General features: G+C 63.3%; 47 protein-coding genes and 1 tRNA gene. 33 read left to right on the forward strand and 15 right to left on the reverse strand.

What is annotated here, in order from left to right; all coding sequences use genetic code 11:
- Nucleotides 1–233 precede the first annotated feature (233 nt).
- The 4 genes from ABD833_RS01395 to ABD833_RS01410 all read left to right on the forward strand — a co-directional run bounded on the left by ABD833_RS01395 (nt 234) and on the right by ABD833_RS01410 (nt 4,080).
- Complete coding sequence (locus ABD833_RS01395; protein WP_345070472.1) at nt 234–1,400, forward strand: sensor histidine kinase; 1,167 nt, start codon at nt 234–236, stop codon at nt 1,398–1,400.
- Nucleotides 1,397–2,149 (forward strand): LytR/AlgR family response regulator transcription factor, encoded by a 753-nt coding sequence (locus ABD833_RS01400; RefSeq protein WP_345070473.1) that lies wholly within the window; start codon nt 1,397–1,399, stop codon nt 2,147–2,149. Before ABD833_RS01395 ends, ABD833_RS01400 begins: the two co-directional genes overlap by 4 nt.
- Before the next feature lie 167 nt (nt 2,150–2,316).
- Nucleotides 2,317–3,120, forward strand: coding sequence for a DUF4097 family beta strand repeat-containing protein (locus ABD833_RS01405; RefSeq protein WP_345070474.1), 804 nt, complete (start codon nt 2,317–2,319; stop codon nt 3,118–3,120).
- Between the two features lie 156 nt (nt 3,121–3,276).
- On the forward strand, nt 3,277–4,080 hold the full coding sequence (locus ABD833_RS01410) for a DUF4097 family beta strand repeat-containing protein (protein WP_345070476.1): 804 nt from the start codon (nt 3,277–3,279) through the stop codon (nt 4,078–4,080).
- A 209-nt stretch (nt 4,081–4,289) separates the two neighbouring features.
- Here ABD833_RS01410 and ABD833_RS01415 read toward each other — a convergent pair whose 3' ends face one another.
- Nucleotides 4,290–5,279, reverse strand: a complete 990-nt coding sequence (locus ABD833_RS01415; protein WP_345070477.1) for an MBL fold metallo-hydrolase — start codon at nt 5,277–5,279, stop codon at nt 4,290–4,292.
- 419 nt (nt 5,280–5,698) lie between these two features.
- Here ABD833_RS01415 and hutU point away from each other — a divergent pair, with 419 nt between their 5' ends.
- From hutU to ABD833_RS01445, 6 genes are all read left to right on the forward strand, one after another.
- Complete coding sequence (gene hutU, locus ABD833_RS01420) at nt 5,699–7,498, forward strand: urocanate hydratase (RefSeq protein WP_345070478.1); 1,800 nt, start codon at nt 5,699–5,701, stop codon at nt 7,496–7,498.
- A gap of 66 nt (nt 7,499–7,564) precedes the next feature.
- The gene (locus ABD833_RS01425) at nt 7,565–8,578 is read left to right on the forward strand and encodes a hypothetical protein (RefSeq protein WP_345070480.1); all 1,014 of its coding nucleotides are present in this window, start codon (nt 7,565–7,567) and stop codon (nt 8,576–8,578) included.
- A gap of 548 nt (nt 8,579–9,126) precedes the next feature.
- Nucleotides 9,127–10,308 carry an aminopeptidase gene (locus tag ABD833_RS01430; RefSeq protein WP_345070481.1) on the forward strand — a complete coding sequence of 394 codons (1,182 nt, stop codon included), beginning with the start codon at nt 9,127–9,129 and terminating at the stop codon, nt 10,306–10,308.
- A 234-nt stretch (nt 10,309–10,542) separates the two neighbouring features.
- Nucleotides 10,543–10,767, forward strand: coding sequence for a hypothetical protein (locus ABD833_RS01435; protein WP_345070483.1), 225 nt, complete (start codon nt 10,543–10,545; stop codon nt 10,765–10,767).
- Nucleotides 10,768–11,145: 378 nt separating this feature from the next.
- A complete protein-coding gene (locus ABD833_RS01440; protein ID WP_345070484.1) occupies nt 11,146–12,276 on the forward strand; it encodes a redoxin domain-containing protein in 1,131 nt (376 codons plus the stop codon).
- A 128-nt stretch (nt 12,277–12,404) separates the two neighbouring features.
- The gene (locus ABD833_RS01445; protein WP_345070485.1) at nt 12,405–12,773 is read left to right on the forward strand and encodes a hypothetical protein; all 369 of its coding nucleotides are present in this window, start codon (nt 12,405–12,407) and stop codon (nt 12,771–12,773) included.
- 359 nt (nt 12,774–13,132) lie between these two features.
- Here the strand turns inward: ABD833_RS01445 and ABD833_RS01450 are convergent, their stop codons facing one another.
- Together ABD833_RS01450 and ABD833_RS01455 are read right to left on the reverse strand one after the other, a co-directional pair.
- A complete protein-coding gene (locus ABD833_RS01450) occupies nt 13,133–14,080 on the reverse strand; it encodes an NmrA family NAD(P)-binding protein (RefSeq protein WP_345070486.1) in 948 nt (315 codons plus the stop codon).
- A 292-nt stretch (nt 14,081–14,372) separates the two neighbouring features.
- Nucleotides 14,373–16,817 (reverse strand): zinc-dependent metalloprotease, encoded by a 2,445-nt coding sequence (locus ABD833_RS01455; RefSeq protein WP_345070487.1) that lies wholly within the window; start codon nt 16,815–16,817, stop codon nt 14,373–14,375.
- Between the two features lie 291 nt (nt 16,818–17,108).
- Between ABD833_RS01455 and ABD833_RS01460 the strand changes: the two genes are divergently transcribed.
- From ABD833_RS01460 to ABD833_RS01475, 4 genes are all read left to right on the forward strand, one after another.
- A complete protein-coding gene (locus tag ABD833_RS01460; RefSeq protein ID WP_345070488.1) occupies nt 17,109–17,762 on the forward strand; it encodes a class I SAM-dependent methyltransferase in 654 nt (217 codons plus the stop codon).
- Between the two features lie 281 nt (nt 17,763–18,043).
- The gene (locus ABD833_RS01465) at nt 18,044–18,481 is read left to right on the forward strand and encodes a hypothetical protein (protein WP_345070489.1); all 438 of its coding nucleotides are present in this window, start codon (nt 18,044–18,046) and stop codon (nt 18,479–18,481) included.
- 362 nt (nt 18,482–18,843) lie between these two features.
- The gene (locus tag ABD833_RS01470; RefSeq protein WP_345070491.1) at nt 18,844–19,272 is read left to right on the forward strand and encodes a BLUF domain-containing protein; all 429 of its coding nucleotides are present in this window, start codon (nt 18,844–18,846) and stop codon (nt 19,270–19,272) included.
- A gap of 148 nt (nt 19,273–19,420) precedes the next feature.
- Entirely contained in the window at nt 19,421–20,251 is an 831-nt protein-coding gene (locus ABD833_RS01475; protein ID WP_345070493.1) for a phosphatase PAP2 family protein, read from the forward strand.
- Nucleotides 20,252–20,429: 178 nt separating this feature from the next.
- Here the strand turns inward: ABD833_RS01475 and ABD833_RS01480 are convergent, their stop codons facing one another.
- Entirely contained in the window at nt 20,430–20,603 is a 174-nt protein-coding gene (locus ABD833_RS01480) for a hypothetical protein (protein WP_345070494.1), read from the reverse strand.
- Between the two features lie 177 nt (nt 20,604–20,780).
- Here ABD833_RS01480 and ctlX point away from each other — a divergent pair, with 177 nt between their 5' ends.
- Nucleotides 20,781–21,701, forward strand: a complete 921-nt coding sequence (gene ctlX, locus ABD833_RS01485; protein ID WP_345070496.1) for a citrulline utilization hydrolase CtlX — start codon at nt 20,781–20,783, stop codon at nt 21,699–21,701.
- 82 nt (nt 21,702–21,783) lie between these two features.
- Here ctlX and ABD833_RS01490 read toward each other — a convergent pair whose 3' ends face one another.
- The 4 genes from ABD833_RS01490 to ABD833_RS01505 form a co-directional block, all read right to left on the reverse strand.
- Nucleotides 21,784–22,359 carry a GNAT family N-acetyltransferase gene (locus ABD833_RS01490; protein ID WP_345070497.1) on the reverse strand — a complete coding sequence of 192 codons (576 nt, stop codon included), beginning with the start codon at nt 22,357–22,359 and terminating at the stop codon, nt 21,784–21,786.
- Between the two features lie 285 nt (nt 22,360–22,644).
- A complete protein-coding gene (locus ABD833_RS01495; protein ID WP_345070498.1) occupies nt 22,645–23,166 on the reverse strand; it encodes a 2'-5' RNA ligase family protein in 522 nt (173 codons plus the stop codon).
- A gap of 3 nt (nt 23,167–23,169) precedes the next feature.
- Nucleotides 23,170–23,787: a bifunctional nicotinamidase/pyrazinamidase gene (gene pncA / locus ABD833_RS01500; RefSeq protein ID WP_345070499.1), complete on the reverse strand. Its 618-nt coding sequence runs from the start codon at nt 23,785–23,787 to the stop codon at nt 23,170–23,172.
- Nucleotides 23,788–23,832: 45 nt separating this feature from the next.
- Nucleotides 23,833–25,908, reverse strand: a complete 2,076-nt coding sequence (locus ABD833_RS01505) for a HelD family protein (RefSeq protein ID WP_345070501.1) — start codon at nt 25,906–25,908, stop codon at nt 23,833–23,835.
- 449 nt (nt 25,909–26,357) lie between these two features.
- Between ABD833_RS01505 and hutI the strand changes: the two genes are divergently transcribed.
- Together hutI and ABD833_RS01515 are read left to right on the forward strand one after the other, a co-directional pair.
- Complete coding sequence (gene hutI, locus ABD833_RS01510) at nt 26,358–27,611, forward strand: imidazolonepropionase (protein ID WP_345070502.1); 1,254 nt, start codon at nt 26,358–26,360, stop codon at nt 27,609–27,611.
- 78 nt (nt 27,612–27,689) lie between these two features.
- A complete protein-coding gene (locus ABD833_RS01515; protein ID WP_345070504.1) occupies nt 27,690–28,487 on the forward strand; it encodes a PhzF family phenazine biosynthesis protein in 798 nt (265 codons plus the stop codon).
- 61 nt (nt 28,488–28,548) lie between these two features.
- Here the strand turns inward: ABD833_RS01515 and ABD833_RS01520 are convergent, their stop codons facing one another.
- Both ABD833_RS01520 and ruvC read right to left on the reverse strand, forming a co-directional pair.
- Nucleotides 28,549–28,764 (reverse strand): KTSC domain-containing protein, encoded by a 216-nt coding sequence (locus ABD833_RS01520; RefSeq protein ID WP_345070506.1) that lies wholly within the window; start codon nt 28,762–28,764, stop codon nt 28,549–28,551.
- A gap of 22 nt (nt 28,765–28,786) precedes the next feature.
- Nucleotides 28,787–29,422, reverse strand: coding sequence for a crossover junction endodeoxyribonuclease RuvC (gene ruvC, locus ABD833_RS01525; RefSeq protein WP_345070507.1), 636 nt, complete (start codon nt 29,420–29,422; stop codon nt 28,787–28,789).
- Nucleotides 29,423–29,515: 93 nt separating this feature from the next.
- On the opposite strand from ruvC, the gene ABD833_RS01530 reads away from it, so the two are divergent.
- The 9 genes from ABD833_RS01530 to ABD833_RS01570 all read left to right on the forward strand — a co-directional run bounded on the left by ABD833_RS01530 (nt 29,516) and on the right by ABD833_RS01570 (nt 39,817).
- Nucleotides 29,516–30,556 (forward strand): lysylphosphatidylglycerol synthase transmembrane domain-containing protein, encoded by a 1,041-nt coding sequence (locus ABD833_RS01530; protein WP_345070508.1) that lies wholly within the window; start codon nt 29,516–29,518, stop codon nt 30,554–30,556.
- The gene (locus tag ABD833_RS01535) at nt 30,553–31,734 is read left to right on the forward strand and encodes a glycosyltransferase (RefSeq protein ID WP_345070509.1); all 1,182 of its coding nucleotides are present in this window, start codon (nt 30,553–30,555) and stop codon (nt 31,732–31,734) included. The genes ABD833_RS01530 and ABD833_RS01535 overlap by 4 nt, the downstream gene beginning before the upstream one ends.
- A 210-nt stretch (nt 31,735–31,944) precedes the next feature.
- On the forward strand, nt 31,945–32,298 hold the full coding sequence (locus ABD833_RS01540; protein ID WP_345070511.1) for a hypothetical protein: 354 nt from the start codon (nt 31,945–31,947) through the stop codon (nt 32,296–32,298).
- A gap of 105 nt (nt 32,299–32,403) precedes the next feature.
- Complete coding sequence (locus ABD833_RS01545) at nt 32,404–34,827, forward strand: TonB-dependent receptor (protein WP_345070512.1); 2,424 nt, start codon at nt 32,404–32,406, stop codon at nt 34,825–34,827.
- Nucleotides 34,828–34,865: 38 nt separating this feature from the next.
- Entirely contained in the window at nt 34,866–35,459 is a 594-nt protein-coding gene (locus ABD833_RS01550; protein WP_345070514.1) for a hypothetical protein, read from the forward strand.
- A 198-nt stretch (nt 35,460–35,657) separates the two neighbouring features.
- On the forward strand, nt 35,658–36,590 hold the full coding sequence (locus ABD833_RS01555; RefSeq protein WP_345070515.1) for an NAD(P)/FAD-dependent oxidoreductase: 933 nt from the start codon (nt 35,658–35,660) through the stop codon (nt 36,588–36,590).
- Nucleotides 36,591–36,853: 263 nt separating this feature from the next.
- Nucleotides 36,854–37,111 (forward strand): hypothetical protein, encoded by a 258-nt coding sequence (locus ABD833_RS01560; protein ID WP_345070517.1) that lies wholly within the window; start codon nt 36,854–36,856, stop codon nt 37,109–37,111.
- A gap of 14 nt (nt 37,112–37,125) precedes the next feature.
- Nucleotides 37,126–38,307, forward strand: a complete 1,182-nt coding sequence (locus ABD833_RS01565) for an ABC transporter permease (protein ID WP_345070519.1) — start codon at nt 37,126–37,128, stop codon at nt 38,305–38,307.
- Between the two features lie 250 nt (nt 38,308–38,557).
- On the forward strand, nt 38,558–39,817 hold the full coding sequence (locus ABD833_RS01570) for a PP2C family protein-serine/threonine phosphatase (protein WP_345070520.1): 1,260 nt from the start codon (nt 38,558–38,560) through the stop codon (nt 39,815–39,817).
- Between the two features lie 303 nt (nt 39,818–40,120).
- Here ABD833_RS01570 and ABD833_RS01575 read toward each other — a convergent pair whose 3' ends face one another.
- Both ABD833_RS01575 and ABD833_RS01580 read right to left on the reverse strand, forming a co-directional pair.
- Nucleotides 40,121–41,590 (reverse strand): O-antigen ligase family protein, encoded by a 1,470-nt coding sequence (locus ABD833_RS01575; RefSeq protein ID WP_345070521.1) that lies wholly within the window; start codon nt 41,588–41,590, stop codon nt 40,121–40,123.
- Nucleotides 41,591–41,644: 54 nt separating this feature from the next.
- A complete protein-coding gene (locus ABD833_RS01580; RefSeq protein ID WP_345070522.1) occupies nt 41,645–42,718 on the reverse strand; it encodes a GumC domain-containing protein in 1,074 nt (357 codons plus the stop codon).
- Nucleotides 42,719–42,844: 126 nt separating this feature from the next.
- Here ABD833_RS01580 and ABD833_RS01585 point away from each other — a divergent pair, with 126 nt between their 5' ends.
- The 7 genes from ABD833_RS01585 to ABD833_RS01615 all read left to right on the forward strand — a co-directional run bounded on the left by ABD833_RS01585 (nt 42,845) and on the right by ABD833_RS01615 (nt 50,782).
- Nucleotides 42,845–44,374: an oligosaccharide flippase family protein gene (locus tag ABD833_RS01585; protein ID WP_345070523.1), complete on the forward strand. Its 1,530-nt coding sequence runs from the start codon at nt 42,845–42,847 to the stop codon at nt 44,372–44,374.
- A gap of 641 nt (nt 44,375–45,015) precedes the next feature.
- Nucleotides 45,016–46,146, forward strand: a complete 1,131-nt coding sequence (locus tag ABD833_RS01590) for a glycosyltransferase family 4 protein (protein WP_345070524.1) — start codon at nt 45,016–45,018, stop codon at nt 46,144–46,146.
- 261 nt (nt 46,147–46,407) lie between these two features.
- A complete protein-coding gene (locus ABD833_RS01595; RefSeq protein ID WP_345070525.1) occupies nt 46,408–47,040 on the forward strand; it encodes a polysaccharide deacetylase family protein in 633 nt (210 codons plus the stop codon).
- A gap of 3 nt (nt 47,041–47,043) precedes the next feature.
- Nucleotides 47,044–48,156 (forward strand): glycosyltransferase, encoded by a 1,113-nt coding sequence (locus tag ABD833_RS01600; RefSeq protein ID WP_345070527.1) that lies wholly within the window; start codon nt 47,044–47,046, stop codon nt 48,154–48,156.
- A 114-nt stretch (nt 48,157–48,270) separates the two neighbouring features.
- Nucleotides 48,271–49,038, forward strand: coding sequence for a TatD family hydrolase (locus ABD833_RS01605; RefSeq protein ID WP_345070528.1), 768 nt, complete (start codon nt 48,271–48,273; stop codon nt 49,036–49,038).
- 520 nt (nt 49,039–49,558) lie between these two features.
- Nucleotides 49,559–50,650 (forward strand): asparaginase, encoded by a 1,092-nt coding sequence (locus ABD833_RS01610; RefSeq protein WP_345070530.1) that lies wholly within the window; start codon nt 49,559–49,561, stop codon nt 50,648–50,650.
- Between the two features lie 44 nt (nt 50,651–50,694).
- A tRNA-Ser gene (locus tag ABD833_RS01615) sits at nt 50,695–50,782 on the forward strand.
- A 309-nt stretch (nt 50,783–51,091) separates the two neighbouring features.
- On the opposite strand, the gene ABD833_RS01620 is transcribed toward ABD833_RS01615, so the two are convergent.
- From ABD833_RS01620 to ABD833_RS01630, 3 genes are all read right to left on the reverse strand, one after another.
- Nucleotides 51,092–54,571 carry a class I SAM-dependent DNA methyltransferase gene (locus ABD833_RS01620; RefSeq protein ID WP_345070531.1) on the reverse strand — a complete coding sequence of 1,160 codons (3,480 nt, stop codon included), beginning with the start codon at nt 54,569–54,571 and terminating at the stop codon, nt 51,092–51,094.
- A 521-nt stretch (nt 54,572–55,092) separates the two neighbouring features.
- Entirely contained in the window at nt 55,093–55,428 is a 336-nt protein-coding gene (locus tag ABD833_RS01625; protein ID WP_345070533.1) for an ASCH/PUA domain-containing protein, read from the reverse strand.
- A 564-nt stretch (nt 55,429–55,992) separates the two neighbouring features.
- Nucleotides 55,993–57,207 carry an MFS transporter gene (locus ABD833_RS01630; RefSeq protein ID WP_345070534.1) on the reverse strand — a complete coding sequence of 405 codons (1,215 nt, stop codon included), beginning with the start codon at nt 57,205–57,207 and terminating at the stop codon, nt 55,993–55,995.
- Nucleotides 57,208–57,671 lie beyond the last annotated feature (464 nt).

Consider the following 57,671-nt stretch of genomic DNA (forward strand, 5'->3'; position numbering starts at 1 on the left):
CACCCTACTTCCTTTTCGCGAACCATTTCGTGAGGAGTATAAACCCCGGCGCTTTCGCTTGCTCTCGGTTAACTGCTCCGCTTGGGAGCTGCTGTACGCAGCATCCGGCGGCACACGAAGCGGGGCGAGGAACTGGTCGTCAAGTTGGCTACCTTGTTTCTTGCGGCTGAGTAAGTCAGGGCCGACCGAATAACCGCCGCTTGTTCGGCCCAACCACAAGAGAGAACTGCCCGGTGCTAACTTCTGAAAATAGAGCTGCCGACCCCCGGGCCCTGGAGCCCCGGCCGCGCCTCACGGCGCGGGACCTGGCGGCCATGGCCGTTTTCTACCTGGTGTTTGCCGGGTTTTACGCCTGGGTTATTGCCTACGCCGTGCGGGAATTCCAGCCGAACGCCCTGCCCGACTATCTGGTGCGGGTGGTGCTGCTCGACTATCCGCTGAAGGCCCTCTGGACCCTGCCCGTGTGGTGGCTGCTGTTTCGGGGGCCGCTGCGGCGGGCTGCCGGCCCGGGGCGGCTGCTGGCGCATCTGGCGCTGGCGCCCCTGTGGGTGGGCGCGTGGATTGGGAGCTACTACGCCCTGCTGCGGGGCCTGGGGCTGGGGGGCATCGCCGGCGACGGCCGCATCTGGGATATCTACATTCCGACGCTGTTCTACGGGGTGCAGTTCGGCGTATTTCACGTGGTGGAGTTCACCCGGCGGCTGCGCTGGCAAAGTGGCCGGGAGCAGCAGCTGCGCCAGCAGGCCCACCACAGCGAGGTAGCCGCCCTCAAAGCCCAGCTCAACCCGCACTTTCTGTTCAATACCCTCCACGCCATCAGCGCCTCCGTGCCGCCCGAGCTGGAAGCCACCCGCGGGCTGATTGCGCGCCTGGCGCACACCTTCCGCTTCGCCCTGGAGGCCTCCCGCCAGGAGCTGCTGCCCCTGGCCGACGAAATCAGCTTCCTGCGGGCCTATCTGGAGCTGGAGCAGTTTCGCTTCGGGGCGCGGCTGGCCACGGAGGTTGCCGTGGCGGAAACGCTGCTGGCCGTGCGCATTCCCCCCATGCTGATTCAGCCGCTGGTGGAAAATGCCGTGCGCCACGGGCTGGCCCCCAGCGTCAGCGGCGGCACCGTGGGGCTGCTGATTGAGCCGGCTGGCCCGGCCGCCATCCGCGTGGTGGTCGCCGATACGGGCGTGGGGCTGCGCGGCCAGCTCCCGGCCGGGTTGCTGCTCAGTCCGGCGGGCCTGGGGCTGCGCAATACCCACGCCCGCCTGCTGGCGCTGGGCAGTCCGGGCCTCGAAATCAGTCCTAACTCACCCCAGGGCCTGCGCGTCAGCTTCGTGCTGCCCTTGGGCCCCCCGCTGCCCGCCGCCCCGCGGGGGGCCGCCGTGCTCACCCCTATTCCTGCCTCCGCATGAACGTGCTGCTCATCGACGACGAAGCGCCTGCCCGCACCATCATGCGGCAGTACCTGGCCGATTTCCCTCAGCTGGTGATTGTGGGGGAGTGTGCCGATGGGCTGGCCGCCGTCGAAGCCATCCGACGGCTGCGGCCCGAGCTGATCTTCCTGGATATTCAGATGCCCGGGCTGACGGGCTTTGAGGTGCTGGCCCAGCTCGAGGAGGTGCCCCGAGTTATCTTTTCTACCGCTTACGACCAGTACGCGCTGAACGCGTTTGAAGCCGGAGCCCTCGACTACCTGCTGAAGCCCTACGACCGGCCGCGGTTCCGCCAGGCCGTGGAGCGGACCCTGGCCCGGGCTGCCGCGCCGGATGCGGCCCTCCAGCAGCTGCTGCTGCGACTGGAAGAAAAGGCCGCCGGGCCGCAGCCGCCGGCAGCTTTCCCCGCGCGGTTGTTCGTGCCCCACGGAACGCGTTTGCAGGCCGTGCCCGTACGCGAAATCCGGTACGTGGAAGCCGCCGGCGACTATACCACCCTGCACACCGCCGCGGGCCAGTTTCTGAGCAACCTGGGAATCTCGCAGCTGGCGCAGCGCCTCGATCCGCGGCAGTTTATCCGCATTCATCGCTCGGTGCTGGTGGCGCTCGATGCCGTGCACGCCCTGGAGCGCGACGGGTCCGGGGGCTACTACGCCACGCTGACCGGCGGCCATACCGTGCGCGTCAGCCGCTCCTACGCCGAAGTGCTGCGGCCGCTGCTGGGCTAGTATTTTGTAGCGATGCCGGAAGGGTAAAAGTCAGCCGAAAGGTACTGCGGAACAATATTCGGCTTCGGTAATAAGTATCTACGAAATATTTCGTTGTTTCGGGCAACGCTTCCGGCCCGGGCCGCATCTGCCCCCTAAACCAACCGTCACTTTCTTTCCCTGCTCCTATGAAAACTTTGCTTTCTGCCCTGCTACTCGGCCTGGCTTCGTCCGCCGCCCTGGCCCAGACCGCGCCGGTCTTCACTTCTGCCTGCGACGACCGCAACTCCGGCAGCAGGACCAACAAGCGGTTCTGCGAAACGCGTGATCTGACCATGGCCGGCCCCGGCAGCCAGACGCTGACCATCGACGGCCGGACCAATGGCGGTATTTCGGTGACCGGCTGGGATGGTACCGACGTCCGGGTGCGGGTTAAAATATCTGCCTGGGCCAAAACCGACGCCGACGCCACCGACCTGGCCAAGGGCGTTGCCATCAGCACCAGCGGCAATACCCTGCGCGCCATCGGGGCGAAAGGGCTGCTGGAAGGCTGGGCCGTAAGCTACGAGGTGTTTGTGCCCCGCAAAACGGCTTTAGCCCTGAATACCGTCAATGGTGGCATCAGCCTGAGCAACCTGGAGTCGAGCATCAGCTTCGAAACCGTGAACGGGGGTATTGCCCTGAGTAACGTGGCCGGCCAGGTGAAGGGCCAGACCACCAATGGCGGCGTAAGCATCAATCTGACCGGCAGCAAGTGGGAAGGCGAGGGACTCGACGTACAAACTACCAACGGCGGCATCACCTGGAGCCTGCCCAAAGACTACTCGGCCCAGCTGTACACCAGTACCAATGCGGGTGGTATTTCCGCGGCGGGTCTGCCGGTTACCAAATCCGGCCTGATGTACAAGGAAATCACAGCCACCCTGGGGCAGGGCGGGGCCAGGGTGAAGGCCGTAACCACCAACGGCGGCATCAAAGTGAACCGGGATTAGTCTTGGCCAGACCACCAGTAAAAAGCAGCGCGGGCCCCGGCTCGCGCTGCTTTTGGTTTATTCGCCGTCCGGCCGCGCCGGGGCAACTATTAGGCAGCATTTGTGCTTGTGGGCACGAGCAACCTGCTGTCTGGCCTCCACCCCGCGCCATAACCCATGAAAACCCCGTTTTTCGCTTTAGCCCTCACCCTGCTGACCGGTTTTGCCCGGGCCCAGACGGCTCCCGTATTCACCACGCTGTGCGGCGACGGCACCTTTACCAGCAGCAGCAGCAAGCGCTACTGCGAAACCCGCGACAAAATCCTGCCCGCTCCCGCCGGGCAGGGTATCACCATCGATGGCCGTTCCAATGGGGGCATCACGGTGAAAGGCTGGGACGGGCCCGACGTGCGGGTGCGGGCCAAAATCCTGGCCTGGGGTAAAACCGACGCGGAAGCCCGCAAGCTGGGCCAGAGCATCACCATCCGGGCCCAGGACTATACCCTGCGGGCTGAAAGCACCGCCGACGGCGAGCTGGGCTGGGCCGTGAGCTACGAGGTGTTCGTGCCCCGCAATATGGCCCTGACGCTGCGTACGCTCAACGGCGGCATCAACCTCAGCGACCTGCTGGGTCCGGTGACCTTCGAGGCGGCCAACGGCGGTATTTCCCTCGTCAACGTGGGCGGCAGCATTCAGGGCCGCACGCTGAACGGCGGTATCCGCATCAGGCTGACCGGCCCCAAATGGGTAGGCGAGGGGCTCGACGTGCAGACCACCAACGGCAGCATCACCTGGGATTTGCCCAAAGCCTACTCCGCCCGGCTCTACGCCGCTACCACCATTGGCACCATCAGCGCCGGCAAGCTGCCCGTGACGAATTCGGAAACCCTGCAGAAAGTGGTGACGGCCACCCTGGGCCAGGGTGGTGCTCCAATGAAAGCGGTGACCGTGAAGGGCAGTGTTAAGATAAACCAGCTGTAAGCCTCACCCCTCCAGCCTCCTCTCCCAGGGGAGAGGGGGAGCCAGTCGTCAGCAACGAAAACCGGCCTTCAACTTAGCAGTTGAAGGCCGGTTTGGTGAGGGTAGCGCCGCTGCCTGGCCTGGTAGCAGGGGAGGCAAAAGCCGACGCTGCGGCACACTGTATAAGGCCCCCCCCGGCTCCCTTGGAAAAGGGAGCCGGGGGGGGAGGCTTACTCCGGCGCCTTGCCCGTGCGCGGGTTGCGGGGCGTTTCGGAAGTCGGGCGCGGGTACTTGTTTTGCTGGCCCTTCCGCTGCTTTTTCACCAGCAGCGCCACACCTACCATGGCGGCCACGCCGGCGGCCGCAATAGCCAGCCTGCCACGCAACGGGTCTTGGGCGGCCTGAGGAACCGAGACAACGCCATTGGCATCGAAGCGGGCGGGTTCGGAAACGTAACGACCGTGTTTGGGCATGGGAAAGTTGTCGGCCAGGTGCTGGAGCTGTTCGGTGTATTTGGCCCCCTGCACGGCCGGGCCGTGGCCGCAGCCGATGGCGTCGGGGCGCAGGGCGGCCAGCTGCTGCACTGAGCTGCGCACCTGCTCCCAGTCGTAGTTGAAGGGCGCGCCGGCCACGCTGATTTCGGGCAGCATCAGCAGCAGGCTGGGCACCGATTCATGGTTGGCGGTAGCAAAGGCATCACCGCCCAGCAGAGTGCGGTCCGACTCGCGGAACAGGGCCAGGTGGCCGGGGGCGTGGCCGGGCGTGTGCAGCCAGCGCCATTCGGACAGGTAGGGCACGGCGTCCGAGTCGGTCGGTAGCTTCTGCATCAGGTCGGAATACTGGAACGACTGGGGCGGGAAAAACCGGGCTACCAAAGCCAGGGAGCCCCCGCCGTCGACGGTGGGGTCGGCGGGCGGATACACGGCTTTGGCGGTCAGGAAGGGCATTTCCAGCGGGTGGGCCAGCACCGGTACTTTCCAGTGCTCGGCCAGGGCCCGCACCGAGCCCGCATGGTCCATATGACCGTGGGTCAGGATGATGGCCGCGGGGTGGGTGCCGGGGTAGAACAGCTTGTCGGCGGCGGCAATGATGGCCTTTTCCGAGCCCGGCAGGCCCGTGTCGACTAGCACCCACTCGCCCGGCTGCCTGGTTTCGACGAAATATAGATTGACAAACCGCTGGATGGTGAGCTGATGGACGCCCTTGGCAACTTGTTTCATAAGATCAGTAGCTTGAGTGAGAGGAAAAGTGATTACGCAGAAATGCCCGTCGTGGGTATAACTGAGTCCAGTAGCCTGACTTGATGCTACGCTATTCTTTTGTGCGGTCATCCGGACCCCAGCGCATAACCTTTCTGCTGCTTTACTGACCAGGCCTATGTATTGCATAAACCCTTTACCTCGCTACAGTGTCGGATTACTCCTCACGCAGTGGTTCGCGAAAAGGAAGTAGGATGCGGGGCTTGCCCCCGCCCTACTTCGTGCTGAGTATAGCTTGGTGAAAAGGCTGGTCGCCCACGCCGAGGCAGGCTTTTCACGGAACTCGGGACGACCGCAGGAAAAGCAGGCGCAAAGAGCAACAGCGGAGAAGGGCGAAAAATATAACTTGCTACCCCACTCACCGCCCCCAATTCCCGCCCATGCCGCCCTCCGCCCCCGATACCCCCGAGCTGAACCTCGAAGCCACCAGCCAGTCCGATAAAACTACGTCTGGCACCCCTCCCAAAAGGGGAGGGGCCGGGGGAGGGGCTACCACGCGGCCGATGTTCTACGAGTACCAGCCCGCGGAAACGGTGCGGGCCCAGCACGGCACCACGCTGCGCTGCAAAACCTGGGAAGCCGAGGCGGCCCTGCGCATGCTGGAAAACAACCTCGACCCCGCCGTGAGTCTGGTCTACGACGAGCTGATCGTGTACGGCGGGGCCGGCCGCGCCGCCCGCAACTGGAAGGAGTACCAGACCATCGTCAAGACCCTGAAAAACCTGGCGCCCGACGAAACCATGCTGGTGCAGTCGGGCAAAGCGGTAGGCGTGCTGCGCACCTGGGCCCACGCCCCGCGGGTGCTCATCGCCAACTCCAACCTCGTGCCCGCCTGGAGTACCCAGGAGTATTTCGACGAGCTCGACAAGCTGGGCCTGATGATGTACGGGCAGATGACGGCGGGCTCCTGGATCTATATTGCCACCCAGGGCATTCTGCAGGGCACCTACGAAACCTTCGCCGCCGTGGCCGACCAGCACTTCGGCGGCACCCTGGCCGGCACCGTCACCGTCACGGCCGGGCTGGGCGGCATGAGCGGGGCCCAGCCGCTGTCGGTGACCATGAACGACGGCGTGTGCCTGGTTGTCGAGCCCATCGACGAGCGGGTGAAGCAGAAGGTGCGCGAAGGCTACCTCGACGAGCAGGCCCGCGACCTGGACCACGCCCTGGCGCTCTGCGAGCAATACCGGCAGGCACGCCAAGGCTGGTCCATCGGCCTCACCGGCAATGCCGCCACGGTATTGCCGGAGCTGCTGGCCCGGAAATTCAACGTGGATATCGTCACCGACCAGACCTCGGCCCACGACCTGATGGACTACCTGCCCGAAGGCGACATCACCGAGGTGCTGGCCCTGCGCGCCGACAACCCCGGAGAGTTTAAGCGCCGGGCGCTGGCCTCCATCGTGAAGCACTGCCAGGCCATCATCGATATGCAGACCGCCGGCTCCGTGGCCCTCGACTACGGCAACAACCTGCGCGGGCAAGCCGAGAAAGGCGGCCTGAAGGTGCGCGACGACAACGGCCAGTTTCTCTACCCCGGCTTCGTGCCCGCGTATATCAGGCCTTTATTCTGCGAGGGTAAAGGCCCGTTCCGCTGGGTTGCCCTCAGCGGCGACCCCCAGGACATCCTGCGCATCGACCGCGCCCTGCTCGAAACCTTCCCCGACAACAAGATGCTGGCCCGCTGGATCGAAAAGGCTCAGGCCAAAGTACCCTTCATCGGCCTGCCCGCCCGGGTGTGCTGGCTGGGCTACGGCGAGCGGGAGAAGTTCGGCCTGGTCATCAACGACCTCGTGGCCCGGGGCGAAGTTTTGGCCCCCATCGTCATCGGCCGCGACCACCTCGACTGCGGCTCGGTGGCCTCGCCCAACCGCGAAACCGAAGGCATGAAGGACGGCTCCGACGCCGTAGCCGACTGGCCCCTGCTCAACGCCCTGGCCAACTGCGCCAGCGGCGCCGACTGGGTGAGCCTGCACAACGGCGGCGGCGTAGGCATCGGCAACTCCACCCACTCCGGCATGGTGATAGTAGCCACCGGAACCCCCGAAAAAGCCGAGCGGTTGAAGCGGGTTTTGACCACGGACCCTGGGATGGGTGTTTTGCGGCATGCGGATGCGGGGTATGAGATTGCCCAGAACGTGGCCCGGGAACGGGGCGTGCAGATTCCGGGGCGGGAGTAAAATATCTTAAATCGGGTGTGCAGTCACAATCAATATTTTTCTCAATAGGTTAACCGGGATCATATAATGTCTGTAATAAGTCCTCTTGCTACTCTTTGCGGAGTGTTGCAAACTGTTTGTAGAAGCGCTGCTGCTGATTCAGCGTTGTTAAAGAAGAATGAAGCGGCGACTAGAGCAGCTTTGATTGATCCAGTTTTAAGGGTATTTGGCTGGGATACAAGTAATGTAAGAATGGTTGAGCCTGAGAAGACCATTGGAGGGGACTTACGGGTAGATTACTTATTATTCGATTCTTCAGGTACACCTCAAATTGTTATTGAAGCAAAATGCCTGGGCGAGAATTTGGAAAAACATGGATATGTAAGCAAAGTGTTAGGCTATGCATTGGGGTTTAAAGTGCAAACCGTATTTATAACAGACGGTATTAACTGGCATTGTTACACTAATCTTAATAAAGGCGCCATTGAGTCGTTTAGTTTTTGTCTATCTGAAACAACATTGCTGCAAAGTGCAGTCCAGTTTATTCAATTATTGGATGCTGCACATTGTGGCTATTCTGGCTATTTAAATGGTTATAGCTATAAAGATAGTATTGACAGCACAAGTCAAATATTAGATAAAGTAGATGGCGCTTTTATGAAGTCATCTAACAATGTAAAGAGCCAAATAAAAAATATCAAGGGTTCGTCGAATGAAACTCAATCGCCACCCTTTATAGAACTGGCAAAAATCAAGGGCCTAAAGTTAGAAAATGGTCAGAAACCCACGCTATTGAAGCTGCCTGATGGTAGTGTGTTATCCATCAAAATATGGAAAGATATTTTGGTCGAGTCTTGCAAGTTTATTCTTGCTAACAACCTTGATATATCGCTGCCTCTTTCTGATAAAGCTGGGAAAACTAGAAGTTTATTTTATTTAGAGAAGCCTATCAAAGTATCAAGTATTCAGGCTAAATATAAAGGCAGGTCTATTTATATAGCTACGAATTATAGTGCGAAAGATTGTATAGATAATGCACTGTATGTGCTAGCAATGGCCCCTAAAGATCTGAATTTAGAGAAGGCTGCCGTTTCCTTCTGAGGCCATAATCTGACGTGAACTTGTGCTTGACACTGCAGCAAAGGTTGTATCTCAAATCCTGCGTCAGCGGTACCCCGCTGCTTATCTCCACAACTGACGCGAACTGGTAGCTCGTGACCAGCCCTGATGTGGAGGCTGTAATTCCACAGCCGCGCCACCAGCAAACCGATACCGCGCCGCCCCAGCAAACCGGGGCGGCGCTTTTCGTTCCGGCGGGCGGGCGTCGGGGACGCGTGACCTACTGGCGCCGCGTCACAGGCGCGAATCATCCGCACCGGTCCATACACTGTTCTAACGGGTTCCGGGGCGAAAACCCCATGGGCATCTCCAGCGGGGGGCCAAAAGAAGCTGTCCTTGCTATAATGTTTTTACTATATATAATATTTAACTTGTTATATAGCTCAGGGCGACATAACGCTTTGCTGCTGGACAGTTGGGGCCCATAGCCGTTCGGGGAGGCCAGCTGCGATTGGCTGTCCCGAACGGCTAACTTTTTCACCTTCAACCCTATTCCAATGGTAAGTCGTGATGTATTAACCGGTTGTTTGATGGGTTTGCTGCTGGCAGCGGGCCCGGTGTGCGGGCAGAATTACGAGCAGATGGCCAAGCAGATTGTCAACACGTCGGCCGGGGTGAAGGCGGGGGATGCCGTCATCATTACCGGCGGCAAGCACACGCTGCCCTTGATGGAGGCCGTGGCCGTGGAAGTAGCCCGCACGGGTGGTCAGCCGACGATGATGATGACCACCGACAAAGTGGAGCGGACGATCAACATGGAAATGCCGGAGGCGGCGATAATGCCGGAGAAAAGCAACAACTGGATGCTGCAGGCCGATGTACTGATTTCGCTGCCCCAAAACGAAGACTCCCGCGCGGTAATGGACGGCATGAGCCCGACCCGCAATGCGAAGTTTGCCCAGGTCAACGCCGAAAGCGGATTCAACCAAAAGCTTGACGCCAGCAAGCTACGGGGAGTGTTTGTGAGCTACCCCAACAAGAGCTTCGCCGCTAATCAGCAGCTGGATCTTGCCAGTTACGAGCAGATGGTCTGGGCCGGCATCGGGACCGATTATACGGCCGTGGCGGCGCAGGCGCAGCAGCTGAAACAGGTCCTGTCGTCGGGCAAGAAAATGCGCGTTACTTCGCCCTCGGGCACCGACCTGACCCTGCAGCTGGCCGCGCGGCCGGTATTCGCCGACGACGGCGTGGTGTCGGCTGCCGATCAGCAGGAAAAGCTGGTGTATAACCGCACGGCCCGCCTGCCCGGTGGGCTGATCTACGGGAGCGTGGACGAAACATCGGCCACGGGCAAGCTGGCCGCGGCCACCGGCACGCTGACGGGTAAGCCCCTGAAGGGCTTCAAAGCCGACCTGCAAGGCGGCAAGCTGACCAACGTACGGGCCGATGCGGGCGCTGAAACCTTCCAGCAGTGGATGGGGGCCTACGACGCCGCGGCTATGCAGATCAGCACCTTTTCCATCGGCCTGAACCCGGTGATGAAGCCCCAGGAAGACAAGGGCTACAACCCGAGTACCGCCGCGGGCATGGTCTATCTGGGCATTGGCGACAATGAATTACAGGGTGGCCGAAACAAGTCGGCCGGGGGCTATTCATTTGCTATTGCCAACGCAACGGTAGAAATAGACGGCAAGGCAATTGTGCGCAATGGCCAGCTCGTGTCCTCGTCCATGGCCAGTGCCGCGCCCATGCGTAAGAAGGCCCGTAAATGATCCGGCCCGGCGTACTCAATTGCCGCCAGGCAGCGGTGCCGCGTGACTCTAGTCAGCGCCAATCCGGCGCGGGTTCAGCGTAGCGTAACTCGTAATCAGCCATGAGTGGAGGTTGTGCCTCCACTACCGCGCCGGCGGCAAACCGGCTTCGCCTCGTCGTACAACACCAGTAAAACCCGCCTCATGCTTCCCTGCGCCAAAGGCACCCCGCTTTGAGTACCACTTCAAAGCCCCATGAAACGAGTGAAACAGCTCACCAGAGCCTTCGGCCGCGTTGAGGGAAGCCGGCTGATCGACTTCCCGGCCAAATTCTCCACCGTGCAGGTGGCGCGGGTCGTCTTCGGCAACGCCCGCGGGTGTTCCGTCTGCTTCCCCCACGGCCCCGAAACCGACAACGCCACTCGGGCCAGCCCGCAACAAAGCTGGAAACGGCACCGCCGGGCGCAGTGGAAAGTCTGACCCCCAAAACCGCCCCGCCGAGCATCCTCGGCGGGGCGGTACCACGTCTGCCCAACCCCTGCACCTGGGGCGGCGCTTCCCTGGCATTCTGGCCGTTTCCCTTGCTCACCCGCTTCAGCAGTGACGCCAGCGAAAACGTTCGCGCCTTTTTTGGGCTCATTTCCTTGTCCCTCGGGCTATCCGGGGCCCGCACAACCACCCAGGTCTGACGCGAAGCTATCCGCGCCGTTCGCCTACTTTGGGCGGGCCGCTGGGGCAGATACCAGAAACCAAGGGGCCCGCGTTTAGAAACGTGCGTCAGCGCCGAAGATTCTGCTTCCTGGGTGCTATCATTAACCAGAATTTTACTTTGCTTCCTTCTCTTCCATTTTAGCTCCTATGAAAAAACACCTATTGAGTTTCCTGCTATTGGTGCCGGGCCTGGCGCAGGCGCAGGCCCCGGTTCCCTACACCGTGAAAGGGAAAATCGGCCAGCTGAACGCTCCCGCCAAAATTTACCTGCTGCGCGGGAATGAGGTACTGGATTCCGCGACGTTCAAAAACGGCACGTTCGAGCTGAAGGGCACCACGGATGTGCCCCAAAGCGCAAGTCTGGTGATCAAGCGCAACGGCAAGCTGGGAACTGGGGTGTATGGGGAGATGGATGTTGCCCAGGTATTTCTGGAGCCTGGCCCGGTGGTGCTCACAAGCCCCGAGCTGTTGCGGAAGGCCACCATCACGGGTGGTCCGGTAACGGCGGATAACCAACGGCTCCAGGCCGCCCTGAAGCCGATTTCCGCTAAGATGGAAGCGTTTGGAGCGGAGTCACAGAAGGTGCCGTCGGAACAGCGGAATTCTCCGGCTTTTGCGGAGCGTATGCAGGCTCAGTTTGAAGCCTTCAATAAGGAAATAGTCCAGCGTAACCGGGATTTTATCAAAGCCAACCCGAATTCCTGGGTGAGCCTGGACGCGCTGACGGGCATAGGCATGTGGGAGGTGCCGCAATACGCGGTAGTGGCCCCGCTCTACGAGGCCTTCAGTCCGGCTCTCAAGAACAGCCCGCAAGGCCGCCAGTACGGTAAAATGGTGCGGGAGCTCAAGGATATAGCCATTGGCACGCAGGCTCCCGCGTTCAGTCAGCAAACGCCCGAAGGCAAGACCGTGGCGCTGGCCGACTACCGGGGCAAGTACGTGCTGATTGATTTCTGGGCCTCGTGGTGCGGCCCCTGCCGGGCGGAAAACCCCGCCGTCATCAAGCTGTATAACGAATACAAAGGCCGCAACTTCGAAATTCTGGGCGTATCGGTCGATAACGAGAAGACCCGCGAGAAATGGGTGAAGGCCATTCAGGAAGACCACCTGACCTGGCCCCAGGTATCGGACCTGCGCGGCATGGACAACGAGGTTGCGCAACGCTACCACGTTCGCGCGGTGCCGCAGAATTTTCTGATCGATCCGACGGGTAAAATCGTAGCGGCCAACCTGCACGGGGAAGACCTGAAAGCGACGCTGGCCCGCTATATCAAGTAGGGGGGAGTTACCCTGGGCTCCTGGCCGGCCGCTCCCCAACCCGCGCCCGGCGGAAAACCAGTCTTCAACTCCCGCCCGTTCAAAGCGTATTCCGGGTCACGCACCCCATCGTACTCTGGCTGTCCCTGTTGCTGCTGCCCGTCTTCGGGGCCTTCTTTGGCCTGATCAGCTTCCTGCTTTCCCGCCTGGGCTGGAGCCGCCTGGCAAAGCAATATGCCGTAGCCGCAGTGCCCGCCACCGTTGATCGGACGCTGCTGGCCTATGTGCGCATTGGCCCGGTGAATTATAGAAACGCCGTCCGGGCGGGCATTACCCCGCCGGGCGTGTGGCGGGCTATGCAACAAGCTGCTGAAATTGTTTTTTGGCTGCCCGAACGAGGTAGAGACGCGATACTTCGCGTCTCGGCGTTGAACGACCAGAACCGGGCCGCTTTAACAACCTTAGGACTTACGCAAAACCCTCCTGGTGCCATTTCACGCAGTGTTTCGCCGTGTTAAACCGCAGGGTTTCGCAGTGTTTAACGTCCTCGCACTGCGAAACCCTGCGGTTTAACACGGCGAAACACTGCGTGAAAGCATTTCGCGTAAGTCCTAAACCTGATGTTACGCAGGCAAATTTGGCAACTGGTGTTTCAAGTCGTTTCTCGTTGCTTGTTTCTCGTTGCTTGTTTCTCGTTTCTGGTTGAATGTGCGCCCAAAAAACGGCTCAAAAACGGCCAACCAGAAACAAGCAACCAGCAACAAGTAACAGACTGCGTAACAGCAGTAACAACATCAGCATGCGGGAGACGCGAAGGGTCGCGTCTCTACCTCGTTCAGCCGTCAGTTTCTCCGCACCGCCACACTTCGGCCCTTAACTAAGCTTTGGCGGCCAGCACTTCCCGCACCGAAGTCCACCGGATACCGGGGTAGCGGGCGTTATCCAGGGAGGGTAGCTTGGCCTGGCCGCTGAGCATATTGTGCAGGTACTGCATTCCCTGCCAGGGCGGAAATACGTCGTCCTTGGCGGGCATCAGGGTTTTGGTCACCTGGATCATGGTGCCGAGGAAACCCAGGCTGCCGGCCCGGAACAGCTTGTATTCCTGCCCCGTGGCGGCGCGGGCGGCGGCCTGCACCCCGCGGATGCTGGCTACTTCGCCGGCCACGCACAGGTAGCGGGGCGTGGTGGCATCAAGGGCCGCGGCGGCCGTAAACTCAGCGGTGTTCACCATCGTGGTGAAGTCCAGGGGCTGGTCGGGGCTGCCCCAGTAAAGCACCCGGCGCGGGCCCGCCAACACCACCGGGGCCTGCCCCGTGAGCAGATCGGCGAACATGCCGTTGAAGATGGACGTGGCCTGAATGGGCGCCTGGTCGAGCCGGCGGGCAAACTCGCGGCGCAGGTCGAAGTTGCGGTTGGAGCCCTCGGGCAGCCGGGTGAAGTCGGCGGAAAAGTCGGAGGGGATAAAGCGCGGCACGCCGGCCGCCACCGCCGCGTCGAGCAGCTGGGTCTGCGCGTCCACAATCACCGCCCGCAGCCCCGACAAGGCCGACACCACGCAGGTTGCGCCGGCGCAGGCTTTCGTCAGCTCGGCCGCATCGTTGTAGTCTACGGCCACTACCTCCACACCCTGGAGCCGGAGCGAATCGGCCTCCGCCTTGGCGCTGGCCGCGGGTCGCACGAGGGCCCGCACGGTAGCGCCCCGCTGGCGCAGCTGGTGGGCAATCAGCAGGCCCAGCGCGCCGGTAGCGCCGGCCAGGACGATGGTTCCCGGCGCGGCAGCGGTTTCGGGAGAGTTGTCGGTACGCGGGGCAGACATAGTAGCCATAAATCTTCCTGGATGAGGGTGCCAGCTTATCGGGCCGGGGAACTTTGCTAACCTGCTCGGATCCGGCCGGTCATCGGGAGTCGGTAATACCGCTCTGCTTCCGGTAATGTTGTTGCCGACGAGCAGATGGTAGGCGCGGCAACGGAGGCGGGTGCCAGCTGCGGGGCTTTCCCGGGGAGAGAGGGGATAAGGGTAATAAAAGCCCGTCATGCTGAGCGCAGCCGAAGCATGACGCCTCCTTTGTAGTATTTGGGAACAACTCTATTATGTGCATGTGCCAATCCAGTGCTCCTCAAAACCCTTCGCAGCCGTCGTCGCCGATGGGGGCGCCGTCGGGCATGGGCAGGGTAGGGGCGGGCTGGAATTTCTCGGGGGCTTCTTCAAACTGGCCGATGGTGCGCAGGGCCGCCAAGGCCGTGGCGCGGCGGCCCTCGTCTTTGGCGGACTTCTGTTCTTTCTGCAACCGGGTTTTCAGCTCATCCACTTTCAGGGCTGCCAGGGCTTGCACGCCGGCCGGCGCCTGCGGGGCGGCGGCCAGGGCCAGCAGCTTGTGCAGGGTGAGGGTTTGCACCAGGCGCTGCAGCTCGCCGGGGTAGCCGGTCTCGGGCTTGCTGCCCCAGGTCCGGGCCAGCAGCTTGTCCAGCACCGCGGCCAGGCCGGGCTGCCCGGGGTGGCGGGCGTGGTATTCCTGCAGGCGGGCGGCCCGCTGGGGGTTGAGCAGGAAGTCCAGCGTGGTGGCCGCCGCCGACTCGGCCGCGCCGGTGGGGTCGAAGGTGAGGCCGGTGCGGGTGGGGAAGGTCTCGCGGCTGCGGGCGTAGTTCACGGGGCGGGGCGGAATCTTGGCCAGCAGCTCCTCCGACAACGCCAGCTCCCGGGGTGAAATCGTGCGCAGCAGCGCCTCGAACGCCAGCCACTGCTCGGCCGGCTCCACGAACCGGGTGATGGTCTGGCCGTCGCCCTTCACGGCGTAGGTGTAGTAGAGGCCGCCGATTTCTTTGGCCGCGGCTTCCACCTGGTAGCGCTGGAGCAGGTAGATCGGGACCAGCACTTCCTCCAGCAGGGCCATGGGCTGCCCGGGGGCCAGGGCGTTTTCGGAGAAGCGCGCCAGCAGCTGCCGGCGCACGTCCATCAGGCGGTTGAGCTCGGCGGCGGCGTTGGGGCCTTCGTCCCAGAGGTGGGCGGCGGGGTGGGCCCCGCCGGGCGCGCGGGCGTCGGCGTCGGAAATAAACGCGTAGCCCTCGGCCAGGGTCCGGGTCATAATGGCTTGCAGGGCCGCAGCCTCGTCGGCGGTTGGGCCGAAATCCTGGTAGCCGTAGAGGATGGCGCGCTTGTCCCAGCTGCCGATGCCGGTGGCGTAGGCCTCGCTCAGGTCGATGCTGCCGTCGGGGCGCGTTTTGATGCGGGGCATGGGGTAGTCCATCACCGAGGCCCGCTCCTGGGTGCTGGCCGAGTAGTTGTGGTAGAGCCCCAGGGTGTGGCCCACCTCGTGGGCGGAAAGCTGGCGCAGGCGGGCTACGGCCATGCGCAGCATCTCGGGGTTTCTGGGCTGCCCGTCGGCGTAGGGCTGGAGCAGGCCCTCGGCAATCAGGAAATCCTGCCGCACCCGCAACGAGCCCAAGGATACCTGCCCCTTGATGATTTCGCCGGTGCGCGGGTCCGAAATCGACGCGCCGTACGACCAGCCCCGGGTGGAGCGGTGCACCCACTGAATCAGGTTGTAGCGGATGTCCATCGGGTCGGCATCTGCGGGCAGCAGCTTCACCTGAAAGGCGTTGCGGTAGCCGGCGGCCTCGAAGGCCTGGTTCCACCACGCGGCCCCTTCCAGCAAAGCCGAGCGCACGGGCTCGGGCGCGCCCCGGTCGAGGTAGTAGATGATGGGCTGCACCGGCTCGCTCACGGCCGCGGTGGGGTCCTGCTTGCGCAGGCGGTGCCGCACCAGCTGCCGCTGCATAATGGGCTGGTCGATGGGCGTGGCGTAGTCCATGAACTCGTTGGCGTAGTAGCCGGCCCGCGGGTCGAAGGCGCGGGGCTGATAGTTGGCGTCGGGCAGCTGAATCAGCGAGTGGTGCATGTGCACCGTCACGGCGTTGGCGTCGGGCGTCACCGAGCTGATTTCCCGGCCCTTGGCTTTGCCAACGAGGGTGATGAGGGCCTCGAACTCGGAGTTCTGCGGAAAGCCCTTGGTATTGGGCAGGAAAACGGCCGACCGGCTTTCATCGGCTTTGTAGGTGCCCTGCTTCAGGTCTTCCAGCTTGTCGCCGATCAGGTGGCTGTCGCGCAGCAGAAACGGGGTGAAGTCGACCAGCACCCGGTTGCCTTCCCGGGCCTCGGCCTTGAAGCCCCAGACGACGGACCGGGCAAAGGCCTGCTCCACCGATCTGCGCTCGTCGGCGTTGGTGCTCACGGCACGAAAGTCGTAGTTGGGCTGGAGCAGCATAATCTTGGGGCCGCTGCGCACGAACTTCACGATGCGGGTCTGCCCGATCTGGCCCCGGTCCAGGCCCAGGTCGTTGGAGCCCACGCCCTGGGGCAGGGAGCTGACGTAGAGGATTTCCTGGTCGAGCTTATCAATTTCGAGGAGAATCCGGCCGCTGGCCTCGTCCCAGTAGAAGGGAAAGAAGCCGGCAAATTTCTGCATCCCTTTGGTTTTTTCGGCCAGGGTCTGGGCGGCGGTACCGTGGGCGTTGAGCAGCAGCAGCAGCAGCAGGCCAGGCAGGAGCGGGTAGAGTTTCTTCATGCGGTAGAACGGGGCGAAAGCCACTGCCAACAGAACGGGCCGCCCCAGGCGCCGGCGTGGTTTCCGGCCCTGGGGGCGGCTCTTTAGGGCAGGCCCTGAAGGTATAGCTTTCCCCGATATTCCCCGCGGCGCGAACGGTAGGGGCTTATTTTGCCCGGGGGGCTACGGCGGCCAGTTCTTTCCCGCGGCAGAACCTGCGCTGACCGGGGGCGCGTGGCAGCATGCGGCGCCCGAAACCGGGCCGGTCGTTCGGCGGTTAATTGTGCCTAGTTCCGCTCCAACCCCGGCTTCATGACTTCTGACCCCAGCTCCGCCTTTCCGCCCGGCACGTTTCGGCGGCAGGACGAAACCCCCGACGCCCACTTCTACCAGCATCCCCGCTTCGTCACCCATATCGATGAGGCGGCTATCGCGGCCGTTACCCGGCTCTACGGCGACTATTTCCCAGCCCACGGCACGCTGCTCGACCTGATGAGCAGCTGGATAAGCCACCTGCCGGCCGACGTACCGTATGCGCGGGTGGTGGGCCTGGGGCTGAACGAAGCCGAGCTGCGCGCCAACCCCCGGCTGGCCGCCTACGTGGTGCAGGACCTCAACCAGCAGCCGGCGCTGCCTTTCGACGATAATACTTTCGACGGCGCGGCCATCTGCGTTTCCATCGACTACCTGACCCAGCCCGTGGCCGTACTGCGCGAGCTGGCCCGGGTGCTGCGCCCCGACGCTCCGCTGGTCATCACCTTTTCCAACCGCTGCTTCCCCAGCAAAGCCGTGGCCGCCTGGCACGCCCTCGACGACCGCGGCCACCTGGCGCTGGTGCAGCAGTACCTGCGGGCCGCCGGCGGCTGGCACGACCCCGAGCTACTCGACCGCAGCCCCGACCCCCGCCGCTCCGATCCGCTTTTTGCCGTGATTGGGCGGGTAGCCAAAGCCGCCGGGGCAAGCTAAGGGCAGAGGACGTCGTGGGGTTGAGGCAAAGTAGAGTTTAGGACTTACGCAAAATGCTTTCACGCAGTGTTTCGCAGTGTTAAACCGCAGTGTTTCGCAGTGCGAGGACGTTAAACACTGCGAAACACTGCGGTTTAACACTGCGAAACACTGCGTGAAATGGCACCAGGAGGGTTTTGCGTAAGTCCTAGAGTTGATAGGCTCGGAAAAGATGAGCTACTTGCCTCCCGGTGGTTCTCAAAACCCGGGCACACCACCCCCTGCCTGCTACTGCTCAAAACATGAAGCTTATCACGGAAAGAGCCGCCGCTAATGGCCTGCTGATTATTCTTTCGGCCGTGGTGCTGTTTCATGTGCTGGTGCTGCTCCGGGTAATTCCTTTCGCGATAGTATGGGGTGGCCGCCTGACCGACGAAACCCAGCTGCTGACTTTCGAAACCGTTTCCATCCTGCTCAACCTCATGATGCTCACGGCGGTGGCGGTTAGGGCCGGCCTTGTGAAGGTGCGTCTGCCCCGCCTACTGCTCCCAACCATTCTCTGGAGTATGACCGGCCTGTTCCTGGCCAACACCGTAGGGAATCTGCTGGCAACGACGGCTTTCGAAAAGCTGGTTTTTACCCCGCTAACGCTGTTGCTAGCCCTGTTTAGCTTACGATTGGCGCTCAGCAAGCCCGCCCGGCCACTGGTGGAGCTCCCCGCCGGGGATACCAAACGGTAAGGTATCCGCGGGCTACCTAAGCGGGAAGCCCACCTGTTTGGCAGGGAACCGGGTTCAATGGAAATAGGGCTTCCACACTTTAGGTTCGAGGTGATTTGCACGCAGTGTTTCGCAGGGGTTTTGTTGAACGGCACTGCAGAACACTGCGTCCTTCCACTGCGCAACACTGCGTGAACCGTTACTAGGCCAGGAGTGCGTAAGTCCCGGGAAAGTAAATCATCAACGCCGACGACCACTCCCAGGCCTGACTGCGAACCAGTTCAGCTTGTTTTCCGGTCCTTAATCGGCTACCTTGATTCTGATAGCCGATCTTAAAAGCCATTGCGTAGGCTGACGGTTACGCCCGGGCATACTTTTCTGCTATGCATCATATCGTCTACCAAAGCTGTGCCGTGGGGCATCCGACCAGAGCGGATCTCAGATTCCTGCTGCAGCAGTCCCACGCCAACAACAGCCAGCTGGGTATCACGGGTCTGCTCCTCTATGGCAACGACAACTTTCTGCAGGTTCTGGAAGGGCCGGCGGCCCCCGTGCAGCAGCTATATGATCGGATCAGGGCCGACCACCGCCATACGGCCATCATAACGCTGGCCGATGGAGCTATTGAGGAGCGCGTTTTTATGGACTGGTCCATGGGCTTTCAAAGGCTGTCCGACGACGACTTCCTGCGGCTGATCGGGTACCTCAACCCGCACCGCGCCGACTTTTCGGACCCCTACCCGTCGGATATCGATGAAGGGATGCTGGTTTTGCTCAAGTCCTTCGTGGTGAACGACGGGGTGAGGTGGTAGAGCCCGCCGCCGGAAACACGTATCTCGTTCGTCTTCGGACGAACCTCGTGGGTTGGCGGGGCGCTACGACCCGAATATCAGCCCGACATCCGGGAGCCTAACCCTACCGTTGGGTTCCGCGTTTCAGCTTCATACTTTTCCAGGTTCTATGAAGCCCGCCTACTCTCTCCTGCTGGCCCTTACGCTGCTGACGGCGGTTCCCGCCGCTACCGCCCAACAGGCTCCGGCCTCGCCCTACCACACCCGCTTAGGGGTTGATGGACCGATTATTCTGGGGCTGGGCGCTGTCAATGGCCTGGGGCTGTACCTGGTGCAGCAGAAGGATGGGGCTACCGAAGCCGAGCTGGCCGCGCTTAACAAGAACGACGTACCCAAGTTCGACCGGTTCGCGGCGGGCAACTACAGCACCCGGGCCCAGACGGCAAGCGACCTGCTGTGCTACGGTTCGCTGGTGGTCGCGCCGGGTTTGCTGGCCCTGAACGAGCCGGCCCGCGGCCGCTACGGCCAGGTGCTGGGGCTCTACCTGGAAACGATGGCCACCACGGCGGCTATGTTCACCATGACGGTGGGTACGGTGTACCGCCTGCGCCCGTTCGTGTACGGCCCCGAAGGCGGCGCCAAGCGCACAAGCAAGATTACGACGAACTCCTTTTTTGCCGGCCACACGGCCCACACGGCTACGGCCACGTTTTTCGCGGCCAAGGTCTTCCACGATTTCAACCCCAGTTCAGCGGCCCAGCCCTTCGTGTGGGGCGCAGCAGCGCTGGTGCCGGCGGCCGTAGCCTACTACCGCATGGAAGCCGGCAAACATTTTCTCTCCGATAACATCGTGGGCTACGCCATCGGCACCACGGTAGGCATTGTGGTGCCGCAGCTGCACAAGTCGGGGCGTCGCCCCGGCTATTCCTTCAGCCCGGTGCAGGGGCTGAACGTGAACGGCCATTCCTACGGGGGGCTGCTGATTACCAAACGGCTATAAGTCAGCGGTGGCAGCTCTGCGGAGTCTTAGCTGTTGGCCAGCCAGTGCTGAGCGGCTTGCTCCTCCACAAAAAGCTGCGCCCGGAAGGGCCGCGTTTCGTAGTGTTCCGGTAGGGGCGCGTCGCCCCGGGCTTCCATTTCCGCCAGCAGCGTGGGTGAAACCAGGTAAGCCAGATAGGTTAGCTGCTCCGGACAATTGCCGGGCTGGGGAAAAAAGTGGTCAGCAGCTCCGGCCGGTAGCTGATGTCGCGGCGCAAATCAATCAGCCAATGCGGGCAGCCGTGCTGCCGGGAGGCATCCGGCAGCAGCGCGTACGCCTCCTGAATCTCCGGCCCGGCGAGCGGGCGCAGCATGCGGTTGATGATCAAGCAGCAGCATCCCGGTAGCTTAACTCCAGAAATTCCCGGGCCGGCAAGGCGTGATACATTTTGCCGGGAAAGGGGCAGAAAATTAGGTACGGCTGAAGCGGCCGCTGCTTGGGCCAAGTCCGTCGCCAGTGCTACTATCACCGCGAATTTCTTGCTTTACGTATGCAAGCTGCTTCCACTGTATTTCTGGTCCGGCCCGTGCGGTTCGGCTTCAATCCCGAAACGGCCGCCTCCAACCACTTTCAGCAGGCCCCGGCCGGGCCCGACGACGGAGCCGTGCAGGCGCGGGCCTTTGCCGAGTTCGACGCCCTGACGGTTATCCTGCGCGCCAAAGGCGTACGGGTACTGGTCTTCGATGATACGGCGGTACCCGCCAAGCCCGACGCCGTATTTCCCAACAACTGGCTCACCCTGCACGCCGATGGCCGCGTGTTGCTCTACCCCATGTGTGCCCCCAACCGCCGGGCCGAGCGTCGCCCCGATATTCTTGCCGAGCTGGGCCGGCAGTTTCAGATCCGCGAGGTTCTCGACCTGTCGGGCTATGAGCAGCAGGGGCGGTTTCTGGAAGGCACGGGCAGCCTCATCTTCGACCATGAGCACCGCGTGGTCTACGCCAGTCTCTCGCCGCGCACCGATGCCGGCCTGCTGGCCGACGTAGCCGCCCGGCTGGGCTACCGGCCCGTGGCTTTCCGCTCCGCCGATGCGCAGGGCCAGGAAATCTACCATACCAACGTGATGATGGGAGTGGGTCCGGGGTTTGCCGTGGTATGCCTGGATAGTATCCGGGACGCCGCCGAGCGGGCAGCGGTGGTCGATTCGCTGACCGCTACCGGCCACGCGGTAATCCCCATTTCGTTGGCGCAGGTGGGGTGTTTCGCGGGGAATATGCTCGTGCTTCGCCCCGCCGCCGGACCCGATTTGCTGGCCCTGTCGCAGCGGGCTTATGCCAGCCTGACGGACGGGCAGCGCCGGGCGCTGGCGCAGTACTGCGAGCTGCTGCCGCTGGCCATTCCCACCATCGAAACGATTGGGGGCGGCAGCGTACGGTGTATGCTGGCGGAAGTGTTTTTGCCGGCGCCGTAATCCGCTGACTGCTGGCTGCTGGCTTGCCAGGGCCGCTTGGTCGCCGGGCCCCGCTGGAGTATTCGGTGGTGGCGGAGAAACGCTAAGCGAGGCAGGCCAGCGCGGCCTGGCCGGTGGCGGCCGGGAGGCCCTGGGCGTACCATTCGTCTTCCAGCATGCTCATTTCCACCAGGCTCCAGTAGGCCCCCTCGTAGAGCAGAATGTCGCGGGAAACGCCCTCGATGGTCAGGCCGCTTTTCTGGTAGCAGCGGATGGCGGCCTCGTTGAAGGAATACACGCCCAACTCGATGCGGTGCAGGTTCAGCTGCTCGAAGCCGATGCGGAGCACTGCCGTCACCATAGCCTGCCCGATACCCCGGCCCCGCGCCTGCATGTCGCCTACCAATACCCGGCTGATGCGCGCCGAGCGGTTTTTTCGGCTCAGGCCGCCCAGCGAAATGTGGCCCACGGTAGCACCGGTCGCCGTATCCACGGCCTTGTAGACGAAGGCATCGGAGGTAGGCAGCTCGTTCGTGTCCTCGATGTACCAGGCCAGGCTGGCCGGCGTGAGGGGGAAGCTGAACATGGCGCCCGACCAGTTCATCATCAGCTGTTCGTCCTTCACCCAGGCAATGAGTTGCGGGAAATCGGCAGGGGTGAAGGGCTCCAGTCTGATCATGGGAAGGCGGGGGGTAAAAGCGAAGAGGAAAGCGAAAGGCGCGCAGTGGTATTCCGGCGGACTCCGACTGGCAAAGATACCTAATCGGGGCGGTATAATTGGGCTTTTCCGAAGGCGGGGACCGTAGTAATTTTCGCGCCGCCGCCAGCAAAGTACCCTCCCGGAACCCCCGCTGCATGCTCCGCAGTTCCCGCTTCGGCGCGCTTAGCCGCCCCTGGTTTTTGAATAGGGCCCAAAGGCCGCGGCGGCCGCGCTTTTGGGCGGCCAGGCCGCCAGCCTCTGCCCTCAGCCGCCAAATGCAAACGTGGCCAGCGCCTCCCACGGGCCGCCCCGGTAAGCCCACAGCTGCAGCCCGGTGCCCAGCGCCGCGAAGGGCGTGAAGCCGGCCGTGAGCTGCTCGTGTAGCGCCCGGGCCACCGCGGTCGGCACCTTGTTCTGCACCGTAACGTGGGGCCGGCGGCGCTGCTGGTCCTGGGGCGTAAGGTCAGCAAGCCACCGGGTCTGCAGCTCGCGGTGCAGCTCTTCCACGGCGGCGCTTTCGAGCCGGTAGGCCACGCCCTGGCCCAGAAACTGCACGCCGGCCACCTGCAGCGGCAGCGGGGCCAGCTCCCGGCAGCGCGCCCGTAGCTGCTCCGTGATTTCGGCGCGGCGGGGGCCGGGCAGGTGGTGAAACAGCGTGAGGTGAGCCGCCAGGTAGTTGCGGGCCGGGGGAAAGTGCGCCTGCCGCAGGGCGTTGAAAAACGCGGCGGCTTCCGCGTTCAGCGCCAGCGTCAGAATCAGCGGGGCGTTCGGGTCGGGCGTAGTCATGGGTCAGGCGGGCCGCAGAATGGCGGAGCTTTGGATGAGGTGGCCGCCCTGTTCGATAAGGGCGGCTTTGGCTTTTTCGAACCCCTCGGCGCTGATGGCCCGGGTGGCATCCGCGAGCAGAAACGTGGCAAACCCCTCGCGCAGCGCGTCCAGGGCGCTGAAAAATACGCAGTAGTCGGCGGCCAGCCCCGCCACGTACACCGCCGTCACCTGCCGGCCGCGCAGGTAGTCGGCCAGGCCCGTGGATTTTTGGTGGCCATTGTCGTGGAAGCCGCTGTAGCTGTCGATTTCCGGGCTGGTGCCCTTGCGGACAATAGCTTCGATCCGGTCCTGTGCCAGGGCGTCGGCCAGCTCCGCGCCCGGCGTGCCCTGCCGGCAGTGGTCGGGCCAGAGCACCTGGGGCAGCCCGTGCAGCTCGGTAAGGTCGAACGGCTGCCGCCCCGGGTGACTGCTGGCAAAGCTCTGGTGTCCGGCCGGGTGCCAGTCCTGGGTGGCTACCACCAGGTCGAAGTGCGGCTGAAGCTGGTTGATCAGCGGAATAACGGCGTCGCCGTCGGCCACGGCCAGCGCCCCACCGGGCAGGAAGTCGTTCTGAAGGTCGATAATCAGCAAAGCTCTCATAGCACGAAAGTAAAACCGCGGCAGGGAAGCTGGCCCCAGCGCGCTTCAGGTGGATAAGAACGCGGTGAGGTCTCCTGAATACGTCAGCGTGAGCTGGTGCATGGCCCGGGTGCAGGCGATGTAAAGGATGCTCCTGTCCACATCCGTTTTATAGTTACGGGCGGAGGCAAAAGGTACGATGACCGCGTCGAACTCCAGGCCCTTCGCCAAATGGGCCGTGGTGATGATGACCCCTTCTTTGAAGGCTGTAGATTCTGCCGTGAGCAGATGAACCTCCGGGGCCTGAAGTGCCTGATACGCCTGTACTGCCTGCCGGAGGGTTTTGCAGATGATGCCCAGGGAATGATTGGCGGAGCTGTTGAAGGCGGTAATCAGCTGCCGGATTGCCTGCAACTCCTCGTTCTGGCTGTTGCAGCGCGCCACAACGGGCTCATGGCCATGCCTTTCCAGCGGAATGATGAGGGGATTAGGCGTGATCCGCTGCGCGAAGGCCGTAATCTCGACGGTAGAGCGGTAGCTGCGGTAGAGCTTCACTACGTCGGCCTGCGGGAAGACGCGTTCGATGGTTTCGGCCGAGGAAGCACTGTATGGGTTCACCGTCTGGCTTACATCGCCCAGAATGGTCTTGCGGCAGAGAAACAACCGCGACAATACCGCATATTGAACCGGGGTGTAATCCTGCATCTCGTCCACCAGCAGGTGCTTTACCTGATCGTAGGCGGTAAGGCCTTCCAGGCGCAGGCGCAGGTAAATCAAGGCAAAGACATCGGCGTACTCCAGCGTCAGGCGCGGGTCGGTCCTGAACAGCTCCGGCTGACCGATCCAGCGGTAAAAATCCCGGTACAGGTCCAGTACCTGGTGGAGCCTGAACATGCGCGGAATAGCTTCCCCGATCGTGGCTTTCTCCGACCCGGTTAGCTTGCGGCGGGTGGCATCGCGCACGTAGGCCCGGACATCTTCGGCCACCAGCGCAAATCGTTTTAAGATCGGAACCCGGTGGTAGGTCCTGAACTTCTCCTGAATCAAGGAGCGGGGAACAGTGGTTTGCCCAACCCGGATATCGGTAACAGTGAAGTAGTTATTCTCGATATGGATGAGGTACTGGTTGAGCTTGCTGAGGAACTCAAATGATGATTTAAACCGGATGCGCTCGATGAAAGCCGGGTCGTGCTGATCCAGCAGCGCGGACACCTGCTCGAAGAAGGTCTGGAACTGGTACCGGTTGTCGAGCAGGTCGGCCGCCAGCTCCTCCATACCCATCTCGGGAATATGCTCTTCGCCCAGCTCGGGTAAGACGTTCGAGATGTAATCCGCGAAGACCTTATTAGGCGAAATAATGAGAATGTCCCTGGCCGCGATGGTTTCCCGGAAACGATACAGCAGGAACGCAATCCGGTGCAGGGCAATCGATGTTTTACCCGAGCCCGCAACTCCCTGGATGACCATAACGGGCGCGGTATCGTTTCGGATTACCGCATTCTGGTCGCGCTGAATGGTCGCGACAATGTTTTTCATCTTGTCGTCGGAAGCCTTGGCCAGCTCGCGCTGCAGCACGTCGTCGTGAATGTTCACGTCGTTTTCGAGCATGAACTCCATGCGGCCGTCCCGGATCTTGTATTGTCGTTTCAGGGCGATGTGGCCCCGGACCGTTCCGGAGGGGTTGGTGTAGAAGGCATCCCCCAGCTCAAAGTCGTAGAACATGGAGGCGATCGGGGCACGCCAGTCGTAGATCAGGTTCCGGCGCTGCCGCTCGTCGGCGAAGGCGTGTATGCCGATGTATACCGGCAACAGGACCTTATCGCGGGGGGCGAAATCAAGGCGGCCAAAGTAAGGGGATTGACTTAGCTTGAGCAGCTTGCGTTTCCTGGTAACGGCCGCTTCCCCGGTAAAGGCCATGCGGTCAATGGACTGGCCGGCGGCTACCATGTCCGCTTCGTCCATGCCGGACTGCTGCTCATGGATATATTGCTTTTTCTGCCGGAGCTCGTCGGAAAACTGCTTCACGGCGTCGTCCACCCGCCTGACAGCCAGCGTCAGCTGCTCCTTGATTTCTTCCAGATATTCTCTTTCTTCTTGTTCTGTTGCGTTCATCACCAGCTGCTCTTGAGGAATAGACCGCAAAATTGACATCAAATTCCAGGCTGGAGCAGAATTATCTCATTTTATTGGCCGCATTGCCTGCCCCGCTGGCCGTGCCATACCCGCCCGCCACCCGCGAGATGCTGCGCTGCGCCCGTCAGGACGGGCTTTGGTTAGGTGTTTTCTTGTTGGGAATAAGTCCGCAGGCCTGTCGATACGGGCCGGGCTCTTTCGTAGCACGGACCGGGGCCTCCCGGCGGAAACTGATGCGCCGGTGCCGGTGCCGGCCGCCCCGCCGACCGCCCTGGTTTTTGGCAGCAGCCGTCAGCCGGGTTCCTCCGCCGAAACGGTTTTTACCAACAAGGAGGCATTTTACCTGACGCCTCTGTCCGGACTGGTTATCCACGAACAGCACGACGGGCCCGGCGGACCAGCCGGGTGGGAGTAGTTTATTTTTCGCAGCTTCGCGCTTCACCTGCCACCGCCTTCTCTTGGCTTACTCGCTTCTTCTGCGCAACTGCGGCCAGCTGCTCACCCTGGCCGGCGGCCCCCCCGACCGCCCCCTGACCGGCGCGGCCCTGTCCGATTGGCGCATCCTGGAAAATGCCTTCGTCGCCTGCGCCGGGCCGACGATAGTGGCCGTGGGCCTGATGGCGGAGCTGGACGAAACCCAGGTGACGGCCGCCACCACCGTAGTGGATGCGGCGGGGCAGGTGGTAATGCCGGGGCTGGTAGAATGCCACACCCACCTGGTGTTTGCCGGCAACCGCGCCCCCGAGTTTCAGCGCAAGCTGCAGGGTGAATCCTACCTCGATATTCTGGCTTCGGGCGGCGGTATTCTGAGTACGGTGCGCGCCACGCGGGCCGCCCCGGAAGCCGGGCTGCTCGACAATGCCCTGCGCCACCTCCACGATTTTCGCCGCTACGGCATCACCACCCTGGAAGCCAAAAGCGGCTACGGCCTCGACCGGGAAACCGAGCTGCGCCTGGTGCGCGTGGCCCGGGAGGCCGGCCGCCGGCAGCCCGTGCGGGTGGTGGTCACCTTTCTGGGGGCCCACGTGGTGCCGCCCGAGTACCGGGGGCGCCCGGCCGACTACCTGGATTTCCTGGCCGCCGACGTGCTGCCGGAGCTGCGGGGCGAGGCCGACTTCGTGGATATTTTCTGCGAGGAAGGCGCCTTCAGCGTCGAAGACTCCCGGCGCTATCTGGAACAAGCCCGGGCGCTGGGCTTTGGCCTGAAGATCCACGCCGAGCAGCTCCACGACCTGGGCGGCTGCGCCATGGCCGCCGCGCTGGGGGCCGTGAGCGTGGACCACTGCGACTACCTCAACCCCGCCGATGCGGCCCGGGTGGCTGCCACGGGCCGCACCGTAGCCGTGCTGCTGCCGCTGGTGCCGCTGTTTCTGCGCCAGGAAAAGTACGCCCCCGGCCGGCAGCTCATCGATCAGGGCGTGCCGGTGGCCGTCAGCACCGATTTCAACCCCGGCTCCTGCCCCGGCAAAAACCTGTGGCTGGCGCTGTCGATGGCCTGCCTTAAGATGGGGCTCACGCCCAAGGAGGCTATTGCCGCCGTTACGCTCAACGCCGCCTGGGCCCTGAGCCTGGCCGCCGAAATCGGGAGCGTGGAAGTGGGCAAGCGGGCCGACCTGCTGGTGCTGGACGTGCGCGACTACCAGGAAATACCCTACTGGCTGGGCGAAAATCCGGTCCGCGACGTTGTCATCGGCGGTAGGGTTTGTGAATAGTATTCAGGAATCAGCAAGCAATAATTTCCCGACCCCCGATTTTGTACTCAGCATCCAAAACTTAAAACGCACCATTCCATGCTGCTGCCGCTCTACCAGATCGACGCTTTCACCGACCGGATCTTTGCCGGCAACCCCGCCGCCGTGTGTCCGCTCACTGCGTGGCTGCCCGCCGAAACCATGCAGGCCATTGCCGCTGAGAATAACCTGGCCGAAACCGCCTTTTTCGTGCCGCGCGAAGGGGCCGACTATGATATCCGCTGGTTTACGCCCACGGCCGAAATAGACCTCTGCGGCCACGCCACGCTGGCTTCGGCCCACGTGCTGTTTCGCCACCTCAATTTTCAGGGTGAGGAGCTTACCTTCCATTCTAAGAGCGGTCCGCTGCGGGTGCGCCACGCCGCCGATGGGCGCTTCACCCTCGACTTTCCCTCGCGCCCGCCCCGGCAGCTGGCCGTGCACCCCACCGGCCTGCGCGACGCCCTGCACGCCACGCCCCTCGACGTGCTGGCCTCCCGCGACCTGGTCACGCTGTTCGGCTCCGAGGCCGAAGTGCTGGCCCTGCATCCTGATTTCGCCCGAATTGCGGCCCTGGAGTACGTGGGCGTCATTGCCACCGCTCCCGGCACCAACGGCATCGACTTCGTATCCCGCTTTTTCGCGCCTAGGGTGGGCGTGCCCGAAGACCCGGTGACCGGCTCGGCCCACGCCACGCTGATTCCGTACTGGGCCGCCCGCCTGGGCAAAAACGTGCTGCGCGCCCGCCAGATTTCCGCCCGCGGCGGCGACCTGTGGTGTGAGCTGCGCGGCGACCGGGCCCTGATGAGCGGCTACGCGGTGACGTATCTGAAGGGCGAGATTGAGATAGGAGAATAGGCGTAGTCGTCCTCTTTAACTGTCCTCCTGCGCTTTGCGCAGGAGGACGGCCGAAAAGCTCTTACCGCACCTGCTCCCGGGTATACGGTCCGCCATCCAGCACCTGGGCCACGAACAGCGCTTTGCCCGGCACGGCCAGCAAGGCCTGATGCACGGCCGCACTCACGCCCACGTAGCGCACTACGCCGCCGTGGCGGTACTCGATTTCCAGCGTCAGCGTGTCGGCCTCGTAGCCGACGGCTTTCAGGGACGTGGAGCGGATGGGCTGACGTTTCATCGGCAGAAAATAAGGCTGAATACTACCTGGCTTTCGCCTTGGGGGCGGTGGCGGCTTTCTTACCGGCTACCGGCGCGGCCAGCTTGTCGGGGTTGTCGGCCAGGAACTTGCCCCAGCTTTTGCCGCCGGCTTTCACGTTGTTGCCCTTCTGGTAGTGGTGGCACAGGGCTACGGCCAGCGCGTCGGTGGCGTCCAGAAACTTGCTGGCTTCCGCGATGGGGGGCAGCGTGAGGGTCTGGCGCAGCATGTGGGCCACCTGCTCCTTGGTGGCGTTGCCCGAGCCCGTTACCGACTGCTTCACCTTGGTGGGCGCGTACTCTACGTAGGGAATCTGGCGCGAGAGGCAGGCGGCAATGGCCATGCCCTGGGCCCGGCCCAGCTTGAGCATACTCTGCACGTTCACCCCGAAAAACGGCGCTTCGATGGCCAGCTCGTCGGGCAGAAACTCGTCGATCAGCTCCAGCATCCGCTCGAAGATCCGCTTGAGCTTCAGGGCGTGGTTGGGGCCGATCTTCTTCATGTCGATGACGTCGTAGCGCAATACGGTCACCTGCTGCCCGCGCACCTCAATCACGGCATAGCCCATGATACTGGTGCCCGGATCGACGCCCATAATGACTTTGGGCAGCAGATCGGGGGAGGCGGAGGGGCGAAGCATAAGGGGGTAATCAGGGAAGAAGGAGCGGGTGGAGCCGGCCGTTGGGCTGCAGTCGGTAACTTGCCGCTTCCAACCATCTGCCGCCCCGTTATTTTGCCTGAGCCTTCTCTACAAAACTACACCCAAAAGCCGGAACAACTGGCCCGGCGGCGGCGCTGGCTGGTCGTGGCGGGCAAGCTGGTCATCACCGGGCTCACCCTGGGGCTGCTCTACCGCTCGGTGTTTGCCGACGTGGCCACGGCCGCCGCGTGGCGGCAGCTGCTGGCTTCGGCCCTGACGGGCGCGGGCCGCGGCCCGGTGCTGGTGGCCCTGGCGCTGGTGCCCGTCAACTGGGGCCTGGAAGCCTGGAAGTGGTGGCGGCTGGCCCGGCACCTGGAGCCCGTGTCGTTCCGGCGCAGCTTCCGGGCCGTGCTGGTGGGCCTCACCCTGGGCTTCGTCACGCCCAACCGCGTGGGCGACTACGCCGGCCGCATCATCGAGCTCAAAAGCCGCCGCCTCGATGCGCTGGGGGCGGTTTTCCTGGGGCGCTACTGCCAGCTGGTCGTTACCGTACTGGCCGGCACGGTGGGGCTGCTGTACTTTCTGCTCACGTTTTACCTGCGTGGCTATCCGGCCTCCGGGCTGGGACTGGTGGTGGCCACGCTGCTCATTAATCTGGCCGTGCTGCTGCCGCTCTACCGCTCCCGCCTGCTGCTGGCGGCGCTGTCATTGGTGCGGCCCCTGCGGCGGTTCCGCCGGTATCTGGCCGTGATGCCCACGTATTCGACGCGGTCCATTCACATCATATTGGCTTTGTCGGGGCTGCGCTACGCGGTGTTCTGCGGGCAGTTTGGGCTGCTGCTGCTGGCCTACGACGCCCGTGCGCCCTTCGGACCGGGCCTCGCGGCCATTGCGGGTACGTTTCTGCTCAAGTCGCTGGTGCCCTCGCTCAATGCCCTGGCCGACGTGGGCGTACGGGAGCTGTCGGCCACCCATCTGTTTGGGCTGCTGCACGAGCCCGCCCTGCCGGTGCTCAGCGCCAGCCTAAGTTTGTGGGTGCTCAATATCGCCCTGCCCAGCGCGGCCGGCCTGCTGTTCGTGCTGCGGCTGAAAGTGTTCCGGAAGCAGAAACCGGATCAGCCCGCCGCGTTATGAGCTGGACTGCCGACGTTTCAGGGAATGGGGTCGGGGCCGCCTTGCTGCTGGCGCCGCTGCTGTACGCCCGGGCCATGCTGCGCTTCCGGCGCGCCTGGCAGCAGCTGTCGCCCCCGCGGCACCCGCCCCCCGGGCCCGCCCAGCCAGTTGTCTCCGCTGGGCCCGTGCTGTCCGTGCTGATTGCGGCCCGCAACGAAGCCCGGAATCTGCCCGCTCTGCTCCGCGACCTGCAGCTGCAAACGCTGTCTGCCGACTATTTTGAGGTGCTGGTGGTGGATGACCATTCCACGGATACCACGGCGGCCGTGGTGCGCGACTGGGCGGCCCGCGTGTCGTATCCGTTGCGGCTGCTTTCTCTGGCCGCGCGGCCCGGCGCGCGCCCCGGGAAAAAAGCCGCCATTGAAATGGCCCTGGCCGGCGCTCACGCTCCCTGGGTGGTCTGCACCGATGCCGACTGCCGCGTGGGGCCTGCCTGGCTGCAAAAGCACGCGGCCCTGGCCGCCGACCCGGCCGTGCAGTTCGTGAGCGGCCCGGTGCTGCTGACGGGGCAGGGCTGGCTGGCGGAGCTGCAGGGCGTGGAGCTGGCGGGATTGGTGGGCGTGGGCGCCGCCGGCATCGGCCGGGGCCGGCCCACGATGTGCAACGGGGCCAACCTGGGCTACCGCAAAGCGGCCTTCGCGGCCGTCCGGGGCTTTGCCGGCAACGAGCACGTGCCCAGCGGCGACGATGAGTTTCTGCTCCACAAGATTCACGCGGCCTATCCGGCGGGCGTCCGGTTTCTGCGCGAGGAAGGAGCCATCGTGCGTACCGCCGCCCAGCCGACGCTGCGGGCCCTGCTGCGGCAGCGGGTGCGCTGGGCCAGCAAGTGGCAGCACTACCAGCACAACGCCCCGCGGCGGCTGGCCGTGCTGGTGCTGCTGGCCAACGTGGCTTTGCTGGCCGGACTGGTGCTGGCTTTTTTCTATCCTGCCCTGAGCCTTTGGGTAGCCGGGGCCTGGCTGCTCAAGCTGGGCTCCGACGTCTGGTTTCTGAGTCCGGTGTTAGGTTTCTTCAGCCGGCGGCGGTGGCTCTGGTGGCTGCCGCTGCTGCAGCTGGCCTACGCCCCGTATGCCCTGGCTACGGGCCTGCTGGGGCTGCGCGGCGGATATATCTGGAAGGGAAGAAAAGTGGGCCGCTGAAGGCAGAGTGGTGCCACGAATGGCCCGGCGGGCTTCGTGGTACCACTATCGTTGAACGATAGGAGGGCCCCGCCTTTTCAGGGCACGGCTAAAAAAACTGCCGGAGTCACCCCCGGAAATGAAAATTTCCGGGCTGCCTGTCTATCTTTACCAGTCCCCGGACCTGACTTTTCGCAGGATACGTGGGTTCTCGTCCGATTCCCCCTGCCCGTGTTCCGCTCTTCTGCCTTCCGTCTGCAACTCTCGGTGCTGCTGCTCCTGCTCTTTGGGCGGGTGCTGGCACCGGAGGCATGGCTGCTGGCGTTGCACGCCCACGAGCACACCCGGGAAGAGCCCGCGCAGGTAGCCGCGGCCGTCCGCAAGGGTCAGCCTCTGCTGACGGCCAGGCACCAGCACTGCCACGTTGACCAGCTCTACGACGTGCCCGCTCTGCGGGCCGGAGCCGTAGCGGTACCCGAGCCCGGATGCCGGGCAGTGTTCGTGGCGCTGGTTATCCCCCGGACGGTGGCGCTGCCCGTCGTTGCCGGGTGCGAGCGGGCCGGCCGCGGGCCCCCGCGGGCGTAGCCCCTCGTGGCACGGTGGGTTTCCGCTGGTGCGCGCTAGTCTGCGCGGCCACCCGTCACCGGTGAGGCGAAGTGCCACTTCGCCCCGCGGCTCCTTTTTCTTTTCATGCGTGTCCTTTTCTGTTCTTCCCCCCGGGGAAGCGGCGGCTGGCGCGTGGTTTCGTTCGTGGCTTGCCTGCTGCCCGGTGCGGCGTATGCGCAGCGGGGGGCTGATATAGCCGTTGCTAGCCATGGAAACGGCCCGGCCGCGGCGTGCAACCTGGCCCTGGCCGGCCGCGTGGCCGACCACGAAACCGGCCAGCTGCTGCCCGGGGCCACCGCCCGCCTGCTCGAAACCAACGATGTCAGTGCCGCCGATGAGTTCGGCAACTACCACTTCCACGTTTGCCCCGGTCTTTACCGCCTCGAAATCAGCTTCGTGGGCTACCGCTCCGAAACGGTGGCGGTGCGCGTGGGCAGCGCCACCGTCCGCAACTTCCGCCTGCACCCCGACGCCGTGCTGCTGCGGGGAGCGGTGGTGCACGGGCAGCGCGTGGCGGCGCCTACGCCCCAGGCCACGGCCACCCTGGACGGTACGGCCCTGCAGGCCACCCGGGGCCAGACCCTGGGCGAGGCGCTGCTGAAGGTGAGCGGCGTGGCCGCCATTCAGACCGGCCCCAGCGTGTTCAAGCCCATGATTCACGGGCTGCACTCCAACCGCGTGGCCCTGTTTAATAACGGGGTGCGGCAGGAAGGCCAGCAGTGGGGGCAGGAGCACGGCCCCGAAATCGACCCCTTCGTAGCCGCCCGGCTCACGGTAGTGAAAGGGGCGGCGGCCGTGCGCTACGGGGCCGACGCCATCGGCGGGGTAGTGCTTACCGCGCCGGCGCCCCTGCCCGACTCGGCCGGGCTCAGCGGCGAAGCCCACCTGGTCGGGGCCAGCAACAACGGGCTGGGCGCAGCTTCCCTGACGGTGCAGGGCAGCCCAAAGCGGGTGCCGGGCCTGGCCGGGCGGGTGGTAGGCACCGTGCGCCGGGCCGGCCTGGCCCGCACCCCCGGCTACCGAATTGCCAACTCGGCCCTGGCCGAGTATAGCTACGCCGGCACCCTGGGCTACGAGCGGGAGCAGTGGGGAGCCGAGGTGTTTTTCAGCCAGTACAATGCGCAGTTAGGGTTGTACCCGCTGCCCGAAAATGCCCGCGCCGCCCAGCAGAACCCGCCCCGGGTAACCCAGGACTTCACCTACGCCATCAACCGGGGCTACCAGGATCTGCGCCACTCGCTGCTGAAAGTGAGCGGCTACTACCGCCTCGGTGGCGGGCGGCTGGGGCTGACGGTGGCCCGGCAGTGGGACGACCGGGGCGAGTTCGACAAGTTCCGGCCCCGCAACGACGCGGCGGCGGCGCGGAACCGGCCCGAGCTGGACTACCGCAACGAGACGTCCACCGCCGAGCTGCGCTGGGAGCCCCGCTCCCGGGGACCTTTCAGCGGTGAGCTGGGCCTGAGCGGCACGTATCAGAACAACACCTACCGCCCCGGCTCCCGCTTCTTCATGCCCTACTACACCAACCAGGCCGTGGGCGCTTACGGCCTGGGGCGCTGGCGGCCCGGCGCCCGGTGGCTGCTCGAAGCCGGCCTGCGCCTGGACCGCCGCACCCTGAACACGCGGCGGCCCACCCGGCCGGCCGGGGTGTTCACGGTGGTGGAAGAAAACTTTACTTATTTCACCCCGGCGGCTTCCCTGGGGGCCGTGTGGGATGCGTCGCCCCACTTCGGGCTGCGGGCTGACGTCAGCGCGAACCGGCGCGCGCCGGCCGCCAACGAGCGGGCCAGCCAGGGCGTCCACGGCGGCATCTACGAGGAGGGCTACGATGTTTCGCGGCCGGCCGGGGCCCCCGCCCTCCGGCCCGAAACGGCCCGGGGACTCAGCCTGAGCGCTACCTGGCACGACAACCCCCGCTTCAACGGCGAGCTGACCATTTACCAGACCTCCTTCGACGGGTATATCTACCAGACGCCCATCCCGGAGGTGCTCAGCGTACGGGGGTTGTTTCCCTCGTTCCGCTACCAGCAGACCGACGCCCGGTTCCGGGGAGCCGACCTGCTGGTCAGCTACCACCTGCTGCTCCCGCTCACGCTGGGGGTGAAGGCGGCCACGGTCTTTGAGCGCGACCGGACCCGGGATGATTACCTGATTCTGGCCCCCGCCGACCGGGCCGAGCTCTGGCTGCGCTACGAGCAGCCGGTTAGCCCGGTTGGCCGGCGCGTGGCCGGCCGGTACGCGCAGGCCGGGGTGCAGGCCGTGGCCCGCCAGACCCGCACGCCCCGGCCCGAAAACGGCCAGGACTACCAGGCTCCGCCGGCGGGCTACTACCTGCTCAACGCCGAAGCGGGGCTGGTGCTGGGCCCGGGTTCCCGCCATCCGCTCAGCCTCGGCGTGAGCGGAACCAACCTGCTCAACACCCGCTACCGCGACTACCTCAACCGGTACCGCTACTACCTCGACGAGCTGGGCCGCAACGTCACGCTCCGGCTCAAACTCAACTTTTAAGACATTCATCAACCTCCATTTTTCATTTCAACGACCCCATGAAATTCACTGCCCACACCCCCAGCCGCCAGCCGGCCCCGGCCAAACTCCTGCTCGCCCTGCTGCTGGCCGCCCCGCTGGTCTTCTCCGCCTGCAAAAAAGATAAGGACGAGCCCGAGCCCGAAGAAGACAACGAGCTGATTACGACCGTCACCTACGCCCTGACGCCGGCTGCCGGCAGCACCGCCCCGGCCGCCACCATCACCTGGGAAGACCTCGACGGCGCCGGCGGCGTGGCCCCGGTTATCACCGGCGGCCCGCTGACCCTGCGCGCCAACACCACCTACACCGGTACGATCACCCTGCTCGACAAAACCAAAAATCCGGTGGCCAACGTGACCGACGAGGTGGCCACCGAGAAAGAAGACCACCTGTTCTTCTACGACCCCACGCCCGCCGGCCTGCTCACGGTGACCCGCACCGACCGTGATGCCAACAACCGCGAAGTGGGCCTGGCAACGCGCTTAGTGACCACGGCCGCGGCCACCGGCACCCTGAAAATCACCCTGCGCCACCAGCCCGGTACGAAGGACGGCACCGCCGGCCCCGGCGACGTGGACGTGGAAGCCACCGTGCCCGTGGCGGTACGGTAGCGCCCTGGTCGGTCGAACGACTGACGACGCTACTTCCTGAAAAAAGCCGGGGTCCGGCATCCGCTCTGTTGGTGAGGCAGGCGGCCGGGCTTACGGGCCGTGGGGGCCTGCAAGCCGTCCACGGCCCCGGTTTGGTTTCCAACGTTGGGGGCACTGGTTGCCCCGTTTTTGTTTCGCTGCTTTTCACCTGCTTCAGCCATGGCTAAAATTCCCCTGCCCACCTGTTCCACCTACGACATGCTTGTAGTAGGAGCCAGCAATGCCGGCCTGAGCGCCGCCCTGGTACTGGGGCGCGCCCGCCGCCGCGTGTTGGTGCTCGACGGCGGCCCGCCCCGCAATGCCCCCGCCTTTCATACGCACAGCTTTTTTACCCGCGACGGGGCCGCCCCCCGGCAGGTGCTGGGGATTGGCCGGGAGCAGCTGCGCCCCTACCCGGTAGAGGTGTGCGCCCTCGAAGCCCAACAGGCGGCCCTGACGCCCGCCGGCGTTGCCCTGACCCTGACTGGCGGCACCGTAGTGACGGCCGCCGCGCTGGTGCTGGCTACCGGCGTATCCGACGAACTCCCCGCCGTGCCGGGCCTGGCCGCGCTCTGGGGCCGGGGCGTGTACCACTGCCCGTATTGCCACGGCTGGGAAAACCGCTACGGCCGGGTGGTCGTGTATGGCCGCGGCGAGGCCGGCTACCAGCAGGCCGTGCTGCTGCACCACTGGTGTTCGCGCCTGAGTTTGTGTACCGATGGCCCGGCCGGGCTGACCCCGGCGCAACGGACCCATCTGGCGGCGCTGGGCGTGACCATCCTCGAAGCGCCCGTGGCGGCCCTCGACGGTTCTCTCAAGTGCCTGCGGGCCATTGAGTTCGACGACGGCCATCGGGAGCCGGTAGATGCCGTGTTTCTGCGCCCCGCCCAGCGGCAGCGCAGCAGCCTGGCGGCGCAGCTCGGCTGCGCTTTCACCGCCGACGGGGTGTACGTGCAGGTAAACGAGACGGGCCTGACCAGCGTGCCCGGCGTTTATGCCGTGGGCGACATGACCGGCCCTTTCCAGCAGGCTATTCTGGCGGCGGCCAGTGGCACCCGCGCCGCCGCCGCGCTCAACAATGAGCTGATATTCCGCGACAGCGTAGCCGTCTAGGGCGGTTTTTGAGGGGGGATAGTGAGGAGCCGCCAAGCGCAGCTTCCCGGCTTCTGGCCCTATTGCCGGAAAACCGGCCGCAACGGGGCAGGTAGCAAACTGCGCCTGCGCCGGCAGCTGAGGGCTGCCGCCAGGCCCCGACCCCGACAGCTCGTGGTATTCTTATCCCCAGGCCGCTGCCGGGCGCTAGATTCTGCCGCCGGACATTTCCCTTTCCCGCCGCGCCGCGCTACATTTGCTGGCCTCACCTGCCCTCCGTTTCCGTGACCGACCCCGAATTCGACATTCTCGACGAGCTGTACTTCGTTACTTCCTTCCGCGATCTGGCCCAGAAAACCAGGCAGCCCGTCCCCGCGCTCGAAAACCAGCTGCGCGGCCTGCTGGAGCAGGAGTACGTGAAGTGCTTCTACCCCGATCCGGATACCGAGCTGGCCTACGAAATCACCTCTTTCGGCGCTATCGGCCGCGACTGCTACTACCTGGCCACCAAGGCGGGACTGCTGGCGCACAACACCCGGTAGCAGCAGTGACGACCGTGCCGGCTTCTGCTGCTCCCGCCCGGGCGGTGCCCATTGCGCGGGCGCCGGGCTACTACGTGCGGCAGCGCCTGCTCCAAAACCGGCCCGCCATGCTCGGGCTGGGCTTTATTCTGCTGTGCGCGCTGGTTGCGCTGGCCGGCTACTGGGTGCTGCCCGACAACTCGCCCGACGCCAACAACGGGGTGGTGCAGCTGCAGAAAGAGCCGCCCGGCTTCACGGCTACCCTGCTGCGCCTGCCGCTGCCCGACTCAGCCCGCCCAGCGGCCGACAACGCGCTGCGCACCTGGCAGCAGGGCCGGGAGCCGCGGTTTCGGGATGCGCCCATCGGGAGCTACCGGATAGTAGGCGACTCCGTGCTGATTGAACCCTACCAGAACCACAGCGCCCTGGCCGAATTGCCGAAGCGCTACTCCCTGGCCGAAGTAGCCGGCCGCCCCGGCTCGGCCGCGGAGCTGAGTCAGCTAGTAGAGCAGCAGCACATTGTCCGGCGCACCTACTGGCTGGGCACCGACAAAGCGGGCCGGGACGAGCTGAGCCGGCTGCTGCTCGGCACGCGCATCTCGCTGGGCATTGGCCTGGTGGCGGTGCTGATTTCCCTGGCTCTGGGCATGCTGGTAGGCGCCCTGGCCGGCTACGTGGGCGGCTGGGTCGACAGCCTGCTGCTGGGCGTGATGACGGTGGTGTGGAGCATTCCGGGCATCATGCTGGTTATTGCCATTTCCCTGGCCCTCGACAGCCGGGGCGTCTGGACGTCGTTTATTGCCGTGGGCCTCACCATGTGGGTTGATGTGGCCCGGGTGGTGCGGGGGCAGATGCTGGGCCTGCGCGAGAAGACCTTCGTGGAAGCCGGCCGCGTGCTGGGCCTGCCCCAGAGCCGCCTGATCATGTGGCACTTGCTGCCTAACATGACGGGCCCGCTCATAGTCATTGCAACCAGTAACTTTGCGGCGGCCATTCTGCTCGAAGCGGGCCTGAGCTTTCTGGGCCTGGGCGTGCAGCCCCCGGCTCCCTCGTGGGGGCTGATGGTGAACGAAGGCTTCCAGCTGCTGGGCACCGAAGCCGGGCTGTGGCTCACGCTGCTGCCGGGCTTGGCTATCAGTTTGCTGGTGCTTAGCTTTAACCTGCTCGGCAACGGCCTGCGCGACGCCTACGACCCCAAAACTCCCCTGGGAAGCTGATTGGTTTTTGGTTGTTGGTTGTTGGTTTTTGGCCCCGGCCGTATTCTCGACTGCCAAAAACTCCCCTGGGAATTGGTTTTTGGGGTGTGGTTTTTGGCCCCGGCTGAAATTCCAACCAACCAAAAACAAACAACCAAAAACCAACCCCCCCCCCTGGGAATTGGTTTTTGGGGTGTGGTTGTTGGTTTTTGGCCCCGGCTGAAATTCCAAACAACCAAAAACCAAAAACAAACAACCAAAAACCAAAAAAATGCCTGATTCCAATCTGCTCCATTCTACTACTGACGTGCTGGGCCTGCGCAAACAGCTGCTGCTCAAAAAGCAGGAGCTGAACGCTTTGCTGGAAATCACGCAGTCCATCAACCTGGATACCACCGAGGACGCCCTCTACAAGATATTTCAGTTTACCCTGCTCGGGCAGCTGAACATCCGGCGCATCGTGGTGTACCTGAAGGAGGAAAACCAGTGGCAGTGCATGGTTTCGTTCGGCTACCAGCTAGCCGACTTTCGCAAGCTTGCCCTGCCCGAAGTCATCATCGATAACTGCACCGAGGTGCCCTGCCCGATAGCCGCCTATCAGCTGGGGCCGCAGTGGCAGCAGCTCGAAACCATTATTCCGGTGGTGCAGAAGGGCGCGGTGCTGGCCTACGTGCTGATCGGTAACGTGCAGGAGGACTATGCCAACGAAGAAGCCACCAGCTTTCTGCAAACGCTGAGCAACATCCTGATCGGGGCCATCGAAAACCGGCGCCTGAACCGCCAGCGGGTAGCGGCGGCAGCCATGCGCAAGGAAATCGAAATTGCTCAGGAAGTGCAGAACATGCTCTTTCCCCGTAAGCTGCCCAACGATGCCCACGTGGCCGTGCACGCCAGCTACGTGCCCCATACCGCCATTGGCGGCGACTACTACGACGTGGTCAACATCGACCAGGATAAGTTTATGTTCTGCGTGGCCGACGTGTCGGGCAAGGGCGTGCCGGCGTCGCTGCTCATGTCGAACTTCCAGGCCGGGCTGCGCACGCTGCTGCGCCAGCACGTCGATCTGGCCACCATCGTGCACGAGCTCAACCACCTGCTGTTCCGCAACTCGGGCGGCGAGAAGTTCATCACCGTGTTCTTCGGCATCTACGACCGCACCACGCGCCACCTGCAGTACGTGAATGCCGGCCACAACGACCCCATCCTGCTCACCGACTCCGGCCCGGTGCAGTACCTGAAAACCGGCACCGTGATGCTCGGCATCATGGAAGAGCTGCCGATGCTGGACGTGGGCGAAACCGAAATTCCGCCCCACTCGCTGCTGCTCAACTACACCGACGGCCTCACGGAAGTGTTCAATACCAACGGCGACGAGTACGGGGAAGAGGGCCTTATTGCCCTGATGCGCCGCAACCGCTACCTGCCGCTGGCCGGGCTGCACAAGGAAATGCTGCGCGAAATCGAAGCCTTCAACGTCAACAAAACCCAGTTCTCCGACGACATCACCATCCTGAGCTGCCGGTTTAAGTAGGGAATTAGTAATTAAGAATTAGTAATGAGGAATTAGCAGGGCCGACGCTTCTCCGCAAGGGTGAAGGCGTCGGCCCTGGTGCGTTTGGCAGAAGTTGCAGGAGCTGCTGCAATAGCCTGAATTCAGATCAACCGCACTGTGTAGAGCCGACATGCTCCTATTGATTCAGAAGGCCCTTTGCTTTTTTAGAAACACAGGAATCTTGTTCAAAAGCAGCTTGGCCATTCTGCGAAACTGCCTTCAACGCCTCAAATCGGCCCTCCATTTTATAGTGCGGTTAATCTGAGCCTGAATTCTTAATTACTAATTCTTAATTACTAATTCCTTCCCCTCCTCTTCCTCAATCCAGCTTTCGGCCCGGATCAGAATGGCCAGGGCGATGTAGAAGAAGGAGCCGATCTTATCGACTTCGACCAGCTCGTTGAGCAGCAGGTGGAAGATGATGATGACCAGCGACAGGCCGGCGGCCAGCACTACGCGCTGGTGCTGGGGCGAGCGGGTGCGGTGGTACAGGGTTTCGACCATCACCAGCGCCGTGCCGAACAGGACGACGAAGAGCAGGAAGCCGGGCAGACCCTGCTCGGCCAGCTGCAGCAGGAAGTAGTTGTGGGTGGTCGACTTCTCCGGGTTGTCGCTCACGTAGGTGCGGAAGCTCTTGACGGTGTAGCGCTTGTACTCGGGGTAGAAGGTGCTGGGGCCGCTGCCGGTAATGGGCTTTTCGCTGATCATGCGCGCCGCCGCCACCCACCGGTACACCCGCTCCATGCCCGATACGTCTTCCAGCTTGTAGGTGGCTTCGAGGTGCTTCTCGAAGTTGTGCCCGTTGAAAATGGTTTTCTCGAAGTCCGGGGCGTAGAGCATGTAGTTGTGCTGGCTCATGAAGTAGGACGCCCCGCTCAGCGCCGCAATGGCGGCTCCGGCCAGCACCAGCCGGGTCAGGCGCAGCCGTAGCACCAGGTAAAACAGGCCCGCCAGCGGCAACGCCAGAATAGAGGCCCGGGTGTAGGACAGCAGCACGCCAAAAACCAGAATGCCCAGCGCCACCCGCCAGAGCGTCCGCGGCAGGCCGGGCTGCGGCGAGCGGGCGGCGTAAAACGCGTAGGGCACCAGCATGGCCGCCACCACGCCGTAGATAACGTGGTTGATGTAGAAGGGCTGAATGGCCCAGTTGATGGAGTCGAAGGAAAAGCCTTTGGTGGCGTGGCGCGAAGCCGTGTACAGCACCGTAATAACGGCGCTGCTGACGTAAAAGGCCACTACCCGCCACACGTCGGCCGGGCGCCGCACAATGGTCAGCGTGACGAACACAAACGGCACGATATACCACAGCTTGGCCAGCAGATACTTCACCGACTTCACCGGCGAGACGGAAAACACCGTCGAGACCACCGACCAGAGTAGGGCCAGGGCCATGATGATAACCAGCGGGTGGGCCCAGAACCGGGCCGGGACGTGGGTTTTGCCCAGCACCACGCTGACCCCGAAGCACCCCAGCAGCACCAGCATCAGGGGTTCGGAAGGCACGTCCATACTCAGGCCGCCGGGCAGCCCGATTTCCCGGGAAAAAGCCAGCAGAAACACCAGCAGGTAGTATACCCAGCGCCAGTCGACCAGCAGCACGGCCACCCCCAGCACCAGCAGGGGCAACCCCAGCAGCGCCGGCATCCGGAGCAGCAGCGCCGCCGCGCCGGCCGGCAGCAGCAGGCTAATGAAGACCACGAACAGCCGCTGGGCCTGGTCGCGGGGCCACAGGCGCTCCAGCACTGACTCCATGGGAATTATGAATTATGACTTATGAATTGGGGGCATGGGCTCTGAATTCAGAATTCATAATTTTTTACCCACGCTCAGGTTGCCGCGGTACAGCTCCAGCAGGGTGATAAAAATCACCGCCAGCACCAGCGTAATCAGCACCGAGGAGAAGACGATCAGCCAGCGCACGGGTTTCGATTTCTTGGTGGCCGGGAAAGCTTTCTGCACCACGTAAATCGAGGAAATCTTGCCGCTGATGGCTAGCTGAGCCGATTCGTAGGCGCTGCGGGCCCCGATCAGGCGGCCCTGAATATCGTTGAAGCGGGCGTAGAGCGTCGACAGCAGATCGGTGCCGGCCACGTAGTTTTCCAGGTTGAGCAGGTTGCCGCCGTCGGCCTGGGTGAGGCCTTTCAGGGCCCGGCGCAGCCCCGCGGCCCGACGGGAGTCGCCTTCGCCCTCGGCCCGGCGCAGGTCGGCTTCGGTTTCAATGATTTCCTTGGCCAGGTAGCGCGACTCGCGGTCCATGCCGTAGATGCCGTAGCGGCGGCGGCCCTGGATGAGGCTGTCGCGGGTGGTGGCGTATTCCTTTTCCAGAAAGTCTTTCCGCTCGCGGTACAGCTCGATGATGTTGCGGCGGTTTTCGACCGTGAGCTGCTGGTTGATGGAGTCGATAACCTGGGTCAGGGTATTGGTGATTTTGGCGGCCAGCACCTTGTCGCGGTCCTTGAAGGTGAGCTCGATGGCGTCGCGGTCGTTGTGCACCACCGTCAGGTTGCCGTTGAATTCATCCAGGGCCCCCTGATCGGCCTGGTCGTCGCCGGGCTGGCCGGTCTTATAGTGCTTGTGCAGCCTGAAGCGCCGGATGATCAGCTCGGCCACGGTCTGCGACTCGCCGATGGTGATTACGCGGTCCAGGTCTTCGGTCCGGCCCCCCAGCTCGAGCTTGCCGCCCTCCGTCACGATGCGGTCCGGGTCGGTGGTGTTGGGATTGGTGGGGTAGAAGACGGCCGTGGACTTGTAGATATTGGGCAGCAGCAGCGCCACAACTACGCTGCCAGCCAGCGCCAGCCCAACAGCGGTAATGACCAGGAACTTCCACCGATTGATAACGGGCCATAGGCCCAGCAACGAATAGGAACGGGATGACATGCAGTAAAGAAAGGGCAATAAAAGCCGCGCGGGGCCGGTTTTCGGGGAGCAGCGTGGGCAAAGCTACTCGATTTTCTCCGCATTGAGTAGTGCTAAAAAGCCCCGGCCCACGGGCTGCAAATTCCAGTGGGGGAGCCGTCGGCGCCGCGGGCCGCGGGTGGCCGTGACGGCCGGGAAGGAGAAAAAAGACGGGCACCCGGGGGTTTTTCCATAATTTCGCCGCCCCATCCACGTTCTGGCCGCATCAAAAAGTTTTTCGGAAATATCAGCTTCGTCGTGCTGCTCAACCTGCTGGTGAAGCCGGGCTGGGTGGTGGTCGAAAACCTGGTGCAGGACCGCCTGGGCCACGCCGCCTTCGGCACCTTCACGGCCCTGTTTGCCTTCACCCTGATCTTTGCTTCCGTGTCGGACCTGGGCCTGACCCAGCTGACCACCAAGCGCGTGGCGGCCAGCGCCGAATTTCTGCCCGAATACTTTCCGACCATTCTGCCCTTGAAAGGCGGGCTCTCGGCCCTGTTTCTGGGGTTGATGCTGCTCACGGGCTGGCTGATCGGCTACCGCGGCCACCTGCTCACGCTGCTGGCCCTCACCGGCTGCGGGCTGCTGCTCACCCAATACACCGGCTTTCTGCGCGGCACCCTGCAGGCCCACCAGCGCTTCACTACCGATGCCCTGCTGTCGGTGCTGGAAAAGGCCCTGCTGCTGGCGCTGGTGCTGGCGCTGCTCACGGTTGGGCTCACGCTCGACAACTACGTGGTGGCCCGCTCGGCCGCGACGCTGTTTACCTTCGTGGTGCTCTACGGGCTCATCACCCGGCTCTACGGCTTCGTGCGCTACCGTCTGCGCTGGTCCCAGGCCCGCACCGTGCTGCGCGCCAGCCTGCCCTTCGCCATGATTACGCTGCTCTACGGCCTCAATGAGCGCATCGACATGGTGATGCTGGAACGCCTGGCCACGCCCGCCGAAGCCGGCTACTACGCCGGAGCCTACCGCTGGGTCGATGCCATTATGATGTATATGTGGACGGTGCTGCCGCTGTTCTTCGCCAAGTTTGCCCGCGCTACCGACCAGCCCGCCGAGCAGCAGGAGCTGCTCTGGTTCGGGCAGCGCATCGTCACGGTGCCGCTGCTGTTCGTGTGCGCCTTCGTGCTGTTTCGGGGGGAGGTGCTGTTCTGGCAGTTCACCCACAGCACCCCCGCCGAGCTAACCCACATGACGGTCAGCCTGAAGATTCTGTTCGTCAACGTGCTGGTGCACGCCTTTTTCGCCATCTACAGCACCCTGCTCACCAGCACCGGCCAGGAAAAGCCGGTCAGCTGGCTGGTCGGTATCAGCATCCTGCTGAACGTGGGCCTGAACCTCGTGCTGCTGCCCCGCTACGGAGCCGTGGCCGCCGCCCTGGATACGCTGCTGTGCGCTGTGTTCGTATCCGGGGGCTACCTGTGGCTGGTCGGCCAGCGGTCCGCCGTGCAGATTCCGTGGGCGCTGCTGGCGCGGCTGGCGCTGGCGTTCGGGCTGCTGTGCGCCACGTTCTGGGGCCTGCGCCTGCTGCTCAACCAGTGGCTGCTGGAAGCAGTGGGGGCGGGGCTGGTCTTCGTCGGTATTCTCTTCGCCAGCGGTATCGTGAAGCTCAGCGAGCTGAGGAAGGGCAGTTGATAATTAACAATTAACAATTAACAATGAACAATGAGCAATGAACACGTCGGCTGCCGTTCTTTATCTGGCGTCAGCTTGCGAAGAACCTTATTCCGTTGGTACGAGTCGTTGTTTCGAGTAGTGTTCTTATCCCATAAGGTCCTTCGTAAACTTCAGGATGACAGTCAACAGGCTCATTAACAATTAACAATTAACAATTAACAATTAACAATTAACAATTAACAATGAGCAATGAACACGTCGGCTGCCGTTCTTTATCTGGCGTCAGCTTGCGAAGAACCTTGTTCCGTTGGTACGAGTCGTTGTTTCGAGTAGTGTTCTTATTCCATAAGGTCCTTCGTAAACTTCAGGATGACAGTCAACAGGCTCATTGATAATTAACAATTAACAATTAATAATTAATAATGAGCAACGAACACGTCGGCTGCCGTTCTTTATCTGGCGTCAGCTTGCGAAGAACCTTGTTCCGTTGGTACGAGTCGTTGTTTCGAGTAGTGTTCTTATCCCATAAGGTCCTTTGTAAACTTCAGGATGACAGTCAACAGGCTTATTGACAATTACTCATTGCTCATTGATAATTGTTCATTGCTCATTGATAATTGCTCATTGCTCATTGATAATTGTTCATTGATAATTGCTCATTGAAAATCGCCGTTAACGTCCGCTTTCTGCTGCCCGGCGACAAGCTTGAGGGCATCGGGCGCTTCACCTACGAAACGCTCCGCCGCCTCGTGCGCCAGCACCCGGAGCACACCTTCCACTTCCTTTTTGACCGCGCCTACGACCCGCGCTACCTCTTCGCCGCCAACGTGGTGCCGCACGTGCTGTATCCTTCGGCCCGCCATCCTTTTTTGTTCGTGGCCTGGTTTGAGGGAGCCGTAGCGGCCTGGCTGGCCCGCCACCGCCCGGCCGTATTCCTGAGCCCCGACGGCTTCACTACCCTCAGCACCCGCGTCCCCCGCGTAACGGTGATGCACGACCTGGCCTTCGAGCATTTTCCGCAGGATGTGGGGATGTTGCAGCGCCGGTACTACCAGTATTTCGCGCCCCGCTTCGCCCGGGCCTCCCGGGTGCTGGTAGCGGTGTCGGAAGCCACGAAGCAGGACCTGATAGCTACCTACGGCATTGCCGCCGACCGGATCCGGGTGGTCTACAACGCGGCCGACAACCATTTCCGGCCCCTGCTGCCGACCGCGCAGCAGGACGTGCGCGACCGGTTCGGCGCCGGCAAACCCTACTTTCTGTTCGTGGGCGCCCTGCAGCCGCGCAAAAACCTGGTGCACCTGCTGCGGGCCTTCGACGCATTCAAAACCCGGACCGGCTCGCCGGCCAAGCTGCTGATTGTGGGCCGCACCGCCTGGAAAGCGGGTCCCATGTTCGACGCGTACCAGCAGATGCAGCACCGCACCGCCGTCCACCTCACCGGCCGCGTCACCGACGAGGAACTGGTCCAGCTCTACGCGGCGGCGCTGGCTACGGTGTACGTGCCCTACTTCGAGGGTTTTGGCATCCCGATCATTGAAGCCCAGGCCTGCGGCTGCCCCGTTATCACCTCCGATTGCAGCAGTATGCCCGAAGTAGCCGGCGACGCCGCCCTGCTGGTCGATCCGTTCAGCGTCGGGTCCATTGCCCGGGGCCTGGAAACCATGCACGCCGACGCGGAGCTGCGCCAGCGCCTGATAGAGCGGGGCTTCCGCAACACCGCGCGGTTTTCCTGGGACCAGAGCGCGGCGGCGCTGTGGCAGGCAGTTTTGCAGGCAACGGACAAGTAAGAATTCGGCACCCTCGGTCTGCCTTTCGGCCTGTCGGGCAACAGCAGGGCTGGGCTGTTCCACGCCCTTTTCCAGTATCTTGCCCGCGCTTCGGGCATTTTCGGAATCAGTGTTGAGGTAACGCGAAGTTGTACTTCGCGACTTGTTGCCCGCCGTCAGCAACGGGCTGCGAAGTGAAACTTCGCGTTACAAGTGACCCGTAGAAACGGCTCTGGTTCACCCAATTCTTAACTTTTCATTCTTAATTACTAAGTAAAAAAAGTGCGTCTGTTCCGAATGCCGGCTCCCGTACGGCGCTTACTGCCCGACTGCCTCTGGGAAATGCCCGGCCCCGACCGCACGCTCTACCTGACCTTCGACGACGGCCCCGTGCCCGAAGAAACCCCCTTCGTGCTGGCCCAGCTGGCGGAGTACGATGCCCGGGCTACTTTTTTCTGCGTGGGCGAAAACCTGGTCCGCCACCCCGGTATTGCCCGCGCCGCCCTGGCCGCCGGCCACCGCCTGGCCAACCATACCCACCACCACATCAGCGGCTGGAGCCATTCGCAGGCGGACTTTCTGACCGACGTGGCCCGCTGTCAGCAGGAGCTGAACCGGCTGCTGCCCGCCCCGGAAGCCCGGCCGCTGCTGCGCCCGCCGTTCGGCCGGATCACCCGGCCGCTGGCCCGCGCCCTGAGCACCAGCCACCAGGTGGTGATGTGGGACGTGCTGACCTATGATTACGACCGCGACTTCCCGGCGTCGCAATGTCTGCAGTCGGCCATCCGCCACTCCCGGCCCGGCTCCATTGTGGTGTTTCATGACAGCGTGAAGGCCCGCCGCAACCTGCGCTACGTGCTGCCGCGCTACCTGGCGCACTTTGCCGGGCTGGGCTTCCGGTTCGCTGCCCTTTAACCCATGCCGGCGCTGCTCATCCTCTACTTCAGCCTGTGGTTTCTGCTGCTGGCCACGGCTATCCTGCTGTTCTGGCGGCGCCGGCCCCCGGTCGCGGCACCGCTGGCGGCGCCGCTGCCCCGCGTCAGCATTCTGATTGCGGCCCGCAATGAGGAAGCCGCCATCAGCCGCTGCCTGCACGCTATTCGCCGGCTGAGCTACCCGGCGCACCTGATCGAAGTACTGCTCGGCGACGATGCCTCCACCGACCGCACGGCCCTGGTGGCGCAAGCGGCCATGCAGGGCTATGGGGGCCACTTCCGCTGCCTGCCCATCACCGATACGCTGGGTACTGCCCGGGGCAAAGCCAACGTGCTGGCCCACCTCACCCGCGCCGCCACCGCCGACTTCTTCCTCATCACCGACGCCGACATTGCCGTGCCGCCCACCTGGGTCGAAGGCCTGCTGGCGCCCGTGCTGACCCCGGAAAGCCGCGTCGGGACCGTCACGGGCCTCACGGTGGTGCAGGGGCCGCGCCTGTTCGATCAGCTCCAGGGGCTCGACTGGCTGCTGTCGTTGGGCCTGGTGCAGGTGGTGTCGGACCTGGGCCGGCCCGTGACGGCCATGGGCAACAACATGCTGGTAACCCGCGCCGCCTATGAGTCGACCGGGGGCTACGAAGCATTGCCGTTCTCCGTCACGGAAGATTTCGAGCTCTTCAAGGCCGTGCTGGCCCGGGGCTTCACCTCCCGCAACCTGTTTCAGCCCCTGATACTCGCCATTTCCCTGCCTATGGCCACGCCCCTGGGGCTGATTCATCAGCGGCGGCGGTGGCTGCGCGGGGTGGAGGACCTGCCGGGCTGGCTCCAGGGAGGGCTGATTTTCTACGGCGCCTTCTACCTGCCACTGCTGATCCTGGCCGGGGTGGCCGGCCCGGTGGCCGCGCTCAGTGTTCTGGGGGCCAAAATGCTGGTGCAGGGCATCCTGGCGCACCTGTGCTTCCGCCGGGCGGGGCTGCGGCTGCGCTGGGCTTTGCTTCCCGCCTTCGAGGTGTACACCGTGGCCCTCACGTTGGGCCTGGGTTTGTTCCGGCTGTTGCGGTTCCGCTTCGACTGGAAAGGCCGGCAGTATGGGTAGTGCCTGGTGCCTGGTAATCGTTTTCACCCTTCACCCTACGCCGCGCCGATAAGTAGCCACCGGAATTAACTTTGCCCCCACCCGCCCATTCCTTCCAGGCCCCAGGCCCCAAAAATGCACTTCACCGACTCCCACGCCCATATTTACTCCGAGCAGTTCAAGCCCGACCGCGACGACGCTCTGCGCCGCGCCTTCGAGGCGGGCGTCACCACCATCGTGATGCCCAACATCGACCACACCAGCGTGGACGTGATGCTCGAAACCGAAGCTAACTATCCTCAGCAATGCTTTGCCATGATGGGCCTGCACCCCTGCTCCGTGGGTCAGGACTTTCAGCGGGAGCTGTACCAGGTGGAGGACTGGCTGAACAAGCGCCCGTTTGCGGCGGTAGGGGAGTGCGGCCTCGATCTGCACTGGGACAAAACCTTCTTCGCCCAGCAGCAGGAAGCGCTGCGGGTGCAGATCGGGCTGGCCAAAAAGCATAGCCTGCCACTGGTGCTGCATACCCGCAACGCCTTCCAGGAAACCGCTGACCTCATCGAAGAAGGCCAGGACGGGACGCTGCGCGGGGTGTTTCACTGCTTTTCGGGGACTAAGGAAGAAGCCGAACGGGCCATCAGGCTGGGCTTCAGGCTGGGTATCGGCGGCGTGGCTACCTTCAAGAACGGGGGCAGCGACCAGGTGCTGCCCGGCCTCGGCCTCGAACACCTGCTGCTCGAAACCGACTGCCCTTACCTCGCGCCGATGCCCCACCGCGGCAAGCGCAACGAGCCCTCGTATCTGCCGTTAATTGCCCGGCGGGTGGCCACGCTGCTGGGTAAGACCGAAGCCGAAGTAGCCGCCGCCACCACCCGCAACGCTCAGGAGCTTTTTAAGCTGTAGGGTCTTCCCATAGAGTGTGTGGCCAGTAACCGAAAAGAACGTCATGCTGAGCTTGTCGAAGCCTCTCTACCGCTTTTTTGCGGCAAAACGTTCGGTAGAGATGCTTCGACAAGCTCAGCATGACTGTTTCGATGGCTTCAAAGGCCCTTTTAGCTAAGTGTCCACACGCTCCAGAGTGTGTGGCCAGCAACCGAAAAAGACGGTCATGCTGAGCGCAGCCGAAGCATCTCGCGTGCTGATGTCTGATTGCTACTCCAACGACAGCACGCGAGATGCTTCGACTTCGCTCAGCATGACGTTCCTTTGGCCTTACGGTCCACACACCCTGGAACGTCATGCTGAGCGCAGTCGAAGCATCTCGCGTGCTGATGTCTGATTGCTACTCTAACGACAGCACGCGAGATGCTTCGACTTCGCTCAGCATGACGTTCTTTTCGGTTGCTGGCCTTCCCGGCCTCACCGGCCTTCCCGGCCTTCCCGGTCTTCTGCCTTCTGCCCTCACTGCCTACTTTCCCGCCCTATGCCCGTCAACCTGCCCCAGCCTACCAGTATCCAGACCAGTGAAGCGGAAATCGGGGGGCGGCCGGCGGCTTCGGTGCTGGTTATTTATACCGGTGGCACGGTGGGCATGGAGTTTAACCGGCGCGGTGAGCTGGTGCCGATGAAGTTTGAGCAGATCCGCCGCAAGATGCCCGAGCTGCGCCAGCTCCCCATGAACCTGGCGGTGCTGAGTTTGCCCGAAGCCATCGACTCGTCGAACGTGGTGCCTGCCGACTGGCTGCTGCTGGCCCGCATCATCGGCGAAAACTACGCCCGCTACGACGGCTTCGTGGTGCTGCACGGCACCGATACCATGGCCTACTCGGCGGCGGCGCTGAGCTACCTGCTCGAAAACCTGGGCAAGCCGGTCATCTTCACCGGGGCGCAGGTGCCCGTGGGCCGCATCCGCACCGATGCCCGCCGCAACCTGATTACGGCCCTCGACATTGCCGCCGCCCGCCACCCCGTGGCCCGCACCGTGCGGGTGCCGGAAGTATGCGTGTTCTTCAACGACCTGCTGATTCGCGGCAACCGCGCCAAAAAGGTGGAAAGCCAGCAGTACAACGCGTTTCGCAGCGAGAACTACCCACCCCTGGCCCGCGCCGGCATCGAAGTCGCCTTCGACGACAAGCATATTCTGCTGCTGCCGGGCGGCCCCTTGCGCGTTCATCAGCAGCTGGAGGACCGGGTAATCATTCTGAAGCTGTTTCCCGGTATCACGGAACGGGTGGTGCGGGCCATGCTGGAAATCGACGACCTGCGGGGCGGCGTGCTCGAAACCTACGGCTCGGGCAACGCGCCCACCGCGCCCTGGTTCCTGACCTGCCTGCGCGAGGCGCACGAGCGGGGCCTGTTCCTGCTCAACGTAAGCCAGTGCGAGGAAGGCCGGGTGATTCAGGGGCAGTACGAAACCAGCGCCCACTTCACCGACCTCGGCATCATCGGCGGCGCCGACATCACCACCGAAGCGGCCATCACCAAGCTCATGTTTGTGCTGGGTCTGCGCAAAACCGCCGCCGAAACGGCCCACCTGCTCACCTACGACCTGCGCGGGGAAATAACGCTGGTATAGCCCCGGCGTTTGCGTATCCCGAAATTCGGACGTTACTTTGTCCCAGAGAGGTGTCCGAGTGGTCGAAGGAGCACGCCTGGAAAGTGTGTATGGCCCAAAAGGTCATCGTGGGTTCGAATCCCATCCTCTCTACACCAAACCCCGTTTGCAGGCTGCAAACGGGGTTTTTGTTTTTCCGGTGGGCCGCCGGGGGGCCAGCTCCTGCCAATTGCGCCGGACTGTTCCTGTATTTCACTTAGTTGCTAGACCGGTTCCCAAATACCAAAACACAAAAAAACAGACCGTCAGGCTGAGCGCAGCCGAAGCATCTCGCGTGCCGATGTCTGATTACTACTCCACCGTCAGCACGCGAGATGCTCCGACAGGCTCAGCCTGACGGGCCGGGGTGGGCTGTTGACTGGCTGAACAGCTGCTGTACCAGAGCAATGCCGGGCCGGTAAGCTAGGCCGCGTAGGCGCCTTCTTCCGTTTGGCGGAGCAGGCTCAGGGCGGTGAGCGTATCCAGCAGGGGCTGCACTTTCTCCGGCCTGGTGCGGCGGAAGCGGGCCGCGACCTGGGCCGTACTTACCGCCTGGCCGGCCTGCTGCACGGCATCCCGGACGGCCTGCATCTGCTGGGACAGCTCTTTGGGGAAGTCAATTAGTACTGAGGAATTAGGACTGAGTAATGAGTCAGCTTTGGCGGGTGTGGCCCAGCCATCATTAATTACTAATTGCTCAGTACTACTTCCCTTCGAAGAAGGCGCCTGGTAGGCGGGGCGGAGGTAGCGGACGTGGCCCGCTTGTTCTTCGCGGGTCCGGTCGTGGTTGAGGCGGACGAGGCGCTGGAGGATTTCGGCGTCGGGCAGGTCGGCGGGCCAGGTGTAGGCGGCGGCTACGTCGGTGTCGAGCTGCTGGTGCAGGCTGAGCACGACCGAGGCCAGGCCCTGCTGGTTGATGGTCTGGTCTTTGGCCGTGGCCAGGGGCTGGCCGGCGCGCAGCTTCTCCACCACGTTGTAGAGGTCGGTGAGGGTGAGGGTGGGGTGCTGGGCCTGCTGGCGTTTGCGGTGGGCGTCGAGCTGTTCGGCCAGCTCCCGGATGCGGGTTTGCTGTTCGGGCGTGGCGGCGGGGAAGGGGAACGGGTCGAAACAACGGGACTTATTGTAGCGCGGCCTGTCCTCCAAAGTACCGCCTGCTGCAAGTGCCCAAACCTTGTGGAATTGGCTTGAAAGCACACCAAGCTGAAAGGCGTCATCAAGCGCAATGGCAATTAATGCATCGTCGGGAAGAATATCCTCCGATAAGAATTGAAATAAACGATGCTTCGCAGTAACTACTGTAGCTATGTATCTAGACAATCCCTTTAAAGCAGGTCTAAAATTGCTTCTTGCCTCACCGAATACCCACCAATTTTCCCGGTATGTAGCACGGTTATTTTGGTCTCTTTCTGGTTTGACATACTCGGCTACGTGCTGATAAACGGCAGGATATTTTTCAATCAGTTGACTTGATGTTAAGCCGAATAAATCAATTACAAACGCTCCACGAGGTCTGTCAGCAAGGTCTTTCCCGTTGCGATAAGGACGAATATGAGTTTTCATTCCTTCGATACTTTCTATTCCTAACTCAATAGCTTTTTCAGAATTTACAATGAACCCAGCACCATGAAGTTTTACGCCCGGACTTGATAAGCCTTGATTCGATTTCAACGGATTAGCACTATCTAAATCGGCACCTATTGAAAGGTCAGGAAGGATATTCCCTTCCTGTTCCTCAAAAGTTACTTCCGCTGCTTCGTCGCCCTCTGCTAAGGATTCCGTTTTCAGGATCCACAGCTGGCCTTGTGCGGGTACGGCCATGGTCCGTTCGACTACTGTCATACCAATCCGTACCGCAGCTCCACCAGAAGCATCAATCCAGGGGTGGTCGGGTACGGCGAAGGTGAGGGTGAGCGGGGCCGGGTCGCCTTCCAGGAAGGGCTGCATCACCCGGCGGTTGAAGGTTTGCTTGAGGCTGTTGGTGGTGATGAAGCCGAACCGCTCGGAAGCGCCGCGCTGCACGGCGGCGGCGGCATTGTACCACCAGTACATCACCAAATCGGCTGAGTCGGGCACCTTGCCTTTGTAGGCTTTGCGCAGGGCTTCGGTGTAGCCGTCGCCTAAAGCATCACGCATATACTTCGCCCCCACAAACGGCGGGTTGCCGACGATGAAATCAGCCTGGGGCCACTCGGCGGGCTTGGGGTTGGGATAGTCGAGTACGGGCGTGCGGGCGGTTTCGTCGGGCACGGGCTGGCCGGTGGCCGGGTGCAGGCGGGTGCTGCCGTCCCAGCGCGTCACGGGCTGGCCCCGGGCATCGAGGCGGGGCACGGGCGGGCCGTGCTGCAGGGCGGCATCCTGCTGGCGGATGTTCTGGTACTCATCCAGCAGCGGCTCGCGCAGCTCGGAGGGGCCGTAGGTGCGCAGGTGCCACTGCAGGTAGCCAATCCGCAAGACCACGTCGGCAATGGCGGCCGCGCGCGGGTTCAGCTCCAGGCCCAGCAGCTGGTGGGGGCTCACGGTGGTGCCGCCGCCCAGCTCCAGCAGGCCCGTCTGGCCGTAGCTGTTGATGGCGGCCAGCACTTCGCCTTCCAGCCGCTTGAGGTGTTCGAGCGTCACGTAGAGGAAGTTGCCGGAGCCGCAGGCGGGGTCCAGGATGCGGAGGCTGGTGAGGCGGGTCAGGAAGCGGACCAGCTCGGCGCGGGCGTCGCGGGGCTGGCCTTCGTCGAGGCGGCGGGCGGCGGCGGCCTGGGCGGCGGCCCACTCCCGGCGCAGCGGTTCGAGCACCGTGGGCAGCACCAGGCGCTCCACGTAGCGGCGCGGGGTGTAGTGCGCCCCCAGGCTGTGCCGCTCTTTGGGGTCGAGGGCGCGTTCCAGCAGCGTGCCGAAAATAGCCGGCTCCACTTCCGTCCAGTCGGCCTTCGCCGATTGGAGCAGCAGCTCGGCCTGGTCGGCGGTGAGGGGCAGGGCGGTGGCGTCGTGAAACAGCTTGCCGTTGAAGCGCCGCAGCCGGGCCTTGAGGTCGGAGCTGAAGCCGCCGGTGTCCATCGTACGCCAGAGGTTGGTCAGCGCGTCGGGCAGAAACTCCAGCAGCTCGCGGGTGCCGTACTGGCTGAGCATGCCGGTAAACGAGGCTTTGGGAATCAGGCCCACGTCTTCCGAAAACATGGTGAACAGGCAGCGCATCAGAAACTGCGCTACCACTTCCGGGGCGTGCCCGGCCCGTTCCAGCTGCTCCGAGAGCTTCGCCAGCCGGGCCGCCAGCTCCCGCGTCACGCGGGCGGCGCGGCGGCTGGGGTCCAGCTCCCTGGGGTCCAGGAAGATCTGGCGGAGCATGCCCCGCGTACCCTCGTCGGCCAGGGCCGCCAGCGGCAGCCGGAACCGCGTCTGGTCGGGGAAGGGCACGAACGAATCGCCCACGCCGGCGAAGTTGCTGTACACGTCGAGGCAGTAGCCCACATCGGCCACGAGCACGAACAGGGGGCGGGGCTCGTCGGCGGGCAGGGCGCGCACGTAGCCGAGGGCCTGCTGGCGGGCGGCCTGCATCATTTCGGCCCACTTGGCGGAGCCGCGCACGGCGTGGCCCTTGCGGCGGGTAGCGGCGGGCAGGCCCAGCTCCGCCCGGTCCAGCTTCTGCTGGTGGTCGGGGGTATCGGTGCCCTGTTTGGTTTCCAGCACGAAGGACCCCCGCCGGTAGAGGTCGATGCGGCCGGTACTTTTTTTGGTGCCGTCGTTGAACTGCACGGCCCGTTCCAGCACGTAGGCATCCTGGGCGGGGTCGTCGGTGGTGGGGTCGGGGCGGGGCACGCCGAGCAGGTCGCAGAGGTCTTGCAGAAACAGGCCGTAGTTGGCCCGTTCCGCGCCGCCGGCGGGCTTCCAGCGGGCTTCAAAGTCGGGGTAAGTCAAAGCGGATAAGGCTAGGGTAGAAATCGGGCGGGGAAGATAAGGGCCGCAAGGTTATAATGCAGCGGTTTTAATCATGCAACCGGTCTGTCATGCCTCACCTGTCATGCTTCGTCTGTCGTGCTTCGTCTGTCATGCTTCGTCTGTCATCCTGAGCAAAGCGAAGGACCTGCCTCTTTCCGCCCTCGAAAACGCCTTTCCCCGCGCAACATCCTCCTCCACGCCCCGGGCAAGGGCTTGGCTCGTTGTACCACACCGGGCAGGATAGGCGAGGAAGGTCCTTCGCTTTGCTCAGGATGACAGACCGGTTGAATTCCCAGCCCCGGCCGTTCTGGTGGTCGCCTCACCCCCTGACCCCCTCTCCGGAGGAGAGGGAACACCGGACACGCATCTGCCGGTTGGCTCCCCCTCTCCTTTTTCGGAGAGGGGGCCGGGGGGTGAGGCCTCCCGTTGAACGGCCAAACACACCATCCTGAAACCTGCTCCAGGCCAGGGGCTGGCCGGGGCGTCGGCTCCGGTACCCGCTACCAGAGCTTGGTGTCGTTGATGCCGGGCGGCAGGGGCGGCTGCTCGCCAAAGCCCAGCACGCACCAGCCCGCCTCCACGCCGAAGGTGCCGCCCAGCAGCACGTAGCTGATCCAGCGGGCGGCCGTGCGGCCGCTGTACTGTTCGCTCTCGGGCTCGTACTCGCGCAGCAGCAGGGCGTCGCCCACCTGAAAGTCGCGGTCGTTTTCGCGCACGTCGAAGGGCTTGATCCCGGCTTCCACCGCATCGAAGCAGGCGGGCCAGGTTTTCAGCTCGTGGGTGCTGCGTTGGGTGAGCCCGGGGGTAAGGTCGGAAAGGAGGGTATGACGAGTCATGAGCGTTGTGGTTGAGGGTGAAGTACTTCTGGCTATCGACAATAAAATAGGGAGGTCACGGAGCATAGGGTGTTCGCACTGAAGCAGTTTGGTAATTCAATTTTTTTGGTCGCCTGTCATCCTTCGCCTGTCATCCTGAGCAAAGCGAAGGACCTTCCTCGCATATCCTGCCCAGCCTGGTTAAACGAGCCAAGCCCTGCCCGGCGGCGCGGAGAAGGATGTTGTGCAGGGAAAGGCGCTTTAGAGTGCTAAAAGAGGAAGGTCCTTCGCTTTGCTCAGGATGACAGAGGAGGGATGACAGAGGAAAGTCCTTCGCTGTGCTCAGGATGACAGACTATGCTGAGCTACTAAACCGCTGCCATCATAAAGGGGGTAGTAGTTCAGAGACTTGTTCCTAAATACAGAAAAGCGCAAATTCAGCGGTCATGCTGAGCGCAGTCGAAGCATCTCTACCGCTTTGTTGCTGTAGCATTGATTACTAATGCGGTAAAGATGCTTCGGCTGCGCGGACGCCAGATGAAGCATGACGTTCTTTTTTCATTATTGCTTATTCGGGAACAAGTCTCAGGCCTTGGCGGGGCCGTTGCCGGCGGGGGCGGGGGCGAAACGTACGCTCAGCGCCACCACCACCAGCAAGGCCAGCAGCCCGACCACTACGCCCAGCGCGGCCCGCAGGGTGAAGCCATCGGCCAGCCAGCCAATAAGCGGCGGCCCCAGCAGAAAGCCCCCGTAGCCAATCGTTGACACCAGGCCTACCGCCACCCCCGGCGCCATCCCCGGTTGCCGGCCCGCGGCGCTGAATACCGTTGGCACCACCCCCGCCAGGCCCAGCCCGATGAGGAAAAGTCCGCCGATGCCAACCAGGGGCGTGGGCAGCAGCAGCATACTCAGCAAGCCGCCCAAAGCCAGCAGCCCACCCGCCGCGACGATGAGGCGCGGCCCAAACTTCAGCACCAGCGTATCGCCGAAAATCCGCCCCACCGTCATAGTCAGCGAAAAGGCCGCGTAGCCCAGCGGAGCCAGCGCGGGGGGAGCCGCCGTATCCTGGACCAGATAAATCGTGCTCCAGTCGGCCATGGCGCCTTCGCCCAGCATGCAGCAGAAGGCAATCAGCCCCAGCCCCAGCATGGAGGGGCTGGGCCAGGCAAACCGGGCTTTGGGGCCCTGAGCCACCAGCGGCGCTACGGTCGGCTCCGCGGGCAACAGCCGGCCGGCCGCGCCCAGCACGAGCAGCAGGCTGACGGCCGAAAAGCTGAGCAGGGCCGGGGCCAGTCCCAGCCCCAGCCGGGTGCTCAGGGCCCCGGCTCCCGCCCCCAGCATTCCGCCAAAGCTGAACGCGGCGTGAAACGACGACATAATGGGCCGGCCCTGCCGCTCCTCCACCTGGAGGGCCTGGCTGTTCATCGCCACATCGAGCAGACCGGTAGCTGCCCCCAGCAGGAAAAATAAAGCCATCAGCTGCGTGGGGCCGGCCAGCAGGGCCATACCGGGAATCAGCCCGCAGAAGAGCAGGGCCCCGGCCGTGGTCAGGCGGGCCGTGCCCAGGCGCTGAATCAGCCAGCTGGCGGCCGGCATGGCGCACCACGCCCCCATGGCATGACAGAACAACACCTGGCCCAGGTCGCGGTGGGAGAGGCCGTAGCGCAGCTCCAGCTCCGGCAGGCGGGCCGCCCAGTTGGCAAACAGCAGGCCGTGCAAAAAGAAGATCAGCGTTACCGCGAAGCGGGCCTGGTTGGTTGACCGCGGGGCAGCAGAAGCACGAGTCAGCAGCTGAGGCATGGCATCTCGGATAAACAAGCAGCAAAGGTAGCGGCCCCGCCATGGGCCCGCTACCACCGGTTTGGTCGATAGTGGTGCTGGGTTAACTATATTTGCCCGGGAAACAATTTGATAATGCTGAGTAAAGCACCAATCAGCCGTAGTTTAGCCGGTCGGCCCGGGCTGCTGACTCACTCGCGGCCGACCGGCAAGGGCATAAAAAAAGCCGCCCCACCCGGAACGACTTTTAGTGGAATCAGAAACCGGAGAAAAATTCCCACCCAACTCCGGTCCGATCCTGGCCCCGACTCCGAAGCTCTGCTTCGTGGTCATGGTCAGCTCTTGTCGGTCACCATCTGCCTGCGATGGTGCCGCGCTATTCTGTTATTCTAAAACCCGAACGTGCTTCGGATTGAAAATGAAATCTAAGGTTGAAGGAAGCGGCCCTAAAGGCGCAGTGCCTACCTTCTACTTAAGCAAAGGTA

It is taken from the genome of Hymenobacter fastidiosus (genome assembly GCF_039539565.1).
Classification (GTDB): domain Bacteria; phylum Bacteroidota; class Bacteroidia; order Cytophagales; family Hymenobacteraceae; genus Hymenobacter; species Hymenobacter fastidiosus.

What these genes read in the sequence shown, in the direction of transcription:
- ABD833_RS01450 (WP_345070486.1), bottom strand. Translation starts at nt 14,080, where the DNA reads ATGGCTACTATGTCTGCCCCGCGTACCGACAACTCTCCCGAAACCGCT.
- ABD833_RS01435 (WP_345070483.1), top strand. Translation starts at nt 10,543, where the DNA reads ATGAAACGAGTGAAACAGCTCACCAGAGCCTTCGGCCGCGTTGAGGGA.
- ABD833_RS01455 (WP_345070487.1), bottom strand. Translation starts at nt 16,817, where the DNA reads ATGAAGAAACTCTACCCGCTCCTGCCTGGCCTGCTGCTGCTGCTGCTG.
- ABD833_RS01405 (WP_345070474.1), top strand. Translation starts at nt 2,317, where the DNA reads ATGAAAACTTTGCTTTCTGCCCTGCTACTCGGCCTGGCTTCGTCCGCC.
- ABD833_RS01400 (WP_345070473.1), top strand. Translation starts at nt 1,397, where the DNA reads ATGAACGTGCTGCTCATCGACGACGAAGCGCCTGCCCGCACCATCATG.
- ABD833_RS01470 (WP_345070491.1), top strand. Translation starts at nt 18,844, where the DNA reads ATGCATCATATCGTCTACCAAAGCTGTGCCGTGGGGCATCCGACCAGA.
- ABD833_RS01605 (WP_345070528.1), top strand. Translation starts at nt 48,271, where the DNA reads ATGCACTTCACCGACTCCCACGCCCATATTTACTCCGAGCAGTTCAAG.
- ABD833_RS01430 (WP_345070481.1), top strand. Translation starts at nt 9,127, where the DNA reads ATGGGTTTGCTGCTGGCAGCGGGCCCGGTGTGCGGGCAGAATTACGAG.
- ABD833_RS01550 (WP_345070514.1), top strand. Translation starts at nt 34,866, where the DNA reads ATGAAATTCACTGCCCACACCCCCAGCCGCCAGCCGGCCCCGGCCAAA.
- ABD833_RS01535 (WP_345070509.1), top strand. Translation starts at nt 30,553, where the DNA reads ATGAGCTGGACTGCCGACGTTTCAGGGAATGGGGTCGGGGCCGCCTTG.
- ABD833_RS01465 (WP_345070489.1), top strand. Translation starts at nt 18,044, where the DNA reads ATGAAGCTTATCACGGAAAGAGCCGCCGCTAATGGCCTGCTGATTATT.
- ctlX (WP_345070496.1), top strand. Translation starts at nt 20,781, where the DNA reads ATGCAAGCTGCTTCCACTGTATTTCTGGTCCGGCCCGTGCGGTTCGGC.
- ABD833_RS01515 (WP_345070504.1), top strand. Translation starts at nt 27,690, where the DNA reads ATGCTGCTGCCGCTCTACCAGATCGACGCTTTCACCGACCGGATCTTT.
- ABD833_RS01575 (WP_345070521.1), bottom strand. Translation starts at nt 41,590, where the DNA reads ATGGAGTCAGTGCTGGAGCGCCTGTGGCCCCGCGACCAGGCCCAGCGG.
- ABD833_RS01440 (WP_345070484.1), top strand. Translation starts at nt 11,146, where the DNA reads ATGAAAAAACACCTATTGAGTTTCCTGCTATTGGTGCCGGGCCTGGCG.
- ABD833_RS01425 (WP_345070480.1), top strand. Translation starts at nt 7,565, where the DNA reads ATGTCTGTAATAAGTCCTCTTGCTACTCTTTGCGGAGTGTTGCAAACT.
- ABD833_RS01570 (WP_345070520.1), top strand. Translation starts at nt 38,558, where the DNA reads ATGCCTGATTCCAATCTGCTCCATTCTACTACTGACGTGCTGGGCCTG.
- ABD833_RS01460 (WP_345070488.1), top strand. Translation starts at nt 17,109, where the DNA reads ATGACTTCTGACCCCAGCTCCGCCTTTCCGCCCGGCACGTTTCGGCGG.
- ABD833_RS01610 (WP_345070530.1), top strand. Translation starts at nt 49,559, where the DNA reads ATGCCCGTCAACCTGCCCCAGCCTACCAGTATCCAGACCAGTGAAGCG.
- ABD833_RS01410 (WP_345070476.1), top strand. Translation starts at nt 3,277, where the DNA reads ATGAAAACCCCGTTTTTCGCTTTAGCCCTCACCCTGCTGACCGGTTTT.
- ABD833_RS01490 (WP_345070497.1), bottom strand. Translation starts at nt 22,359, where the DNA reads ATGATCAGACTGGAGCCCTTCACCCCTGCCGATTTCCCGCAACTCATT.
- ABD833_RS01545 (WP_345070512.1), top strand. Translation starts at nt 32,404, where the DNA reads ATGCGTGTCCTTTTCTGTTCTTCCCCCCGGGGAAGCGGCGGCTGGCGC.
- ABD833_RS01625 (WP_345070533.1), bottom strand. Translation starts at nt 55,428, where the DNA reads ATGACTCGTCATACCCTCCTTTCCGACCTTACCCCCGGGCTCACCCAA.
- pncA (WP_345070499.1), bottom strand. Translation starts at nt 23,787, where the DNA reads ATGAGAGCTTTGCTGATTATCGACCTTCAGAACGACTTCCTGCCCGGT.
- ABD833_RS01580 (WP_345070522.1), bottom strand. Translation starts at nt 42,718, where the DNA reads ATGTCATCCCGTTCCTATTCGTTGCTGGGCCTATGGCCCGTTATCAAT.
- ABD833_RS01495 (WP_345070498.1), bottom strand. Translation starts at nt 23,166, where the DNA reads ATGACTACGCCCGACCCGAACGCCCCGCTGATTCTGACGCTGGCGCTG.
- ruvC (WP_345070507.1), bottom strand. Translation starts at nt 29,422, where the DNA reads ATGCTTCGCCCCTCCGCCTCCCCCGATCTGCTGCCCAAAGTCATTATG.
- ABD833_RS01475 (WP_345070493.1), top strand. Translation starts at nt 19,421, where the DNA reads ATGAAGCCCGCCTACTCTCTCCTGCTGGCCCTTACGCTGCTGACGGCG.
- ABD833_RS01520 (WP_345070506.1), bottom strand. Translation starts at nt 28,764, where the DNA reads ATGAAACGTCAGCCCATCCGCTCCACGTCCCTGAAAGCCGTCGGCTAC.
- ABD833_RS01555 (WP_345070515.1), top strand. Translation starts at nt 35,658, where the DNA reads ATGGCTAAAATTCCCCTGCCCACCTGTTCCACCTACGACATGCTTGTA.
- ABD833_RS01480 (WP_345070494.1), bottom strand. Translation starts at nt 20,603, where the DNA reads ATGCTGCGCCCGCTCGCCGGGCCGGAGATTCAGGAGGCGTACGCGCTG.
- ABD833_RS01415 (WP_345070477.1), bottom strand. Translation starts at nt 5,279, where the DNA reads ATGAAACAAGTTGCCAAGGGCGTCCATCAGCTCACCATCCAGCGGTTT.
- hutU (WP_345070478.1), top strand. Translation starts at nt 5,699, where the DNA reads ATGCCGCCCTCCGCCCCCGATACCCCCGAGCTGAACCTCGAAGCCACC.
- ABD833_RS01600 (WP_345070527.1), top strand. Translation starts at nt 47,044, where the DNA reads ATGCCGGCGCTGCTCATCCTCTACTTCAGCCTGTGGTTTCTGCTGCTG.
- ABD833_RS01630 (WP_345070534.1), bottom strand. Translation starts at nt 57,207, where the DNA reads ATGCCTCAGCTGCTGACTCGTGCTTCTGCTGCCCCGCGGTCAACCAAC.